This is a genomic window from Microbacterium dextranolyticum (genome assembly GCF_016907295.1).
GTDB lineage: Bacteria > Actinomycetota > Actinomycetes > Actinomycetales > Microbacteriaceae > Microbacterium > Microbacterium dextranolyticum.
The window spans coordinates 2625710-2682507 of sequence record NZ_JAFBBR010000001.1; the positions used below are offsets into that span (position 1 = coordinate 2625710).

At 70.9% G+C, this 56798-nt stretch carries 56 protein-coding genes (2 of these 56 running past the window's edge); 29 read left to right on the forward strand and 27 right to left on the reverse strand.

The window, feature by feature from the left end; genetic code table 11:
• Window positions 1–346 carry the 5' portion of a DUF402 domain-containing protein gene (locus JOE64_RS11940; protein WP_204964456.1) on the reverse strand. The gene continues 200 nt to the left of window position 1, outside the view, so 346 of the gene's 546 nt are visible here — the first part of the coding sequence; the start codon lies at window positions 344–346; its stop codon lies off the left edge, out of view.
• A 115-nt stretch (window positions 347–461) separates the two neighbouring features.
• Here JOE64_RS11940 and JOE64_RS11945 point away from each other — a divergent pair, with 115 nt between their 5' ends.
• Complete coding sequence (locus JOE64_RS11945; RefSeq protein WP_204964457.1) at window positions 462–1724, forward strand: isochorismate synthase; 1263 nt, start codon at window positions 462–464, stop codon at window positions 1722–1724.
• Between the two features lie 43 nt (window positions 1725–1767).
• Here the strand turns inward: JOE64_RS11945 and JOE64_RS11950 are convergent, their stop codons facing one another.
• The 3 genes from JOE64_RS11950 to JOE64_RS11960 all read right to left on the reverse strand — a co-directional run bounded on the left by JOE64_RS11950 (window position 1768) and on the right by JOE64_RS11960 (window position 4984).
• Window positions 1768–2631 carry a polyphosphate kinase 2 family protein gene (locus tag JOE64_RS11950; RefSeq protein WP_204964458.1) on the reverse strand — a complete coding sequence of 288 codons (864 nt, stop codon included), beginning with the start codon at window positions 2629–2631 and terminating at the stop codon, window positions 1768–1770.
• 123 nt (window positions 2632–2754) lie between these two features.
• Entirely contained in the window at window positions 2755–4560 is a 1806-nt protein-coding gene (menD, locus tag JOE64_RS11955; RefSeq protein ID WP_204964459.1) for a 2-succinyl-5-enolpyruvyl-6-hydroxy-3-cyclohexene-1-carboxylic-acid synthase, read from the reverse strand.
• A 1-nt stretch (window position 4561) separates the two neighbouring features.
• Entirely contained in the window at window positions 4562–4984 is a 423-nt protein-coding gene (locus JOE64_RS11960) for a PLDc N-terminal domain-containing protein (RefSeq protein ID WP_204964460.1), read from the reverse strand.
• A 75-nt stretch (window positions 4985–5059) separates the two neighbouring features.
• Here JOE64_RS11960 and JOE64_RS11965 point away from each other — a divergent pair, with 75 nt between their 5' ends.
• Window positions 5060–5323: a DUF4229 domain-containing protein gene (locus JOE64_RS11965; RefSeq protein WP_204964461.1), complete on the forward strand. Its 264-nt coding sequence runs from the start codon at window positions 5060–5062 to the stop codon at window positions 5321–5323.
• A 16-nt stretch (window positions 5324–5339) separates the two neighbouring features.
• Here JOE64_RS11965 and JOE64_RS11970 read toward each other — a convergent pair whose 3' ends face one another.
• The 3 genes from JOE64_RS11970 to JOE64_RS11980 all read right to left on the reverse strand — a co-directional run bounded on the left by JOE64_RS11970 (window position 5340) and on the right by JOE64_RS11980 (window position 8776).
• Complete coding sequence (locus JOE64_RS11970; RefSeq protein WP_204964462.1) at window positions 5340–6323, reverse strand: 1,4-dihydroxy-2-naphthoate polyprenyltransferase; 984 nt, start codon at window positions 6321–6323, stop codon at window positions 5340–5342.
• A 190-nt stretch (window positions 6324–6513) separates the two neighbouring features.
• The gene (locus tag JOE64_RS11975) at window positions 6514–7761 is read right to left on the reverse strand and encodes an AMP-binding protein (protein ID WP_204964463.1); all 1248 of its coding nucleotides are present in this window, start codon (window positions 7759–7761) and stop codon (window positions 6514–6516) included.
• 103 nt (window positions 7762–7864) lie between these two features.
• Window positions 7865–8776, reverse strand: coding sequence for a 1,4-dihydroxy-2-naphthoyl-CoA synthase (locus JOE64_RS11980; protein WP_204964464.1), 912 nt, complete (start codon window positions 8774–8776; stop codon window positions 7865–7867).
• Window positions 8777–8872: 96 nt separating this feature from the next.
• Here JOE64_RS11980 and JOE64_RS14835 point away from each other — a divergent pair, with 96 nt between their 5' ends.
• The 5 genes from JOE64_RS14835 (at window position 8873) to JOE64_RS12005 (ending at window position 12919) form a co-directional block, all read left to right on the forward strand.
• Entirely contained in the window at window positions 8873–9634 is a 762-nt protein-coding gene (locus JOE64_RS14835) for a GNAT family N-acetyltransferase (protein WP_204964465.1), read from the forward strand.
• Between the two features lie 119 nt (window positions 9635–9753).
• Window positions 9754–10179 (forward strand): glucose-6-phosphate dehydrogenase, encoded by a 426-nt coding sequence (locus JOE64_RS11990; protein ID WP_239531763.1) that lies wholly within the window; start codon window positions 9754–9756, stop codon window positions 10177–10179.
• A gap of 49 nt (window positions 10180–10228) precedes the next feature.
• On the forward strand, window positions 10229–10990 hold the full coding sequence (locus JOE64_RS11995; protein WP_204964466.1) for an SDR family NAD(P)-dependent oxidoreductase: 762 nt from the start codon (window positions 10229–10231) through the stop codon (window positions 10988–10990).
• A gap of 79 nt (window positions 10991–11069) precedes the next feature.
• Window positions 11070–11567, forward strand: coding sequence for a hypothetical protein (locus JOE64_RS12000; RefSeq protein WP_204964467.1), 498 nt, complete (start codon window positions 11070–11072; stop codon window positions 11565–11567).
• A gap of 377 nt (window positions 11568–11944) precedes the next feature.
• Window positions 11945–12919, forward strand: a complete 975-nt coding sequence (locus JOE64_RS12005; RefSeq protein ID WP_204964468.1) for an o-succinylbenzoate synthase — start codon at window positions 11945–11947, stop codon at window positions 12917–12919.
• Between the two features lie 107 nt (window positions 12920–13026).
• On the opposite strand, the gene JOE64_RS12010 is transcribed toward JOE64_RS12005, so the two are convergent.
• Window positions 13027–13683, reverse strand: a complete 657-nt coding sequence (locus JOE64_RS12010; protein ID WP_271202479.1) for a TetR/AcrR family transcriptional regulator — start codon at window positions 13681–13683, stop codon at window positions 13027–13029.
• 172 nt (window positions 13684–13855) lie between these two features.
• On the opposite strand from JOE64_RS12010, the gene JOE64_RS12015 reads away from it, so the two are divergent.
• Complete coding sequence (locus JOE64_RS12015) at window positions 13856–16783, forward strand: MMPL family transporter (protein WP_204964469.1); 2928 nt, start codon at window positions 13856–13858, stop codon at window positions 16781–16783.
• Window positions 16780–18801, forward strand: a complete 2022-nt coding sequence (locus tag JOE64_RS12020) for a YhgE/Pip domain-containing protein (protein ID WP_204964470.1) — start codon at window positions 16780–16782, stop codon at window positions 18799–18801. The genes JOE64_RS12015 and JOE64_RS12020 overlap by 4 nt, the downstream gene beginning before the upstream one ends.
• A gap of 1077 nt (window positions 18802–19878) precedes the next feature.
• On the opposite strand, the gene ccsB is transcribed toward JOE64_RS12020, so the two are convergent.
• The 6 genes from ccsB to JOE64_RS12050 form a co-directional block, all read right to left on the reverse strand.
• Window positions 19879–20973: a c-type cytochrome biogenesis protein CcsB gene (gene ccsB, locus JOE64_RS12025; RefSeq protein ID WP_204964471.1), complete on the reverse strand. Its 1095-nt coding sequence runs from the start codon at window positions 20971–20973 to the stop codon at window positions 19879–19881.
• A gap of 10 nt (window positions 20974–20983) precedes the next feature.
• Window positions 20984–22762, reverse strand: coding sequence for a cytochrome c biogenesis protein ResB (gene resB / locus JOE64_RS12030; protein ID WP_204964472.1), 1779 nt, complete (start codon window positions 22760–22762; stop codon window positions 20984–20986).
• Window positions 22743–23522: a cytochrome c biogenesis CcdA family protein gene (locus tag JOE64_RS12035; protein WP_204964473.1), complete on the reverse strand. Its 780-nt coding sequence runs from the start codon at window positions 23520–23522 to the stop codon at window positions 22743–22745. The genes resB and JOE64_RS12035 overlap by 20 nt, the downstream gene beginning before the upstream one ends.
• Window positions 23523–23556: 34 nt before the next feature.
• The gene (locus JOE64_RS12040) at window positions 23557–24216 is read right to left on the reverse strand and encodes a TlpA family protein disulfide reductase (protein WP_204964474.1); all 660 of its coding nucleotides are present in this window, start codon (window positions 24214–24216) and stop codon (window positions 23557–23559) included.
• Window positions 24213–24842, reverse strand: coding sequence for a histidine phosphatase family protein (locus JOE64_RS12045; protein WP_204964475.1), 630 nt, complete (start codon window positions 24840–24842; stop codon window positions 24213–24215). The genes JOE64_RS12040 and JOE64_RS12045 overlap by 4 nt, the downstream gene beginning before the upstream one ends.
• A gap of 80 nt (window positions 24843–24922) precedes the next feature.
• Window positions 24923–25576, reverse strand: a complete 654-nt coding sequence (locus JOE64_RS12050; protein ID WP_204964476.1) for a DedA family protein — start codon at window positions 25574–25576, stop codon at window positions 24923–24925.
• A 190-nt stretch (window positions 25577–25766) separates the two neighbouring features.
• On the opposite strand from JOE64_RS12050, the gene JOE64_RS12055 reads away from it, so the two are divergent.
• A complete protein-coding gene (locus JOE64_RS12055; protein ID WP_204964477.1) occupies window positions 25767–26705 on the forward strand; it encodes an NmrA family NAD(P)-binding protein in 939 nt (312 codons plus the stop codon).
• A 24-nt stretch (window positions 26706–26729) separates the two neighbouring features.
• Here the strand turns inward: JOE64_RS12055 and JOE64_RS12060 are convergent, their stop codons facing one another.
• On the reverse strand, window positions 26730–27122 hold the full coding sequence (locus JOE64_RS12060; RefSeq protein ID WP_204964478.1) for a winged helix-turn-helix transcriptional regulator: 393 nt from the start codon (window positions 27120–27122) through the stop codon (window positions 26730–26732).
• 96 nt (window positions 27123–27218) lie between these two features.
• Between JOE64_RS12060 and aspS the strand changes: the two genes are divergently transcribed.
• The 7 genes from aspS (at window position 27219) to JOE64_RS12095 (ending at window position 33972) form a co-directional block, all read left to right on the forward strand.
• Window positions 27219–28559, forward strand: coding sequence for an aspartate--tRNA(Asn) ligase (gene aspS, locus JOE64_RS12065; protein ID WP_204964479.1), 1341 nt, complete (start codon window positions 27219–27221; stop codon window positions 28557–28559).
• A gap of 18 nt (window positions 28560–28577) precedes the next feature.
• A complete protein-coding gene (locus JOE64_RS12070; protein WP_204964480.1) occupies window positions 28578–29360 on the forward strand; it encodes a tyrosine-protein phosphatase in 783 nt (260 codons plus the stop codon).
• Window positions 29361–29476: 116 nt separating this feature from the next.
• Complete coding sequence (locus JOE64_RS12075) at window positions 29477–29794, forward strand: DUF2853 family protein (RefSeq protein ID WP_204964481.1); 318 nt, start codon at window positions 29477–29479, stop codon at window positions 29792–29794.
• Between the two features lie 218 nt (window positions 29795–30012).
• A complete protein-coding gene (locus tag JOE64_RS12080) occupies window positions 30013–31140 on the forward strand; it encodes an ABC transporter substrate-binding protein (protein WP_204964482.1) in 1128 nt (375 codons plus the stop codon).
• Window positions 31137–32057 (forward strand): ABC transporter permease, encoded by a 921-nt coding sequence (locus tag JOE64_RS12085; RefSeq protein WP_204964483.1) that lies wholly within the window; start codon window positions 31137–31139, stop codon window positions 32055–32057. The genes JOE64_RS12080 and JOE64_RS12085 overlap by 4 nt, the downstream gene beginning before the upstream one ends.
• Complete coding sequence (locus JOE64_RS12090) at window positions 32054–32860, forward strand: ABC transporter permease (RefSeq protein ID WP_204964484.1); 807 nt, start codon at window positions 32054–32056, stop codon at window positions 32858–32860. Before JOE64_RS12085 ends, JOE64_RS12090 begins: the two co-directional genes overlap by 4 nt.
• Window positions 32857–33972, forward strand: a complete 1116-nt coding sequence (locus JOE64_RS12095; protein WP_204964485.1) for an ABC transporter ATP-binding protein — start codon at window positions 32857–32859, stop codon at window positions 33970–33972. The genes JOE64_RS12090 and JOE64_RS12095 overlap by 4 nt, the downstream gene beginning before the upstream one ends.
• Before the next feature lie 43 nt (window positions 33973–34015).
• On the opposite strand, the gene JOE64_RS12100 is transcribed toward JOE64_RS12095, so the two are convergent.
• From JOE64_RS12100 to JOE64_RS12120, 5 genes are all read right to left on the reverse strand, one after another.
• Window positions 34016–34318, reverse strand: a complete 303-nt coding sequence (locus JOE64_RS12100) for a Dabb family protein (RefSeq protein WP_204964486.1) — start codon at window positions 34316–34318, stop codon at window positions 34016–34018.
• Window positions 34315–34581 (reverse strand): glutaredoxin family protein, encoded by a 267-nt coding sequence (locus JOE64_RS12105; protein WP_204964487.1) that lies wholly within the window; start codon window positions 34579–34581, stop codon window positions 34315–34317. Before JOE64_RS12105 ends, JOE64_RS12100 begins: the two co-directional genes overlap by 4 nt.
• A 118-nt stretch (window positions 34582–34699) precedes the next feature.
• Entirely contained in the window at window positions 34700–34798 is a 99-nt protein-coding gene (locus JOE64_RS12110) for a 30S ribosomal protein bS22 (protein ID WP_003792170.1), read from the reverse strand.
• 82 nt (window positions 34799–34880) lie between these two features.
• Complete coding sequence (locus JOE64_RS12115) at window positions 34881–35072, reverse strand: helix-turn-helix domain-containing protein (RefSeq protein WP_204964488.1); 192 nt, start codon at window positions 35070–35072, stop codon at window positions 34881–34883.
• 135 nt (window positions 35073–35207) lie between these two features.
• Window positions 35208–35618, reverse strand: coding sequence for an ArsR/SmtB family transcription factor (locus JOE64_RS12120; protein ID WP_204964489.1), 411 nt, complete (start codon window positions 35616–35618; stop codon window positions 35208–35210).
• A 77-nt stretch (window positions 35619–35695) separates the two neighbouring features.
• On the opposite strand from JOE64_RS12120, the gene JOE64_RS12125 reads away from it, so the two are divergent.
• The 3 genes from JOE64_RS12125 to JOE64_RS12135 all read left to right on the forward strand — a co-directional run bounded on the left by JOE64_RS12125 (window position 35696) and on the right by JOE64_RS12135 (window position 39174).
• Window positions 35696–37138 (forward strand): TrkH family potassium uptake protein, encoded by a 1443-nt coding sequence (locus JOE64_RS12125; protein ID WP_204964490.1) that lies wholly within the window; start codon window positions 35696–35698, stop codon window positions 37136–37138.
• On the forward strand, window positions 37131–37802 hold the full coding sequence (locus JOE64_RS12130) for a potassium channel family protein (protein WP_204964491.1): 672 nt from the start codon (window positions 37131–37133) through the stop codon (window positions 37800–37802). The genes JOE64_RS12125 and JOE64_RS12130 overlap by 8 nt, the downstream gene beginning before the upstream one ends.
• A 385-nt stretch (window positions 37803–38187) precedes the next feature.
• Window positions 38188–39174, forward strand: coding sequence for a hypothetical protein (locus JOE64_RS12135; RefSeq protein WP_204964492.1), 987 nt, complete (start codon window positions 38188–38190; stop codon window positions 39172–39174).
• A gap of 628 nt (window positions 39175–39802) precedes the next feature.
• Here the strand turns inward: JOE64_RS12135 and proC are convergent.
• The 3 genes from proC to JOE64_RS12150 are packed head-to-tail and all read right to left on the reverse strand — an operon-like array spanning window position 39803 to window position 42395.
• Window positions 39803–40636 (reverse strand): pyrroline-5-carboxylate reductase, encoded by an 834-nt coding sequence (gene proC / locus JOE64_RS12140; protein WP_204964493.1) that lies wholly within the window; start codon window positions 40634–40636, stop codon window positions 39803–39805.
• Between the two features lie 41 nt (window positions 40637–40677).
• On the reverse strand, window positions 40678–41349 hold the full coding sequence (locus tag JOE64_RS12145) for a GntR family transcriptional regulator (RefSeq protein ID WP_204964494.1): 672 nt from the start codon (window positions 41347–41349) through the stop codon (window positions 40678–40680).
• Window positions 41350–41402: 53 nt separating this feature from the next.
• Window positions 41403–42395: an ornithine cyclodeaminase family protein gene (locus JOE64_RS12150; RefSeq protein ID WP_204964495.1), complete on the reverse strand. Its 993-nt coding sequence runs from the start codon at window positions 42393–42395 to the stop codon at window positions 41403–41405.
• 246 nt (window positions 42396–42641) lie between these two features.
• On the opposite strand from JOE64_RS12150, the gene JOE64_RS12155 reads away from it, so the two are divergent.
• The gene (locus JOE64_RS12155; RefSeq protein ID WP_204964496.1) at window positions 42642–43568 is read left to right on the forward strand and encodes an ABC transporter permease; all 927 of its coding nucleotides are present in this window, start codon (window positions 42642–42644) and stop codon (window positions 43566–43568) included.
• Window positions 43569–43857: 289 nt separating this feature from the next.
• Here the strand turns inward: JOE64_RS12155 and JOE64_RS14945 are convergent, their stop codons facing one another.
• The gene (locus JOE64_RS14945) at window positions 43858–44055 is read right to left on the reverse strand and encodes a hypothetical protein (protein ID WP_239531764.1); all 198 of its coding nucleotides are present in this window, start codon (window positions 44053–44055) and stop codon (window positions 43858–43860) included.
• Between JOE64_RS14945 and JOE64_RS14605 the strand changes: the two genes are divergently transcribed.
• From JOE64_RS14605 to JOE64_RS12185, 6 genes are all read left to right on the forward strand, one after another.
• A complete protein-coding gene (locus JOE64_RS14605) occupies window positions 43967–45499 on the forward strand; it encodes an ABC transporter ATP-binding protein (protein ID WP_504740182.1) in 1533 nt (510 codons plus the stop codon). The genes JOE64_RS14945 and JOE64_RS14605 overlap by 89 nt on opposite strands.
• The gene (locus JOE64_RS12165; protein WP_204964498.1) at window positions 45496–46323 is read left to right on the forward strand and encodes an ATP-binding cassette domain-containing protein; all 828 of its coding nucleotides are present in this window, start codon (window positions 45496–45498) and stop codon (window positions 46321–46323) included. Before JOE64_RS14605 ends, JOE64_RS12165 begins: the two co-directional genes overlap by 4 nt.
• Window positions 46324–46340: 17 nt before the next feature.
• The gene (locus tag JOE64_RS12170) at window positions 46341–47873 is read left to right on the forward strand and encodes an ABC transporter substrate-binding protein (RefSeq protein ID WP_204964499.1); all 1533 of its coding nucleotides are present in this window, start codon (window positions 46341–46343) and stop codon (window positions 47871–47873) included.
• 74 nt (window positions 47874–47947) lie between these two features.
• Window positions 47948–49168: an amidohydrolase family protein gene (locus JOE64_RS12175; RefSeq protein WP_204964500.1), complete on the forward strand. Its 1221-nt coding sequence runs from the start codon at window positions 47948–47950 to the stop codon at window positions 49166–49168.
• Window positions 49165–49908 (forward strand): aspartate/glutamate racemase family protein, encoded by a 744-nt coding sequence (locus JOE64_RS12180; protein ID WP_204964501.1) that lies wholly within the window; start codon window positions 49165–49167, stop codon window positions 49906–49908. The genes JOE64_RS12175 and JOE64_RS12180 overlap by 4 nt, the downstream gene beginning before the upstream one ends.
• Window positions 49909–49950: 42 nt before the next feature.
• Window positions 49951–51063, forward strand: a complete 1113-nt coding sequence (locus tag JOE64_RS12185) for an alpha/beta hydrolase (RefSeq protein ID WP_204964502.1) — start codon at window positions 49951–49953, stop codon at window positions 51061–51063.
• Window positions 51064–51078: 15 nt separating this feature from the next.
• Here JOE64_RS12185 and tadA read toward each other — a convergent pair whose 3' ends face one another.
• The gene (gene tadA / locus JOE64_RS12190) at window positions 51079–51546 is read right to left on the reverse strand and encodes a tRNA adenosine(34) deaminase TadA (protein ID WP_271202480.1); all 468 of its coding nucleotides are present in this window, start codon (window positions 51544–51546) and stop codon (window positions 51079–51081) included.
• Between the two features lie 151 nt (window positions 51547–51697).
• Between tadA and upp the strand changes: the two genes are divergently transcribed.
• Entirely contained in the window at window positions 51698–52330 is a 633-nt protein-coding gene (gene upp, locus JOE64_RS12195; RefSeq protein WP_204964503.1) for a uracil phosphoribosyltransferase, read from the forward strand.
• 40 nt (window positions 52331–52370) lie between these two features.
• Here the strand turns inward: upp and JOE64_RS12200 are convergent, their stop codons facing one another.
• Together JOE64_RS12200 and JOE64_RS12205 are read right to left on the reverse strand one after the other, a co-directional pair.
• On the reverse strand, window positions 52371–52667 hold the full coding sequence (locus JOE64_RS12200; RefSeq protein ID WP_204964504.1) for a DUF3467 domain-containing protein: 297 nt from the start codon (window positions 52665–52667) through the stop codon (window positions 52371–52373).
• Window positions 52668–52735: 68 nt separating this feature from the next.
• On the reverse strand, window positions 52736–56287 hold the full coding sequence (locus tag JOE64_RS12205; RefSeq protein ID WP_204964505.1) for a TM0106 family RecB-like putative nuclease: 3552 nt from the start codon (window positions 56285–56287) through the stop codon (window positions 52736–52738).
• 85 nt (window positions 56288–56372) lie between these two features.
• On the opposite strand from JOE64_RS12205, the gene JOE64_RS12210 reads away from it, so the two are divergent.
• Window positions 56373–56798 carry the 5' portion of an NAD(+) synthase gene (locus JOE64_RS12210; protein WP_204964506.1) on the forward strand. Its footprint extends 1668 nt past the window's final position, so the window shows 426 of its 2094 coding nt (coding positions 1–426); its start codon is at window positions 56373–56375; its stop codon lies beyond the right edge, outside the window.

Consider the following 56798-nt stretch of genomic DNA (forward strand, 5'->3'; position numbering starts at 1 on the left):
CGTGCGAGCGCACGACGTCGAGATCCATGTCGATGCCGGTGGGCGCTCCGTCCTGCCAGCGCACGTCCCAGGCCACGTCGATGTAGATCGCAGTGCGCGGGTGGGTCGCGTTGAAGGTCGCCGCGTACTCGCCGCCGGGCGGCATCAGCGTCACGTTGTCGCCGTCCGAGGCGACATCGCGTGCGGGACGGGCGCTGCGCCATCCGCTGCGCTGTCCGACCCAGTCGCCCCACCGGTCGCTGCCGAGGAAGACGCAGTCGTGCTCCCAGTGCGGCGATCCGTCCCATTTGCGCCAGAGGAAGACGACAGGGGTGCCGGGCGCGGGTCGCTGCGAGTCATCGGTCACGGATCGAGACTACGCGCTCTCCCCCGGGCGCAGCCCGGTGACTCGGCTCCCCGGCCTCTCCCCGGCGGCGTGCGTCGCGGGCCCGGCCGAAGCGCCGCCGATTAGGCTGGAGGGTGTGACCCGCCCCGATGCCAGCCCGACCCGGCTGCGGGTGATCACCCGCGAGATCGCCCCGGTGGGAGATCTCCTCTCGTACGCCGCACCCCACGATCCGCTGGTGTGGACGAGGCGCGGCTCGTGGCTCGTCGGGGTCGGTTCGGCACTCACCCTCACCGCACCGGCCGGCGAGGCTGCCGGCCTCGCGGACCGCTGGCGCGAGATCGCGAACGCGGCGCGGATCGACGATCACGTCGAGACCACCGGAACGGGATTGATCGCCTTCGGCGCCTTGCCGTTCGCGACCGATTCGGGCGCCCTCGCGCACCTCACGGTGCCGCACCTGACGATCGGCCACCGCGACGGACGCACCTGGGCCACATGGGTGCTGCCCCCGGACGGTCACGACGAGCCCGAGGCCCCGCAACCGATCGACTTCGGCCCGCACTGGTCGGCGGCCGTCGGCCCCGGTGCGCTCTCCCCCGAGGGGTATCAGGATGCCGTGCGCGCCGCCCTGGCCGCGATCTCCGTCGGCGATGTCAGCAAGGTCGTCGTCGCGCGCGACCTCGTCGGCACGGTACCGGCGGGCTCCGACCTGCGCCGGCTGGTGCGAGCCCTCGCCTCGGGCTACCCCGACACCTGGGTCTACGCGGTGGACGGCCTCATCGGCGCGAGCCCCGAGACCCTCGTCACGGTCGAAAACGGCGCCGTCACGGCGCGCGTGCTGGCCGGCACCCTCCCCCGTGGCGCCGACCCCGATGCCGACCGCGAGGCCGCCCTCGCCCTGGCATCCAGCGGCAAAGACCTCGACGAGCACGGCTACGCGGTGCGCAGCCTCGTCGACGCACTGACGCCGTTCACCTCGGCCCTCGCCGCCGGTGAGCAGCCGTTCACCCTCGCCCTGCCGAACGTCTGGCATCTCGCGACCGACGTCGAGGCGACGACGGCCGCCGACACCTCGGTGCTCGATCTGCTCGCGGCCCTCCATCCCACCGCGGCGGTCGCGGGCACCCCGACGGATGCCGCCCTGGCCACCATCTCGCGGATCGAGCCGTTCGACCGCGGCCGGTACGCGGGCCCCGTCGGCTGGGTCGACGCGCACGGCGACGGCGAATGGGCGATCGCGCTGCGCGGGGCGCAATTCCACCTCGCGGCAGCGGATGAGGGCGGCATCCCGTTCACCGCGTACGCGGGCGCGGGGATCGTCGCCGGCAGCGATCCCGAGACGGAGCTCCTCGAGACGCGCCTGAAGTTCCGGCCCATCGTCGACGCGCTCGCGTAGCGGCCGCGCCGGGACTTGGCGCTCGGACCGGCGCTGTCCGGGCTCAGGTCGCGGCGAGGCGCTGCTTCTCCGCCGCCACGTCGAAATCGGCGGCGGGCCAGCGCGGATCGATGTCCTCGAGGGCTTCGAGCAGCAGTGCCTGCACCGCGATCCGCGCGTACCACTTGGCATTCGCGGGGATCACGTACCAGGGGGCGTTCGGGGTCGACGTCCGCTCGAACACGGTCTGATACGCGTCCATGTACGCGGGCCAGAGCTTCCGCTCGTCGACGTCACCGGGGTTGTACTTCCAGTTCTTGTCGGGTCGGTCGAGCCGCTCCATGAGCCGCTCCTTCTGCTCGTCCGGCGAGATGTGCAGCATCACCTTGACGATGCGCGTACCGGCATCCGTCAACCGCTTCTCGAAGTCGACGATCGCGCCGTATCGCCGCTCGATCTCGTCCGCCGGGGCGAGCTGACGCACCCGGCCGATGAGCACGTCCTCGTAGTGCGACCGGTCGAAGACGCCGATGTAGCCGGGCTCGGGAACCCGCTTCTCGATGCGCCAGAGGAAGTCGTGCGCCAGCTCTTCGGAGGTCGGCTTCTTGAACGCGGCGAGCGAGACGCCCTGCGGATCGACCGAGCCGACGACGTGGCGGACGATCCCGCCCTTGCCCGCAGAGTCCATCGCCTGCAGCACGAGCAGCACCGATGGCGTTCCGTCGACGACACGGCTCTGCGCGAACAGCCGCTCTTGCAGATCGTCGAGCTGATCGGCTCCGGCGGCGAGGTCGTCGCGACCGTTCTTCTTGCCGCCCTCGTAGCCGGGCGTCGCGTCCGGATCGACATCGGCCAGCCGGAAGCCCTCGCCGGCGCGCAGCAGTTCGGCGGGCTCTCCTGACCAGTGGGTCTGGCTCTTCGCAGTCATGGCCCCATCCTGGCCGACCGCGTGCCGTGTCGGATGCCGCGGGCGCCGCGTGGCGCGATCCACGCCGCGTCGAGGCACAGCGCGGCACGGTCGCCGCGTCGAGACACGGCGCGGCCTGCGCGGTCAGCGCGCGAGGGCGACCTCGACGATCTGCCGTCCCGCGACCGGACCGGTGAGAGCCTGGTCGAGCTCGGCACGCGTGGTCGCGCGCACGTACTCCCAGCCGTACGCGGAGGCGAGCCGGTCGATCGCCACCGCCTGTGGGGTGTACAGAACGCGCTCCATCGCCGCCGGCGTCGCCGTCTGCGCGACCTCGAGCCCGTCGAAGATGGTGCCGCCGCCGTCGTTGCCGACGATCACCTGGATTCGGGGCGCCTGCTCGCCCACCGGCAGCAGCAGGCCGCCGACGTCGTGCAGGAACGCAAGGTCGCCCGAGACGACGCGTGTCACCCCGGCCACACCCCCGGATTGGCTCACGAGCGCGATGCCCATGCCCGTCGCGATCGTGCCGTCGATGCCGGCGAGGCCACGATTCGCATGGACCGGCACTTTCTTGCCCGCCAGCAGCTGGTCGGCGACACGCACGAGCCTCGACGAGGCGAACAGCAGCCGGTCGTGCGGCCAGGTGGCCCGCCAGACGGCATCGACGAGGGCGGCGCGATCGATCGGGGCGCGCAGCACGCCCAGCTCGGCAGAGATCGCGCCGAGCCGCTCGCTCGGCACGGCCGACGCGAGCGCATCGGCGTCGGGCGCGGCCGGAGCGAGATCGACGGCCGCCGCCCGCGATGCCCGCATCCACGCGCCGAACCACTCGCGGTCGAACTCGCCGACCGCCGCGATGACGGCATCGACCGCCGTCGTCGCCTCATTGAGGTTGAGCGGCTCGCCCGGACCGCGCACCGCGAACACCTCCACCTCCGGATCCGACAGCAGTGCCGTCACCTCACGGCTGAGCGTCGGATGCCCGAAGACGACGACCCGTTCGATCCGTCCGCCGAGATCGGGATCGGCGAGCAGGCTCCGGTACCCGTGCACGAGGTTCCGCCCGAAGCGGGCCCCCGAGACGATCTCGGCCACGAGCGGCCACCCGCCCGCGTGCGCGAGGGTCTCCGCGGCCGCCCCGGCATCCGCACCGGCGACGACGATCGTGCGCGGGCCTCGTACCAGCACGTGCGGGTCGACGTCGGGATCGGTCGGCTGGTTGGCCTCGCCGATCCCGCCGCCGCCCTGGTAGAGCGCACCCGAGGGGTCGGGGGCCGCGGGCGGGGCCTCGACAGGAACGTCATCCGGGCCGGGCTCGATCGCCGACAGCTCGATCGTCGGCATCCCCAGCCAGGCCGGCACCTCGCCGGCCAGCGGCTCGCGCGAGGGCAGGTTCAGATGCACCGGACCGGCCTGGCGCGTGCCGGCGCCGAGCGCGGCGGCGACGGACTCTTCGGCGACGCGGCGGAGCATCGCGGACTGCGCCCCCGTGCCGTCCTCGTCGATCTCGTCGGGCACCGGCAGATCGGTCTCGAACCGGACGCTCGGGGCGAACATGCCCGGCTGGCGGGTGGTCTGGTTGGCGCCGACGCCGCGCAGCTCGGGCGGCCGGTCGGCGGTCAGCAGCAGCATCGGGATGCCCGCGTGGAACGCCTCGAGCGCCGCCGGCAGCAGGTTCGCGACCGCGGTGCCCGACGTGCAGATGACGGCGGCGGGCATCCGACTCTCGCGGCCGATGCCGAGGGCGGTGAACCCGGCGACGCGTTCGTCGATGCGCACGTGCACGGATGCCGCGCCCCGCTCTTCGAGCTCGGCGACCACCAGGGCGAGCGCTTGAGAGCGCGAACCCGGGCTCACCACAAAGTGACGGACCCCGAGCTCCACGAGGCGGCCGAGCAGGGCGGCGGCGGCGTCTGTCGCGGGCGCCGCCCGACGAGAAGAGTCCATCTCAGCCGCGCGCTCCGCGGGAGGGCCCCTCGCCGTCGTCGTCGGTCGCCGGCGCAGCCGTGTCGGCCGGACCCGTTCCGCGCGCGGAGCCGGGACCGTCTTGATCGGGGTCTTCCGCGTCCAGGGCGGCCAGCTCGGCCTCGAGCCGGCGGATCCGCTCGTCCTGGTCGCTGATCGTGCCGATGCTCCCGAGGAAGTCGGGATCGTCATCGGGCGCCCGGTTGAGCGGCTGTGGGTTCAGTCGCCCCCGCCCCACGACGAACCAGAGGATGCCGCCGAGCACCGGCAACAGGACGACGATGAGCAGCCACACGGGCTTGTTCACACCGCGGTGGCGCGTGGGAGGCAGCAGCGCGCAGTCGACGATGCTGTAGACCCAGAACGCGATCAGCAGCAGCAGCGCCGGGAGCAGGATGCGCACCATCGTCCCATCTTAGGCGCGTGACCGAGGTGGGCGGCGGGCGTGGGCACCGCCGCACGCCGCGCGTAAGCTGGAGACATGCGCGTTCGCTCGACCCTCGTCTACACCGTCCTGCGACTCGCCGCCTTCCTCGTGCCGTTCGGCATCATGATGCTGCTGCCGGTCATGCGGGAGTTCTACTGGCTCTCGGCCATCTTCGCCGCTTTGATCGGCCTCAGCCTGTCGATGCTGTTCCTGCGTCGGCCGCTCGGTGCGATGACCGAGGGCATGGCCGCACGTCGCCCCCGCCGCGCCACCGACGAGGACATCGAGGACGCCGCGACGGAGTCCGAGAAGAGCTGAGCTCGGCGCGCCGCCGTCAGTCGACGAATGCCCAGAAGAGCAGGGCGGCCAGGGCGAGTGACGTCAGCGACGTGAGGCTCAGCGCGACGACCAGTTCACGGGGCTGGCGGTAGGTCCACACGATGAGGATCGCGCACGCCGCCGGGATGAGCGCGAGCAGCGCCAGCCAGGCCAGCGGGTAGAACGGCGCCAGCAGCACGACGATCGCGAACGGGGCGAGCACGAGGAGCGTGAACAGCACCTGCGTGGCGCGGCGCCCGATCCGCACCGTGAGCGTGCGCTTGCCGGCGAGGCGGTCCTGGTCGATGTCGCGCAGGTTGTTCGCGAGCAGCACGGCGCAGGCGAGCAGTCCCGCCGCGACGCCCGCGAGCCAGGACTCCTGCGAGACGCCTCCGGTCTGCACGAACGTGGTTCCCGCGGTGGCGACGAGGCCGAAGAAGACGAACACGAACAGCTCGCCGAGGCCGGCGTATCCGTAGGGATGCTTGCCGCCGGTGTAGAACCATGCGGCGACCAGGCACACGGTCCCCACGAGCAGCATCCACCAGTGCCCCGTGCGCACGACGATCGCGAGGCCGGCGACGGCCGCGACGGCGAACGAGACGAGGGCGGCGGTCAGCACGGCGCGCGGCGAGGCTTTGCGCGATGCGGTCAGGCGCGCGGGACCGACGCGGTGGTCGTCGGTGCCGCGGATGCCGTCGCTGTAGTCGTTGGCGTAATTGACGCCGATCTGGATCGCGACCGCGACGACGAGGCAGCACAGCGCGATCACGCCGTGCAGGTCGCTGCGCTCGGTGAGAGCGGCTCCTGTACCGAGCACGACGGGGGCGACGGCGAGCGGCAGGGTGCGCAGCCGGGCGGCGCCGATCCAGTCGCGGATCGTCGCCTTCTCGACGTGCGCTGGATCACGCGGCGCGTGCGCCTTCTGCGGGTTGCCGCCGGGCTTGCGCCGCGCCGCCGACGATCCGGAGTGCTTCTTCTTACGGGTGCTGCCTGCCACCCGAGCATCCTATGCCCGCGCGTGCATGTGCCCACCGGATGGGGCATCGGAGGGTCCCGACGGGCATCCGCCCGCTGCGCTGCGGCGAGCGCCGCGTTGCCGCCGCACGTGTCCGCCGCGCCTCGCGCCCGCGTCGCGGTCACGCCGCACATCGTCTCGTCCCGGGCGGGATCCGGCCCGGAACCGCGTGTCAGCGGCCGAGCGCTCGGTCGGCGGCGAGCGCCCGAAGAGCCGTGCGGTCCGGCTTGCCGCTCGGCAGCAGCGGAATGCCGTCGACCGGCACGACCCCGCACGGCCGGGCGACCTTGCCGATCGCCCCTTCGACGGCGGCGCGCACGATGTCGAGCGCGTCGGGCCGATGCGCCGCGAGGCCCGCGGAAACGACGACGGATGCCTGCCCCCACCGCTCGTCCGGGACGGGCACGACGACGGCGTCGTCGAACCCGGGCAGCGCGCGCACGACGTGCGCGACGCGGCTCAGCGCGACGTTGACCCCACCCGAGACGATGACGTCGTCGAGTCGACCGGTGACGCGCAGGCATCCGTCGTCGAACTCTCCGGTATCGCCCGTCCGATACCAGCGCGCACCGTCGGCGTCCCGGACGAACGCGGCGGCCGTGCGCTCAGGGTCGTCGAGGTATCCGTCGGCGAGCGTCGGACCCGACAGCTGCACCTCGCCGTCGACGACGCGGATCCGGGTGCCCTCCAGTGGGACGCCGTCGTAGACGCAGCCGCCCGCCGTCTCACTCGATCCGTACGTGCGCACGAAGGAGACGCCCGCCGCGGCGGCGCGTTCCGCCAGCGCGGGGGCGAGGGCCTGACCGCCGACGAGCACCGCCGCGAAGCCGGCGAGCGCGCGGGTCGGCGCCGGATCGGGATCGGCGAGGATCGTCTGCAGCTGGGCGGGAACGAGCGACGTATAGGTCGGGACGCGGCGACCTCCCTCGCTCGAGGCCATGGCCGCGGCGGCCGCAGCGAATGCATGTGCCGAGAACGACCCGGCGAGGATCGCGGGCTCGCGCCCCGCGATCAGCGACCGCACGAGCACCTGCACCCCCGCAATGTAGCCGGGCGGCAGCGCCAGCAGCCAGGCACCCGAGCCGATGCGGTCGGCGGTCGCGAGAGCCGAGGAGGTGAGGGCCGAACGGCTCAGTACGACGGATTTCGGGTATCCCGTCGATCCCGAGGTCGTCACCACGACCGCCGTTCCCGCGGGAGCGTCCCCCGGCACCGGCGCGCGCGAGCCGGGGCCCCCGCCCGCATTTGCCCCCGGATCCAGGCTCGAGTCGGGGCCCGCGCCCGCACCCGGGCCCGGACCTGCACCCGGCTTAACACCAGCGCCGCCGAGCGCGATCGCGGGCCCCGCACCCAGCACCGCGCCCCGCAGCCCACGCAGGACGGCACGGGCGTCCGTGGCATCCACCGGCTCGATCTGCATCCCGCGAAACCTCCCGTATGTCACGTTACGCGCCGCAAAAGCGTACATATGCGCAGTCTCGCGGAGACCGGCGACGCCGACGCGGGCGGCGGGATCAGGGGCGTCAGTAGTGGTAGGGGTAGGGAGACCAGTCCGGGTCGCGCTTCTCGAGGAACGCGTCGCGGCCCTCGACGGCCTCGTCAGTGCCGTAGGCGAGGCGCGTCGCCTCGCCGGCGAACACCTGCTGGCCGACCATGCCGTCGTCGATCGCGTTGAAGGCGAACTTCAGCATGCGGATCGCCGTCGGCGACTTGCCGAGGATCGTCCGCGCCATCGCGATCGCCTCGCGCTCGAGCTCCGCGTGCGGCACGACGCGGTTCACCGCGCCCATCTCGTGCGCCCGCTGGGCCGAGTACTCCTCGGCGAGGAAGAACACCTCGCGCGCGACCTTCTGCCCCACCTGACGGGCCATGTACGCCGACCCGTAGCCGGCGTCGAACGACCCGACGTCGGCGTCGGTCTGCTTGAACCGGCCGTGTTCGGCGGATGCCACGGACAGATCGCAGACGATGTGCAGCGAATGCCCGCCGCCCGCCGCCCACCCGGGGATCACGGCGATCACGACCTTCGGCATGAAGCGGATCAGCCGCTGGACCTCGAGGATGTGCAGACGCCCCGCGCGCGCCGGGTCGGGAGCCGTCGCATCGTCGGCCGCGTACGTGTAGCCGTCACGTCCGCGGATGCGCTGATCGCCACCCGAGCAGAACGCCCACCCGCCGTCCTTCGGGCTCGGGCCGTTGCCGGTGAGCAGGACGACGCCGATCTTCGGGTCCTGCCGGGCGATGTCGAGCGCGCGATACAGCTCGTCGACGGTGTGCGGCCGGAAGGCGTTGCGCACCTCGGGACGGTCGAACGCGATCCGCGCGATGCGCCCGTCGGTCGAGGTGTGCGCCGTGATGTCGGTGTAGGCCTCGGCGCCCGGGGCGAGCATCCATTCCGCGGCGTCGAACAGGTCGGAGACGAAGGCGTCGGTCACCCGGCCAGCCTACGCGGGGCGATGCCCGCGGGCCCGGGTACGGGGCCCTCCCCGGTGCGGGAGGCCGCCCGACCGACCCGCACATAGAGTCGGAGGATGATCCTCGAACATGCCGTCCTTCCGATCCGGCCGGGCCAGGAGATTGATTTCGAGCGGGCCTTCGCCACCGCGCGTCCTCTGATCGAGTACCAGCCGGGGTGCCGCTCGGTCACCCTCCGGCGCAGCATCGAGACGCCGTCCGCCTACCTCTTGCTCGTCGAGTGGGACAGCGTCGAGGCGCACACTCAGGGCTTCCGTCGATCGCGCGAGTACGAGCGCTGGCGCGAGCTGCTGAATCCCTTTTCCACACCGTTCCCGGCCGTCGAGCATTTCGTCGACGTCGCGACGGAAGGGCCGGAGATCCGGCCGCTCACGGCGGCGGAGATCGGATCGGCTCCGTTCCTCGCTCTGCTGTGGGAGGCTGCGGGCGTCGAGACCGAGGCGCTGCGCCGCATCCGCGACGACGAACTCCCCTCGCTCCGAGTGATCGGAGCGGTCCCCTCCGAGGTCAGCGGTTTCGCGGCCTTCGACGAGCGAGACGGGTACCTCGAGCTGCACTACATCGCGGTGGCCGACACCGCGAGAGCCGACGGCCTCGGATCGCGGCTCGTCGACGCCGCCCGACACAGTGCACCGCACCTCGAGCTCCACGCGGGCACGGACGACGACGCCGTCGGGTTCTACCGACGGCTCGGCTTCGCGATCGCTCCGGCACCGCGTGACCCGCGCTGGCCGGAGCGCCCCCGCTACACGTGCACAATCGCGCCGCTCGATACGTCCTCCGCCCCGGACGCCCCGCGCCCGCTGCCACAGCTCTGAGTGCGCAAGGCCGGACCGGTGCGCGGCGGGTGTGCCGCACCGATGCGCGCCAGGCCCCGGCCGCACCGGCGGCACGGACGGCATGGGACAATGAGGGACGGCGCATCTCCCCCGAACGGATGCCGCCGGAAGGGCTCGTCGTGCAGATCCGCAACTCCTCCGACTGGCGGGATGCCCTCCCGTTCGAGCTCCCCGTCGCGGCGGCGGACGCGGTTCCCGGCGACCCGACCCGGTGCGCCGGGTGCGGACCCGAAAGCGAGCCGTGGCCGCGCGAAGCCCTGTGGGTCGTCAAGCACCGGCATCCGACCAACCCCGCCGGGTTCGTCCGCTTCTACTGCGCCGACCACAAGCCGACCCCGAAGCTCGCCCCCGCTCCCGCCGCTGCTCCCGAACGGGCGCGGCGCACCCGGGCGGCGTCGTCCGCTGCGCCGCGCAAGGTGGCCGCACCGACGATCCCCGAGCGGCCCGCGGTGTTCTGCCCCGACTGCTTCGTGCAGGTGCCCGCCACGGGCGTCTGCGGGATGTGCGGCACGCAGGTTTTCTGACGTCCTCCGGCTCGGCGGCACCCGTCGCGGGCGGGCTAGCGTGACAGCCATGAGCGCTCTCGAAGGCACCGTCGCACTGATCACCGGGGCATCCAGCGGGATCGGCGCTGCCACCGCTCGCGCCCTGGCCGATGAGGGCGCGGCCGTCGCCCTCATCGCGCGTCGGATCGATCGGCTGCACACGCTGGCGAGCGAGATCACCGCCGCAGGGGGCCGCGCCGCGGCGATCGTCGCCGACATCACCGACCGGGCCCAGGCCGAGGCCGCCGTCGCCCGCACCGTCGGCGAGTTCGGGCGCCTCGACATTCTCGTCAACAATGCCGGTGTCATGCTCGTCGGTCCCATCGAGCAGGCGCCGATCGACGAGTGGGACCGCATGATCGACCTGAACCTCACGGCCGCACTGTCGATGACGAAGGCCGCACTCCCGCACCTGCTGGCATCCGCCGCCGACGATCCGCGCCGCGTCGCCGACATCGTGAACCTCTCGTCGACCGCCGGACGACAGGTCAAACGGGGCTCGGCCGTCTACAACCTCACCAAACACGGCCTCGGCGCGTTCAGCGAATCGTTCCGGCAGGAGTTCAGCGCCCGGTACGTGCGGATGGCCCTCGTCGAGCCCGGCGCCGTCGACACCGAGCTGCGCGACCACATCCGCGACGGAGTGCGCGAGGGGAACATCGACCGGATGCGCACCCTCGACCCCCTGCAGGCCGATGACATCGCCGAGGCGGTCCGCTACATCGTGACCCGACCGCGGCGCCAGACGATCAACGAGCTGCTGATCCGCCCCACCCTGCAGAACGACTGAGCCCCGTCCGCGGACGCACACCGGCGGCGGGCGCGGGCCCGGCCTGGTCATGCCTGCAGGCATCCGTCAGACTGTGCTCATGAACACGCCGACCCGGTCCGCCGTCGGCCTCGCCGCCCTCGGCACGCTGCTCGTCGTCGCCTACGCCGCGTGGGCTGCATTCCAGATCCTCGTCCTCAACCCGCTCGCCGCCGTGCCGGGGATGTCGGTCGGCGATGTCCACGCCGCGATGACCGCGGCCGAGCAGTGGACGGGCCCCGCGAGCGTCTACGCGCCGCTCGGCGTCGGCGTGCTGCTCGCGGTCGGAATGTTCCTCGTCGTCATCTCGACCGGGACCCCCGCGATCACGACCGTCGCCGCCTACCTGGCGCTTCTCGTGCTGGGAGCTCCCGGCTACTTCTGGGCCTCCTTCGGCGTCGGCATGGGTCTCGCCGACACCTTCAACATCGGCGGAGGCGATCACTCGCCGTGGTCGCTGCCGCTGTACGCCGTGAGCCTCGCGGCACTCGTCGGGCTCGCGGTCATCGGGGCATCCAGCCTGTTGCGCCGCCCCCATTCCGCCGCCGCACTCGCCTAGCCCCCGCCCGCGCGCCGCCGCGCCGGGCCGCGCGTGACTCGCCGCGTGCTCGTGGCGACCCGTGAGAAACCACCCACGTCACGAGAAACCACTCGTGCACTGGTTTCTCGTGACGAGAGTGGTTTCTCGGCCCGAGAAACGAGCGGCGGGCAGGCCGGGACGATGCGCGCCTTTGGCGGGCAAGGCGCCCGCAGCACCATCCCGTCCGCCGGCTGGGCCCGCACGTGCAGGAGTGACGGCGAATCCCATGCCACAGCAGCCTCTCCAGCCTCAGAAGTCCCACCCGCTCCTGCAGTTTGGCGGGCAAGGCCCCCGAAAACCCCGCCGACCAGGGCCCGAGGCAACGCCGTCGTCGCGTGGGGAGGATCATGGATGCCATGACGCCCTCGCTGGACACACTGCTCCGCACCGCGCACGTCGTGTCGCTGCCTCTCGTCACCCGATTCCGCGGGGTCGATCTGCGCGAAGCAGTGCTGTGGGAGGGCCCGGAGGGATGGACCGAGTTCTCGCCCTTCCTCGAGTACGAGGATGCCGAGGCGGCGGTCTGGCTCGCCGCCGCGATCGACTTCGGCTGGGCCTCCACGCCGTCCCCGCGGCGCGCGACGGTGCCGGTCAACGCGACGGTCCCGGCGGTCGCACCCGAGGAGGTCGCCGCTGTCTTGGCGCGGTTCGACGGATGCCGCACCGCCAAGGTCAAGGTCGCCGAACGCGGTCAGCGGCTGGCCGACGACGTCGCCCGGGTGCGCGCGGTCCGCGCCGCGATGGGACCGGAGGGCCGCGTCCGGATCGATGCGAACGGCGGGTGGAACCTCGACGAGGCCGAGCGGGCCCTGCACGCTCTCGCGGAGTTCGACCTCGAGTACGTCGAGCAGCCGTGCGCCAGCGTCGATGAGCTCGCCGACCTGCGCGCCCGCGCGGCGGACTGGGACATCCCGATCGCCGCCGACGAGAGCGTCCGGAAGGCATCCGACCCGCTCGCCGTCGCCCGGGCGGGAGCGGCCGATCTCCTCGTGGTGAAGGCTCAGCCACTCGGCGGGGTCGCCCGGGCCGCCTCGATCGTCGCCGAGGCGGGGCTGCCTGCCGTGGTCTCCAGCGCCCTCGACACGAGCATCGGCCTGTCGATGGGGGTCGCTCTCGCAGCTGCCCTTCCCGAGCTTCCCTACGACTGCGGCCTCGGCACAGCCTCGCTTCTCGCCGCCGACGTGACGACCCGCCCGCTCCGTCCGCGCGGCGGTGTGCTCCCCGTCGAGCGAATCGAGCCGGATGCCGCCCTGCTCCGCCGCCACGCCGCGACTCCCGAGCGTCGGCGATGGTGGCTGGCGCGCGTGGAGAGGTGCGCTGCACTGCTCTGATCCGAGCAGCCGCGACGCGGATCACGGTCGTCAGGCGCCGCGCGAGCGCCACGCACCACGCGCTGAGCGCCACGGCGTCACCGGATCCCGACGCGCACCGGCGCGGTTCAGCGGAAGAGGTGCGCGCTGTCCTCGGTGACGAGAGCGACCACCAGGATGTCGAGTCGTCGGCGCAGCGCGTCGGCGATCTCGTCGGGGTCCTGTCCTCTCATGGCGGCGACCGCACAGGTCTCGTTCGAGACGTCGACCAGGATCCGCGCGGCGTCGGCGACGGGGATCCGCAGCCGCATCCCGTACGTCGACATGATGTGCTCGAGAAAGCCCTGGATGCGAGCGATCACGCGGCGCTCGAGCCCCAGGAAGGCTTCGGCGACTCTCGGATCGCGCATCGCCTGCACCCGGATCTCGGTGAGCAGCTGCGGATCGATGCCCTCTCCGAAGGGGGCGCCCAGCCGACCGACCAGCTCCGACACGTCGATGGGCCCGTCCGGTTGCAGGCGTTCCACCCGGCTCGCCACGGCGTCGAGCTTCGCATCGGACAGCTGCGTGATGAGTTCGAGGAACAGCTCGTCCTTCGACTCGAAGTTCGAGTAGAACGCGCCGCGGGTGAACCCGGCGCGCTCGCAGATGGCTTCGACGGATGCCGCGTCCATGCCCACCTCGGCGAAAACGAGATGCGCCGCGTGCAGCAGTCGCGCGCGCGTCTGCTCGCGTCGCTGGCTCGCGGGTCGGCTCGTCACCGCCCGGTCGTCGGTGTCGTCCACGTCGCATCCTCCTCTCGAAATCGACCGGCATCGAGCCCGTCATCGCATCCACATCGACTGTTCAGGGTTGCACGTCTTTCTGAGCTTAGGATACATCTGTGTATCGGATACAGCGCTGTATCGGGAAGATCCCGTTCATCCGTTCCACCACTCTTGCGAAACCGGAGCACGCGTGTCCACTCTCCTGTACTCCCTCGGCCATTGGAGTTACCGCCATTCCTGGCGCGTCCTCGTCTCGTGGCTCCTGCTGCTCGTCGTCGCCGGCGGCGCGGTCGGGGTCGGCGTCGCGACCGGAACGGTGAAGGGTTTCGACAACTCCTTCGCGATCCCCGGCACCGAGGGTCAAGAGGGCATCGAACTCCTGAACCGCACGTTCCCGCAGGCGAGCGGCACGAGCGCGCAGTACGTCGTCGTCGCCGCGCCCGGCCAGCGCGTGACGGATGCACCCTACCGAGACGACATCGCCGCGACGGTCTCACAGCTCGGCACCCTCGACGGGGTTCTCGCCGTCACCGATCCCTTCGACAAGAACGTCGCGGGCATGGTCAGCGACGACGGCAATGCGGCTCTGATCCGCCTGCAGTTCCAGGGGAACGTGACCGACGTCCCGGCCGCGACGAAGACCGCCCTGGAGGACACGTCGACCTCTCTCGGCTCCGAGCTTCCGCCGGGCTCGACGGTGGTCGTCGGCGGCGACCTGTTCTCGACCTCGTTGCCGGCGCTGTCGATCGTCGAAGCCGTCGGCGTCCTCATCGCCCTGTTCGTGCTGATCGTCACCTTCCGCTCCCTGGCGGTGGCGTTCTTCCCCCTCGTCAGCGCGATCATCGGCGTGGTCCTGTCGATCGTGCTCATCTACGCCTCGACGGCCGTAGCGACGGTGTCCTCGACCACCCCGATGCTCGCGATCATGCTGGGTCTCGCCGTCGGCATCGACTACGCGCTGTTCATCGTCGCCCGACATCAAGACCAGGTGCGCGCCGGTGTCGACCCGGAGGAGTCCGCCGCTCGCGCCACCGGCACGGCCGGCTCGGCGGTCCTGTTCGCCGGGGTCACGGTCCTCATCGCTCTCGTCGGACTGGGCTTCGCCGGCATCCCGTTCCTCACGACGATGGGCCTCGCCGCTGCGGCGGCCGTGGCGGTGGCGGTCGTCGTCGCGGTCACCCTCACCCCGGCGCTGCTCGGGTTCGCGAAGGGCCGCGTCGCCGGGTGGGGCTACGCCCTCGGCCACGGCGTCCCGCTCGGTCGGCGCCGCACGCGGAAGGCTCAGGCGTCGAGCCCCGCAGCCGCAGCCGGTGACGAGGCGACCGAGCCGTCGGATGCCACGCTCGCCTCCGCTCCGGCGGACGCCCCCGCCGCCCCGGCGAAGCCCGGCCGCACCAACCCCTGGATCGCGTTCGTCACGCGGCATCCCGTCGTCACGACACTCGCCGTGGTCCTCACCCTCGGGATCATCGCGATTCCCGCGTCGAGCCTGCAGCTCGCCCTGCCGAACGCGGGCATGCAGCCCGCCTCGAGCCAGGCGCGGCAGGCGTACGACCTCACGGCGGAGCACTTCGGCCCCGGGTCCAACGGCCCGCTGATCCTCACCGGCACGATCGTGACCTCGACCGACCCGCTGACGCTCATGGCCGACCTCAAGTCCGACGTCGAGAAGATCCCGGGCGTGGAGCGCGTGGCGATCTCGACGCCGAACCAGACCGCCGACACGGGCCTCGTGCAGATCGTGCCGACGACGGCGCCCGATTCACCCGAGACCGCTGACCTCGTGCGCACTCTGCGCGCCCACCACGACGAGTGGCAGAAGACCTACGGGATCGATCTGAAGGTCACCGGCTACACGGCCATCGCGATCGACATCTCCGACCGACTCGGCGCCGCGCTCCTTCCCTTCGGCCTCTTCGTGGTCGGTCTGTCGTTCGTGCTGCTGATGATCGTGTTCCGCTCGATCTGGGTGCCGCTGAAGGCGACGCTCGGCTATCTGCTGTCGATCCTCGCCGCCTTCGGCGCGGTCGCCGCGGTCTTCGAGTGGGGCTGGCTTGCCGACGCGCTGCATGTCACCCGCACGGGGCCGGTGATCAGCTTCATGCCGATCATCCTGATGGGCGTGCTGTTCGGCCTCGCGATGGACTACGAGGTCTTCCTCGTCTCGCGCATGCGCGAGGACTTCGTGCACGCTCGCCGTGACAACGGCGGAAAGGGGACCCGGGCGATGGCGCTCGCCGCGGTGCGCAGCGGATTCACGGCGTCGGCGCGGGTGGTGACCGCCGCCGCCGTCATCATGTTCGCCGTCTTCGCGGCGTTCATCCCGGAGGGCGACACGTCGATCAAACCCATCGCGTTGGGCCTCGCCGTCGGCATCGCGGTGGACGCCTTCCTCGTCCGCATGACGCTCGGCCCGGCCATCATGACCCTGCTCGGCGACAAGGCGTGGTGGATGCCGCGTTGGCTCGACCGCGTCCTCCCCCACTTCGACATCGAGGGCGAGGCCGTCGAGCGTGAGCTGGCCCTCACCGCGTGGCCCGAACCGGGTTACACGGGCGCTCTGGCCGCGGACGCACTCGCCCTGCGCACGGCTGGCGACGACTCCGAGGTGCTCTTCCGCGATGCGTCGGTGCGGCTCGATCAGGGCGGCACCCTCGTCGTCACCTCGCCCGATCCCCGGATCGGCCGCGCCTTCGCGCTCACCATCGCCGGGCGCATCGATCCGAGCGAGGGCCGGTTGCGGGTCGCCGGGCACCTCCTTCCCGGCCGTGCCCCGTGGGTGCGCGCGCACGTCGGCCTTGCGATGCTCGACGGCGCCGCCGACCCGCTCGTCGAGCTGCGGCGCGCGCTCTCGCGCGGAACGACCCTGGTCGTGATCGACGGCGTCGACTCCCTCGTGGGGGCCGACCGCGATCAGGCCGCCGCGCTCGTGCGGGATGCCACGGAGCGCGCCGCGGCACGCCGCGGCGACCACGGGCATCCGCTCACCATCGTCGCGTCGACGCGTCACGAGGGCGCCGCCCTCGAGTTCTTCGCCGACGCCCACCGTCCGAGCGTGACCGCGCTCGCCCTCTCGTCCGGTTCCACCGACTCCCCCACGAAGGTGATCTCCGCATGACTTTCCTCGAACGCGCCCGCACCCGTCGCCCCGTCACCTGGCTGACGGTGGTCGGTGTGCTGCTGCTCCCCGTCGTCATCGGCGGCATCCTCGTCGCCGCGCTCTACAACCCCACCGAACGGCTCGGGAACGTCCGCGCCGCGATCGTGAACGACGACCAGCCGGTCACGATCAACGGGCAGATGGCACCGCTCGGCCGTCAGCTCTCGGCCGGCCTCGTCGCCGGGTCCGATCAGGTGCCGAGCAACCTCGACTGGGTGATTTCGAACGATGAGGATGCCTCGGAGGGACTCGCGAACGGCACCTACAGCGCCGTCATCACGATCCCGAAGGACTTCTCGGCCTCGGCGACCTCCACGGTTCCCGGCGGCTCTCCGCAGAAGGCGACGATCCAGGTGCAGACGGCGCCCGACGCCCGCGTCGCCGACGACGTCATCACGGCGCAGATCACGCAGACCGCGGCATCCGTGTTCGGCGGCGCGGTCTCGGAGCGCTATCTCAGCAACGTCCTCATGGGCTTCACGAACCTGCACGACCAGCTGGGTCAGGCCGCCTCGGGCGCGCACCAGCTGACCACCGGCGCCCAGCAGGCCGGGAGCGGTGCGACGCAGCTGGCCGACGGCGTCGCACAGCTCTCGACCGGTGCGGCGCAGCTCGCCGCGGGTGCCGAGCAGGCATCCGCCGGCGCGGCGCAGCTGCCGTCGGGAGCGAGCCAGCTCGCCGGCGGCGCACGTCAGCTGAGCGGCGGCATCGGCGACCTGGCATCCGCTCTCGACACGACGGCGGCGAAGGTCGTCGACCCCGACCTGAAGGGGGGCGCGGCCGCGACGACGGGTGCCGCCGGTGCCGCCGTGGCGCAGACGAAGGCGTTGGGCAGAGAGATCGGTGCCATCGCCGCGAGCTGCGCGAAGGAGGGCGGTTCGGATCAGCTGTGCGGGCAGATCGTGGCTCTGATCGGCGACCCGGAGAGCAAGACTCCCGCCGACGGCACCGTCGCGGCGGTCGGCCGCGCAGCGGGCACGGCACAGTACGCCGCGGGCCTCACGGCAGGCGGCATCGACCAGCTCATGACGCAGACGAGTGCGGGGCTCACGACCGCGGCGAACGGCGCGCGTCAGCTGCAGGCCGGAGCGAACGGGCTCGCCTCGGGCGCCGACCAGCTCGCCGCGGGCGCCTCGTCGCTGTCCGACGGGGTCTCGCAGCTCGCGAGCGGATCGGCCGGGCTCGCCCAGGGGACGTCGGATCTCTCCACGGGCGCCGGGTCGCTGGCGACCGGGGTGAACCAGCTCGCGACGGGCGCCGGCTCGCTCGCCGGAGGTCTCGACACGGCGGTCTCGCAGATCCCGACCTACTCGCAGCAGCAGGCCGACTCGACGGCGAAGGTCGTCGCCGACCCGGTGACGACCTCGGGTCTCGGCACGACGCTGTTCGGTGCCGCGGCCATTCCGCTGCTCGCCGTGATCGCCCTGTGGTTCGGGTCTCTCGCGACGTTCGTCCCGCTTCAGGCCGTGCCCCGGCACGCGCTCAGCTCGCGCCGCTCGTCGGCGACGCTGGCGCTGCGGAGCCTCGCCCCCGCCGCCGCGATCGGCGCCGCGCAGGGCGTGCTCGTCGCCGGAGTCGCTCAGATCGCCGCGAAGTACGACGTCGGGACTCTCCTCGCTTTCGGGGGCCTGTGCGTCGTCGCGGGCGTCGCCTTCGCCGCTGTGAACCAGGCGCTCGTCGCCGTGTTCGGAGGCGCAGGACGCTGGGTGTCGGCGCTCGTGGGCGTGATGGCGCTGGCCACCGGGATCGTCTCCACGATCCCTGGCATCCTCGCCGGGGTCGCCGGCGTGCTGCCGACCTCTCCGGCGTACACCGCCCTGTTGGGGACCGTCACCTCGGCGTCGGGAATCGGGGCGGGAATCGGCGGCATGGTCCTCTGGGCCGCGCTGGCATTCGTCGCCACGATCATCGCGGTCACGCGACGCCGCTCGACCACCGCGCGTGTGCTGCTCGACACCCCGGCCGCCCTCGCCTGATCCGACCGCCCTCGCCTACCCGACGGCAAATGACGGCGCCGCCCGGCAGATTCTGCCCGGCGGCGCCGCCGTCTCTGCGCGCCGTCGTTCCTGCGCCCCGTCGTCTCTGCGCCCCGTCGTCTCTGCGCGTGCGTCTGACGCGCGCCACTCGCCACTCGCCACTCGCCACTCGCCACGAGAAACACCTCCCGGCGCGAGAAACCACGCCCGCACGTGTTTCTCACGCCCGACATGGTTTCTCACGCGTACGCGGCGCGCTGCCCAGGCATCCACGCCCGCACCTGCCCCGGCGCGGCACGGCGCGCCCGCCCCTCGCGAGAAACACCTCCCGGCGCGAGAAACCACGCCCGCACGTGTTTCTCACGCCCGAGATGGTTTCTCGCGCGTACGCGGCGCGCTTCGCAGGCATCCACGCCCGCACCTGCCCCGGCGCGCCCGCCCCTCGCGAGAAACACCTCCCGGCGCGAGAAACCACGCCCACAGGTGTTTCTCACGCCCGAGATGGTTTCTCGCGCGCATGCGGGCAGGATGCCCCATGGCCACGCACCCAGGGCGCGTGCCGCGGTGCGGCCGCAGGTCACGAGAAGCCTCTCCCCGCCACGAGGACGCCGCCCCACCGCGAGAAACGCATCCGCGCACGAGAAACCACGCCCGCACGTGTTTCTCACGCCCGACATGGTTTCTCACGCGTACGCGGCGCGCTGCGCAGGCATCCATGCCCGCACCTGCTGCGGCGCGCCCGACCGCCACGAGAAACGCCTCCCAGCGCGAGAAACCACGCCCGCGGGTGTTTCTCACGCCCGACATGGTTTCTCACGCGCATGTAGGCAGGACGCCCTACGCACACGACGCGCGTGCCACGGTGCAGTCGGAACTCACGAAAAGCCGCTCGACACGAGAAACCCGTCCCCGTGCGAGAAACCACGCCCGCAGGTGTTTCCCACGCCCGACATGGTTTCTCACGCGCCCGGGTGTTTCTCGCGAGCTGCGCACGCCCTCACCGCGCGAACGCCACCGCATCCGCAACCGCAACAGCCGCCGCAACAGCAGCAGCAGCAGCAGCGCGACGGATGCCGGTCAGTTCAGACCGCTGTAGACGTGCAGCCCCTTGAAGAACATGTTCACGATCGTGAAGTTGAACATGACGGCGGTGAAGCCGATGATCGAGAGCCACGCGGATCGGGTGCCGCGCCAGCCGCGGGTCGCCCGCGCGTGGATGTACCCGGCGTAGAGCACCCAGATGACGAAGGTCCACACTTCCTTCGTGTCGAAGCCCCAGTAGCGACCCCAGGCGTCGTTGGCCCAGATCGAGCCGGCGATCAGGGTGAACGTCCAGAAGATGAATCCGATGATGGCGAAGCGGTAAGCGAGCGATTCGAGCATGTCGGCCGAGGGGAGCGTACGCAGGAACCGCGGACCCGACCGGACGGGGCGGTCGGCATCCGCGCCGGCTCCCGTCGCGTCGGCGGCGATCGCGAGACGCTCGCGGCGCGCCTGCATCAGCTGCATGACCGACAGCGCGAAGGCGAGGGCGAACAGGGCGGTCGCGAGCGACGCGACGAAGACGTGGATGACGAGCCACACGCTCTTGAGCGGGTCGGAGAGGGGCACGACGATGGTGTAGAACCAGATCGCGGTGGCACCCAGCAGCACCGTCACGAGGCCCGTGATGAACGTGCCGAGAAAGCGCAGGTCGTAGCGCAGCAGCACGATCAGGTAGACGAAGACGATCAGCATCGTTCCGGTCAGGGCGAACTCGTACATGTTCGACCACGGCACGCGACCGGCCGCGATGCCGCGCGTGATGTCGGCGGCGACGTGGAAGAGGAAGCCGAGCACGGTCAGCGACGTGCCGATCCTCGCCCAGACGTAGCGCTGACGTGCCCCGGGACGCGCCTCGAGGTCGGCCGCCGCCGCGACCTCCTCCGCACGGATCCGTGCGATCGACGACTGATCGCCCGCCCCGGTCGCTCCCGCGGCGCCCACGCCCGCGCCGACGAGCTGGCGCGCGGCGACGCCGTCGCGGGTCGCGGCATCCTTCGCCTTGACGGCGAGGTCGGAGCGGCGGGCGAGGTCGACCGCGTAGGCGATGAAGGCGAGGGCGTAGATCGCGATCGCCGTCCAGACCAGCAGGACCGAGACGCTGTCGAGCGAGAAACCGGCTTCGGGCATGCGTGTCAGTCTACGCGGGGCGTCCCGCGATGGACGGGCCGTCCGTGGCCTCCGCGGGGGTGGCGGATGCCTCGGAACGCCCGAGGCCTGCGGCATCCATCCCCTTCTCGTGCTCGCGCTGCAGGTCGGCGACGGCGACGGCGATCGCGGGATCCTCGCCACGGGCGAGCCCGGCGTACTCGAGCCGGATGCCACCGGCATCCGGCGTCGCCTTGACCCACATGCGTCGGCGCGGCACGAAGAGCGCGGCGAGCAGGCCGAGCAGGGCGATGACGGCGAAGGCGAGGACGAACGGCGCCCCCACGTCGCGGTGCACCGACAGCGACACGTAGCGCTTGACCTGCTCGCGCGCCCCGCTCGCGGAGGCATCGTCGAAGGTCACCGATCCCAGACCGTTCGGCAGCGCCACGGTCTGGCCAGGCGTGAGCTCGAGCGACTTCACGTTGATCGAGCGACCCGTGAGCTGGGTCATGCCGCTCGTGTCGAGCGCGTAGACGTTCCGGGGTGTGCCGTCGTTGATCCCGAGGTCTCCCGCGTAGACGTCGAGGGTCAGCAGCGGGCTGGCCAGAGCGGGATAGGCCGACGTGAACGCCCCCGTGTGCAGGGTCGCCGCGGTCGGATAGAAGAAGCCGACGAGCCCGACCTGCTCGGCGAGCCCGTCGGGCACCTTGACGACACCCAGCGAGGTCATGTTCGTGTCTTGCGGCAGGAAGGCGACATCCTCACGGAAGACGACATCGCCCGCAGGGTTTCGCACCGTGATCGTCGGAGCGTAGCCGTTCCCCATGAGGTAGACGCGGTCGCCCGCCATGTCGACCGGGTGGTTCACCCGGATCGTCTTCTTCTCGGGGTCGTGCCCGGGCTCCTGCGTCGTGAGGTTCGCGGCGAACGACCCCGCCATCCCCTGGCCCGGCTGCCCCGGCGGCACGTACGAGACGTCGAAGCTGTCGAGGGTCAACGAGTACGGCGGCAGGTGCTCGGTGTCGACGAAGCGGCCCGGGTTGAACGAGGTGTAGCCCAGGGCGAGCGAGTTGACGAAGTTGTCGCCTTCGACGATGACGGTCTGCCCGGTGTAGGTCAGGCCGCCGCCGACGCCGACCGACAGCAGCACGCCGACGAGGGCCGCATGGAAGACGAGGTTGCCGGTCTCTCGCGCGTAGCCGCGCTCTGCAGAGACGGATGCCACGGCGGGCGCCGATCCGCGAGCGGGCGTGTCGTAGCGCTCGACGCGGTAGCCGGCCTTGCGCAGCTGCGCCTGGGCAATCTCGACGGCACGCTGGGCCTGCACCGTGGCATCCCCCATGGCATCCGTCGACCCGTCCGCGCCCTCGGGCAGCGCGCGGAAGCCCTCGGCGTGGTCGTCGAGCCGCGACAGGCGGGCGGGCGTGCGCGGCGGAAGCGCGCGCAGGGCCTTCCAGTGATGCTTCGTGCGCGGGATGACGCACCCGATCAGCGAGATGAACAGCAGGATGTAGATCGCCGAGAACCAGGCCGACGAGTACACGTCGAACAGCTGCATGCCGTCGAGCACCGGGAAGATGTCGGGGTGGTCGGCGCGGAACTGCGTGACGCCGTTCGGGTCGGCCGTGCGCTGCGGCACGATCGAGCCGGGAATCGCGGCGATGGCGAGCAGCAGCAGCAGGACGAGCGCGGTGCGCATGCTGGTGAGCTGACGCCACCCCCAGCGAAGCCATCCGACGACGCCGAGAACGGGCTGGGCGACCGGGGTGCCGTCGGCGTGATCGGCGGGACGCAGCGGGTCGGTGACGTCAGAGCGGGAGTTCGACACTGCCGATCACCCCCTGCAGCTGCGACATGACCGAGGTCCAGACGCCGGTGACCATGAGAAGACCGAGGACCACCAGAAGCACACCGCCGACGATGTTGACCGCGCGAATGTGACGGCGCAGGAACGCGACCGAGCGCGTCGCCCAGCCGAAGCCGATCGCGAGGAGGAGGAAAGGGATGCCCAGGCCGAGGGAGTACGCCACGGCGAGCAGCACGGCACGCGCCGGGTCGCCGCCGGTGAGCGAGATCGAGAGGATCGCGGTGTACGTCGGGCCGATGCAGGGTGCCCAGCCGATGCCCGTCGCGACGCCCAGAAGCGGCGCTCCGGCCAACCCCAGCCCGGTGCGCACCTGCGGCTTGACGGTGCGCTGGGCGAAGCCGACCAGCCCGAGGAACACGAAGCCCATGAGGATAACGACGACGCCGAGTACGCGGGTGATGACGTCTTGGTACTGCACGACGAAGCGGCCCACCGATCCGGCGAGCACTCCCATGGCCACGAAGACGAGCGTGAACCCGGCGATGAACAGCAGGACACCGAGCAGCAGTCGCCCACGACCGGAACGCGCCGTCGACGACGACGCAGCGCGGGTGCCGCGTGCCGCGCCGCGCAACGGGTCGACCGCGCCGCCGAGGAAGCCCAGGTAGCCCGGGACGAGCGGCAGGACGCACGGCGAGAGGAACGAGACGAGCCCCGCGAGCAGGGCGATCGGCACGGCGAGCCACAGCGCGCCGTCGAAGACGACCGACCCCGCGTTCACGGGCGGATCCCGACGCCGGGGGCGGGCCGCGCCGTCACGACGCCTCCGCCGCGACGTCGTCGACGACGGTGCGCAGCACCGATTCGCTCTCGACCTGGCCGATGAACCGCGCCGCGACGCGACCCTGGCGGTCGAGGACCAGCGTGATCGGCACCGACTGCAGCGGCGTCCACGAGGCGAAGGCCAGACGCAGGTCGGCGTCCTCCTTGGCGAGCAGAGAGGGGTAGGTGATCCCGTACGACTGCTCGAAGGCGGTCGCCTGCTCGGGCCCGTCGTAGATGTTGACCCCGAGGAACGTCGCACCGTTGGCCGCGACGGCCTGCGCCGTGCTCTCCAGCACCGGCGCCTCGGCACGGCACGGGCCGCAGCCCGCGTACCAGAAGTTCAAGACCAGCACCCGGTCGGCGTAGTCGGCGTTGGTGACGGTCGACCCGTCCACCGCCTTGCCGGTGAAGGCGACGGCGGCCCCGCGCTGGTCGGCGGGGATCTCCTGCACGCGGCCGTCACCGGAGATGAAGCCCTTGTTGCTGCCCTGCCGGTACGAGTCGATGAGGCCGTCGTTGGCGCTCGTGCAAGCGGCGAGCCCGAGCGACAGCGCGAGGGCCGCGACGGATGCCACGGCGGCGCGCGCACCACGTGACGCGCCGCGGCGGCCCAGCCGGCCCCAGGTCGTGCGGACGGGTCGGTCGGTCATACGGCTCCCACATCGATGCTCGTGCCGGTCGCGGCCGGTTCGACGTACGCGACTTCGCGCCAGGCGCCGTCGCGGCGCTCGAAACTCGTGATGCTCGACAGCGCACAGCGTCGACGGCGCGGGTCATGACGCAGCTTCTCGCCTGCGACGGCGAGGTGCGTGATCCAGATCGGCAGCTGGTGCGAGACGACGACGACGTCACCGCCGTCAACGGCTGCCCAGGCATCCCGCATTGCGGCATCCATCCGCTCCACGACCTCGAGATAGGGCTCGCCCCAGCTCGGGATCTCAGGATCGGTCAGGTAGCGCCAATTGGCGGGGTTCAGCACGGCCCGCTTCATCCGCTTGCCCTCGAAGACGTTCGTGGGCTCGATGACACGGTCATCGATGACGGCGTCGAGGCCGAACGTCGAGGCGAGCGGCTCGGCCGACTCTCGCGTGCGCTGCAGCGGCGACGCGTAGAGGGCGGCGACTCGGCGACCCGAGGCCGACAGATGCGCGGCGGCAGCGGCGGCCATCTGGCGTCCGTCCGCGCTCAGCCGGAAGTTCGGCAACCGCCCGTACAGCACCCGGTCGGGGTTGTGGACCTCGCCATGGCGCACGAGGTGGAGACGGTCGGCGGGCACCGCTCAAGTCTACGGGCGCCGGGTCTGTGGGCGGGCTGGGAGAGCCGTCCGTCGGGACGGAGAACCAGCAACCGCCGCGATCAGGCGGCGTCGGAGTCGGCGGGCCGCCCGCGCAGCTGACGCACGCGCGCAACGGTGAACCAGATGAGCGCTCCGGCCACGGCGACGATCACGGCGTACTGCACGATGCCGGCGTGCTCCTCGACGATGTGCCACTGCTCGCCGAGCAGGTAGCCCGACAGCACGAACACGGCGTTCCAGAGGAACGACCCGGCGAGTGTCAGCAGACCGAACCTGACGAGCGGCATGCGCGTCACCCCCGCGGGGATCGAGATGAGGCTGCGGAAGATGGGGAGCATCCGGCCGAAGAAGACGGCCTTGCCGCCGTGCCGGTGGAACCAGGCGACCGTGCGGTCGACATCCTGCACGTCGAGCAGCGGCATGCGCCGCACGACCGCGCGCAGGCGCGGCAGTCCCAGCCAGGCGCCGATCCCGTACAGCGCGAAGGCGCCGACGACCGACCCCGCGGTGGTCCAGAACAGGGCTTCGGCGAGAGAGAACGAACCGCGCGCGGCGGCGAGTCCGGCCATCGGCAGGATCGCTTCGCTCGGGAGGGGCGGGAAGAGGTTCTCGAGCGCGATCGCGAGACCCGCGCCGGGTGCACCGATCAGGTGCATGAGGCCGACGACGCCGTCGACGAGAGCGGTGAGCCAGGAGCCGTCCGGAGTCGTCATGGCCCCGACGCTACGGGGGCCGGGTGACGAGAACCTGAGCGGATGCCGGGCGGGTCCATCCCGGGCACTTTCCGGTGCCCGGGCACCGGAAAGTGCCCTCTCGTGTGGTCTGACCACCGCGTCTAGCGTGAAAACAGATGCCACGACGGCATCCCGGTCGGCACACCGACCGCCCTTCACGGAGAGAACCATGTACGTCATCACCGGCGCCGACGGCCAACTGTCGGGCAAGATCATCGAGAACGTCCTGCGCGAGGTCGACGGGGATCAGGTCGTCGTGACCTCTCCGGTGCCCGAGCGCATCGCCCCGGACCGCGTGGAGCGCTGGAGTGCCGCCGGCGTGACCATCCGCAAGGCCGACTATGCCGAGCCCGACGAACTCGCCCGCGCCTTCGACGGCGCCGATATCGGGTTCATCATCTCCGGCATGATCGTCGGCGAGGTGCGCCAGCAGCAGCACCGGAACGCGATCGACGCGTTCGCGAAGGTCGGCGTCGACCGGATCGTCTACTCGTCCTTCCTCGGCGCGGACGCCGAGGAGACCACCCAGGTGGTCACGGTCGACCATCACGCGACGGAGGAGTACATCCGAGCCTCGGGTCTGACCTGGAACGTCTTCCGAGACAACCTCTACCTCGAGAACTATCTGTACGCGTTCGGCCAGATCGCCCTCGACGAGGGCCGGTGGCGCACATGCGCGGGCGACACGCAGGCGACCCTCGTCGCCAAGGACGACTGCGCCGCGGTCGCCGCAGCGCTCATCCTCGGGCGCGGCGAGCGCAACCGCGGCTACGACGTGACGGGCCGCGAGCTCGTCAGCGTCCGCGAGATCTGCGCGCTGGTCTCGGAGCGCTCCGGCGTCCCGATCGTCTACGACTCGATGCCCGAAGACGACCTGTACTCCTATTACGACTCGCTGCACATCCCGCGCAAGGCGACGGGCGACTTCTCGCGCTCGCCCTACCCGTGGTGCAGCGAGGACATCGTCACGAACGAGGCCGCCATCCGCGACGGCGTCATGTCGCGGTTCTCCGGCGACGTCGAAGCCCTCACGGGGCGCGCACCGAAGACGATCGACGACCTCAGCGACGCCGCCGCGGCGCAGTGGCGTCTGCCCACCGCCCGCTGACCCGGCTCGACGCCGCCGCGCCTCTCACCCGTCGAGATGCACGGCGGCGTCATAGCGCTCCCGCGCACGCTCGACGATCGCCATGTTGTCCCTCGACCACGCGCACAGCACGTCGATCGGCTCGAGAGCACCCCGCCCCAGAGCGGTGAGCGCGTACTCGACGTGCGTCACACGGCCCGGATGCACCGTGCGCGAGATCATCCCGTCGCGCTCGATCGAGCGCAGCGTCTGCGTGAGCATCTTCCGCGAGACCCCGGGCAGCTGCCGTTCGGGCTGACCGAAGTGAAGCGGACCCTGACGCTGCAACACCCGCATGACCGCGAGGGTCCAGCGGTCGGAGATGCGCGCGAGGACGTCGCGCGCGGGGATCTCATCGACTTCGCTCTCGCGGGACGGCGGCGCGTCGGGTACAGGCATCCCCCCATCGTCCGCTCCCGACCCACCCCCTCGCAACCGCCCGCGCGCGGTCCTGAACGCCGGGCGCGACGGCGGGCCTGCGTAGACTGGACCCTCGTGAGTGAACGCACCCTCGTCAGCCAGCTGCAGTCCCGCGAAGACGGCACCGTCCAGGTGTCCGGATGGGTCGAGACCGTCCGCGACCAGAAGAAGGTGCAGTTCGTCATCCTGCGCGACGAGACCGGCGCCGTGCAGCTGGTCAACCCGGCGACGCGCCCCGACCCCGACGGTGCCGAGCAGGATGCCGCGGCCCTCGCTCTCACGGCCCTCATCTCCGAGCTCTCGACCGGCACCTTCCTGACCGTCGCGGGCGAGCTCAAGCACGACGAGCGCGTGAAGCTCGGCGGCGTCGAGATCAAGATCGGCACACTGGAGATCGCCGCGGCGGCCCTCCCCGAAACCCCGATCGCCGCCGACAGCGGCCTCGACAAGCGCATGGACTGGCGCTTCATCGACCTGCGTCAGCGCCGCAACAACCTCGTCTTCCGCATTCAGACGACCCTCGAGCACGCGATGCGCACGTACTGGGTCGAGCGCGACTACGTCGAGATCCACTCCCCCAAGCTCATGTCGACGCCCGCCGAGGGAAACGCCGAGCTGTTCGCCCTCGAGTACTTCGGCGACCAGACCGCCTACCTCGCGCAGAGCCCCCAGCACTTCAAGCAGATGGCGCAGGCCGCCGGCTTCGGCAAGGTCTTCGAGATCGGCGACGTGTTCCGCGCCGACCCGAGCTTCACGAGCCGGCACGCGACCGAGTTCACCTCGATCGACGCGGAGCTTTCGTGGATCGACTCCTACGAGGACGTCGCCCGGATGCAGGAGGAGCTCCTCGCGTTCGCCTTCCAGGCCGTGGCCGACAAGCACGCCGCAGAGATCAAGGAACTGTTCGACATCGATGTCGTCGTACCGACCGTTCCCTTCCCCCGCATTCCGCTGGCCGAAGCGCGCGAGATCGTGAAGGCGCGCGGCTACGACATCCCGCGCACCGACGGCGACCTCGACCCCGAGGGCGAGCGCCAGATCTCCGCACACGTGCAGGAGACGTACGGCCACCAGTTCGTGTTCATCACCGACTATCACCCCGAGATCCGGCCGTTCTACCACATGCGCGACGCCGAGACCGGGCTCACCGCGAGCTACGACCTGCTGTTCCGCGGCACCGAGATCACGACCGGCGCCCAGCGCGAGCACCGCATCGACGTGCTCGAGGCGCAGGCGCTCGAGAAGGGACTGTCGCTGGAGGGTCTCGAGCACTACCTCGACTTCTTCCGCTACGGCATTCCCCCGCACGGCGGCTTCGGGATGGGCCTCGCGCGCGTGCTGATGCTGATGCTCGGCCAGGACTCGATCCGCGAGGTCACCTTCCTCTTCCGCGGGCCGACGCGCCTCGCGCCCTGACGCTCGTAGGCTGAGGCCATGACCGGTGACACGATCGATGGCCTCGTCAACTTCCGCGACACCGGGGGAACGACCCTCAAGGACGGCGGGCGTACCCGCAGCGGTGTCCTGTACCGCGCCGCGGCACTGAACGCCCTCACCGAGACGGGTCTCACACAGCTCGCCGAGAGCCCGATCGGCGTGATCGCCGATTTCCGCACGCCGGTCGAGCAGCAGATGGCGCCCGATCTGCTCCCGGCCACGCGACCGTTCCACCGCGTGTCGCTGGCGCTTCTGGAGGGAGCCCTGCCGCAGCCCGCGGCAGGCGCCGACGGTGTCGTGGCCCCCGAGGCGTTCGCACGCGTGCTCGACGACCTGCCCTCGCTCGGCGAGCTCTACACGACGATGCTCACCCACGGCGCAGCCACGTTCGCCGATCTCGCACGCCTCGTCGCCGCGTCGACCGATGACGAGCCGAGCGCCGTCATCGTGCACTGCACCGCGGGCAAGGACCGCACCGGTGTCGCCGTCGCGCTGATGCTGGATGCCGCGGGCGCCGACCGCGAGGAGATCGTCGCGGACTACGCGCAGTCGCAGGAGAACCTCGCCGGCGCATGGGCGGAGGGGATGCTGCAGCTGGTGGCATCCTTCGGCGTGCCCCTCACCCCGGAGCTGCGCACGCTCGTCACGGGAACGCCCCCCGCGGCGATCCGCACAGCGTTCGCCTGGATCGACGAGAACGGCGGTGCAGCCGAGTACCTGACGTCGGGCGGCCTGACCGCCGACGAGCTCGCGGCTCTGCGCGCACGGCTGCGCGGCTGAGACTCGAGCGCGCCGCCCACTCCCCCGAGAACACCCTGTTGCAGGAGAGCGGCGCACGTCTAGGATCACGAGCGAGCGCGGCATCCTGAGCCACGCCGAATCCGAAGGAGTGCTCCATGACCGACTGGGCCGCTGACGTCAAGATCTACCGTCCCGACGCCGACGACGCCGCCATCGAGGGTCTGCTCAAGACCTACCGGCTCGTCATGACGAACCGGGATTCGGCGTACGTCGCCTTCTCCGACCCCACCGAGCTCGCGACGGTGAAGACCAGCTTCCTCCAGAAGAAGCTCGGCCTCACGGACTCGAACGAGGTCCTCGACGCCGCACTGGCCGAGGTCGGCGAGACGCTCAAGGCCGACCGGACGAAGAGCCGCATCACGGTGTATTACCTGCTCGCGGAGAAGTTCGGCAAGCTCGACCTCTTCCACTGACCGTTGCGCGGAGGCGGCCCCCGCCCTGCACCGGGGGCCGCCTTCGACGAACAGCGAGACCCCGACAGCTGCGGCGCCGCCGATACCGTGACGGCAACGTGGATGTCGGTGATCGTTCATCCGGGCACCGTCCACACGTCACACGGTCTGCGTACGGTCCTCTCATCCCCTCCTTCGGCGTGCTGACGCAGGCGGGAGGATGACCCGAGAGGACCAGCATGACCCGCATGTTCCCGCGTCGCGCCGCCGCCGCGACCATCCTGGCGACCGTCGCCGCGCTCGCCCTGGCCGCGTGCAGCGGCACCGCAGAGGCCGGCCAGAGCGGCGCCTCCGCCGCGACCGCGACCAGCCTCAGCGACATCGGCACCTTCGCCGATCTGGAGGCCGCCGCGAAGGCGGACGGCCAGCTGAACGTCATCGCGCTGCCGCGCGACTGGGCGAACTACGGCGAGATCATCGACCTGTTCACTCAGCGCTACCCCGAGATCACCGTCAACGAGCAGTCGCCCGACGTCTCCAGCGCCGAAGAGATCCAGGCAGCCAAGACGAACGACGGGCTCGACACCGCACCGGACGTCTTCGACCTCGGCCTCGCCGTCGCGCTGAAGAACACCGATGTCTTCGCGCCGTACAAGGTGCAGACGTGGGCCGACATCCCCGACGCCCTCAAGGAGCCCACCGGCCTGTTCGTCGGCGACTACGGCGGGTACATGTCGATCGGCTACGACTCGTCGAAGTTCCCCGCCCCCGCCAAGCTCGACGACCTGCTGACCTCGACCTACAAGGGTGCGGTCGCCATCAACGGCGACCCCACGCAGGCGGGCGCGGCGTTCGCCGCCGTCGGCATGGCGAACGTCCAGTCGGGCGGCACGCTCGACGATTTCCAGCCCGGCATCGACTTCTTCAGCAAGCTGCAGAAGGCCGGCAACCTCCTCAAGGTCGACGTCACCACGGCCACCGTCGCCAGCGGCGAGACGCCGGTCGTGTTCGACTGGGACTACCTGAACGCGGCCCACCAGAAGGACAACCCGAACTGGAAGGTCGTCGTCTTCAACGGCACCGGCTACGCCGGCTACTACAACCAGGCGGTCAACAAGAAGGCCCCGCACCCGGCCGCCGCACGTCTGTGGCAGGAGTTCCTGTACAGCGACGCGGTGCAGAACCTCTGGCTGAAGGGCGGCGCCCGCCCGGTGCGCATGGAGGCCATGACGACGGCCGGCACGATCGACAGCACGCTCGCCGCCAAGCTCCCCGCCGCTCCGGCCGACACGGTCGTCCCCACCGAGAAGCAGTCCACCGCCGCCGGCACGCTCCTCGGCGAGAAGTGGGCGACGGCGGTCCAGTGACCGTTCTCGCCCCCGCGGGGGTGGATGCTCCGGCATCCACCCCCGCTCCCCGTCCGTCGCCCGTGCGGCGGCGTCTCTCGTTCGCCTGGCTCGGGCTCGCGCCGTTCGCGGCCTACGTGCTGCTCTTCCTCGCTCTGCCGACCGTGCTGGCCATCGGCTCGGGGTTCTTCACCGGCGCCGGCACATTCACGTGGGGCAACCTCACGGCACTCGGCGACCCGCTCGTGCTCACGACGTTCGCGAACTCCGCCGGCCTCTCGCTTTTCACGGCGGTCGTCGGCGCCATCGTCGGGGCGCTCGTCTGCTACGCACTGCTGGGCCTTCCGCCCGACGGCGCGATCCGATCAGCGATCGATGCGGCCTCGGGAGTGCTCGCCCAGTTCGGCGGCGTCATGCTCGCCTTCGCCTTCATCGCGACCATCGGCATCCAGGGCGTCATCACCCTGATGCTGAAGGACACCTTCGGCATCGACATCTTTCCGAACGGCACGTGGCTCTACGATCTGCCCGGGCTCGTCCTGCCGTACATCTACTTCCAGATCCCGCTCATGGTCATCACGTTCCTGCCCGCGCTGTCGGCACTCAAACCCCAGTGGGCCGAGGCCAACCTCACCCTCGGCGGTTCTTCTCGCAGCTTCTGGCTGCGGATCGGCTTTCCCGTGCTCGCGCCGTCCTTCCTCGCCAGCCTGCTGCTGCTGTTCGCCAACGCGTTCTCCTCGTACGCGACCGCCGCCGCCCTCGCCAGCCAAGGGTCGCAGATCGTCCCCCTGCAGATCCGCACGGCGCTCACGAGCGAGACCGTGCTCGGACGCGAGAACCTCGCCGGCGCACTCGCCCTCGGGATGATCGTGGTCATCGGAATCGTCATGATCGCCTACTCGGCCGTCCAGCGCCGCGCAGCGAGGTGGCAGGCGTGACCGCGCCGCGGCCGACGTTCGGGCCCACGCGGGTCACTCGCCTCCTCATCGGCGTGATCGTGGGCGCGTTCTTCGCGATCCCGCTCGTCTCGACGCTGCTCTACACCCTGCGGATGCCCGACGGCCGGCTCTCATTCGAACGGTGGACCGGCCTGTTCTCCCCCGCTGTCCAGACGGCGGCCCGTCCCATCTGGACCGGGCTGGGCAACTCGCTCGTCCTGTGCCTCGTGACCGTCGCGATCGTGCTGCTGCTGCTCGCACCGACGATGGTGCTCGTTCACCTGCGCTTCCCACGGCTGCGGCGGGTGTTCGAGTTCACGGTGCTGCTGCCGATCTCGATCCCCGCAATCGTCCTCGTCGTGGGTCTGGCACCGATCTACCTGCAGATCGGACGCTGGTTCGGCACCGGCACGTGGACGCTGGCGTTCGCCTACGGCATCACCGTCCTGCCCTTCGCCTACCGATCGATCCAAGCCTCCATCGAGGCCGCCGACCTGCGCACCCTGGCCGAGGCGGCGCGTTCGCTCGGTGCCGGCTGGGGCGCGGTGGCGTTCCGAGTGCTCGCCCCGAACCTCCGGCAGGGACTCCTCGCAGCATCCCTCATCTCGGTCGCCGTCGTCCTCGGTGAGTTCACGATCGCGTCGCTGCTGAACCGCCAGGTGTTCCAGACCGCGATGGTCGTCGTCCGCAACCAGGACGCCTACCTTCCCGCCATGTTCACCCTGCTCGCGCTCCTGTTCTGCTTCGCGCTGCTCCTGCTCATCGGCCGCCTCGCCCGCGGCACGCGAAAGGCTCGCCCATGACCATCGATCCGCTTCCCCGCACCGCCGACAACCTCCTCCTCACGGGAGCGACCGAGGGCACGCGCGTCGAACTGCGCGCGATCGAGAAGAGCTTCGGCACGACCCGGGTGCTCCACGGCGTCGACCTCGACATAGCCCCGGGCGAGTTCGTCTCGCTCCTCGGACCGTCCGGCTGCGGCAAGACGACCGCCCTGCGCGTTCTGGCCGGGCTCGAGTCCGCCGACAGTGGCACGGTGCTGCTCGGCGGCACCGACGTCTCCCGGATGCCCACCAACAAGCGCGACATCGGCATGGTGTTCCAGTCGTACTCGCTGTTCCCGCACCTGCGGATCGTGGACAACACCGCATTCGGCCTGCGCCGTCGCGGTACGGCTCGCCGCCCCGCCGAGGCGCGGGCGCTCGACGCTCTCGAACTCGTCGGACTGCGCCATCTGTCCGACCGCTATCCCCATCAGCTCTCCGGAGGCCAACAGCAGCGGGTCGCGCTCGCTCGCGCTCTCGTCACCGAACCCCGCGTGCTGCTCCTGGACGAGCCGCTCTCCGCTCTCGATGCGAAGGTGCGCGTGCAGCTTCGCGACGAGATCCGTCGCTTGCAGCTGCGCCTCGGCATCACGACCGTCTTCGTGACCCACGATCAGGAAGAGGCTCTCGCCGTCTCGGACCGGATCGCCATGATGGACGGCGGGCGCATCGAGCAGATCGGCACGCCGGAGGATCTCTACCTGCGGCCTCGCACCTCGTCCGTGGCGGCGTTCGTCGGACTCTCCAGTGCGCTGCCGGGGATCGCGCAGGGCGACGTCGTGCGCGTCTGGGACATGGCTCTGCCGATCGAGGGAGCATCGGTCGACGGCCCCGTCAACGCCCTGGTGCGCCCGGAGAACATACGCATCACCGCCGTCGACGAGGCTGCAGTCGCCCGTGACACCCGCCCCGGGCGTGAAGCGCACGTGCAGGAGAGCACGTTCCTCGGGAGCTATCGCCGTTCGCTCGTGCGCACCGACGACGGGACTCTCGTCCGCGTGCAGCACGGAGCCGACGACCGGCTGGAATACGGTCAGCGGGTGCGGATCACGTTCTCCCCCGTCGGGGTCGCCGTCCGCCCCCGCGACTGAGCGAACGCCGATGCGCGATTCGCAGGTGCTCGGGCGGTCGCGCTCAGACCTCGAAGTCGACCGCGACCCGGTCGGAGCGCACCGAGCCGATGTAGGCCGCGACCTCGCGATGCGCCGGGTGCACGTTGTAGGCGGCGAGAGCGTCGGCGTCGTCGAAGTCGGCCACCAGCACGAGGTCCCAGTTCTCCCCCGGGAACAGCGTGTTCGCACCCGCCGACATCGAACGCAGGGTGGGGACGGCATCCGGCAGCGCATTCAGCTGCTCGGCGGCGCGGGTCGCGTGCTCGACGCGCGTCTCGGCGTCGGAGGCGGCCATGCGGAAGGCGACGACGTGGCGGATGGTCATGCGTTCTCCTCGGTGCGGGTGTCGGTGAGTGCGGCACGCAGGCGGTCGGCGGACAGCCGCCAGTGTGCGTGCAGGCGGTCGTCGATGAGGACGACGGGGATCTTCTCCCACCACTGCTCGTACAGGGCCGGGTCGGAGGCGATCGAGAACTCTTCGACCTCCACGGCTCCGTCGGGCAGTTCGGCGACGACGTTGTCGACGATCTCGCGCGCCACATCGCACAGATGGCAGTCGGGTTTGGAGATGAGCGTGAGGGTCGTCACGGTTCCATCCTGGCACGGGGCGACGGGCATCCCGACGGACGCTCGCATCGCACGGCGGAAACACGAAGCGCCCGTCCCGGATCGTTCCGGAAACAGGCGCTCGGTGTCGGTGCCGCGATTACTTCTTGTTGCGGCGCTGGTGGCGAGTCTTGCGAAGCAGCTTGCGGTGCTTCTTCTTCGCCATGCGCTTGCGGCGCTTCTTGATGACAGAACCCACGGAAAACCTCACTATGTCAGGGGTCTGGACGAGCCTGGAGCACGTCCGGGAACGGGCATCACGAAAATGCCCTCGGAGCAGTCTAGCCGACGTCGGCGATCGGCCGTTGCACAGCGGCGGTGACGGCCTGCTCGGGCACCCGGTAGCTGCGCCCGAAACGTACCGCGGGAAGTTCCCCCGCATGCACCTGGCGGTACACCGTCATCTTCGAGACGCGCATGATGTCCGCGACCTCGGCGACGGTGAGAAATCGCACGTCCGACAGCTCTGCCATGTTCCCACTCCCCCGCGGCCCCAGTTCCCCCTGGATGGCCGTCCTCACAGAGTAGAGGTCTCGCGGGACGCGTGTAAACCTCTGTGACTTCTGTGACGTAACGGTGCTCCGCCGATGCGGCGCCTACGCGCCGGCTCAGCGCCCGGGGATCTTCTTCAGCACGCTCTCGAGGGCGTGCTTGGTGGATGCCGCGGCGCGCCCGACGAGGTCGGCGGCAGCCGCCGCGGAGTCCGGAAGCGCGGGGGTGGCGGCGGCTTCGGCGGCGGCCAGACCATCGTCGAAGAACGGCACCAGCCAGTCGTCGACGACGTCGAGCGGACCGGTCGACAGGCTGTAGTAGCGGTGCTGGCCCTCCTCGCGCACCGAGACGAGCTCCGCTTCGCGCAGCACCTTGAGGTGCTTCGACACGGTGGGCTGGCTCACGCCCAACTCGCCCACGATCTGCGACACGCTCGTGCCGTGCTCTCCCGAGGCGGCGCGTTCGCGCAGCAGCTGCAGGATGTCCCGACGGGTACCGTCGGCGATCACGTCGAAGATGTCCGCCATGACCATAGGTTAGCCCGCGCCGCGCCCCGAGTACCATGACAACGACCGAGCGTTGGGAACGAGTCGAGGAGGCGGTCATGGCGGACGATTCCGTCGTCGTCCGCGCGGCGCATCGGGCCTCGGTCCTCTCGACGCGAGTGGTTCACGCGCTGCGCGAGCTCGCGATGGCCTCGCCGCCCCGCTTCGCCGTGCTCGTCTTCAGCGCGCTGGTGCTGCTGTTCACCGGCCTGTTCTCCCTGCCCGCGGCCGCCGCCGACGGCACGCAGACGCCCTTCGCGGATGCCCTCTTCACGGCCGTCTCGACGATCTGCGTCACGGGACTGTCGACCGTCGACATGGCCGAGCACTGGTCGCCGTTCGGACACGTCATCGTCTACGTCGGCGTCAACGTGGGAGCCCTGGGCGTGCTGACCCTGGCATCCATCCTCGGTCTGGTGATCTCGAAGCGGCTGGGCCTGCGTGCCAAGCTCATCGCGGCCGGCGACACGAATCCGCTGCGTGCCCACGGCGGCCCCGTCAACGAAGGACAGACCGTCCGGCTCGGCGAGGTCGGCCAGCTGCTCGCGACCGTCGCACTGTCGACCCTGGTGATCGAGGCCGGCCTGGCGATCCTGCTCTACCCCTCGCTGCTGATCAACGGCGTCGACCCGCTCAGCGCCCTCTGGGAGGCGCCGTTCTACGCCGCGATGGCCTTCACGAACACCGGCTTCACCCCGAACGCCGGCGGCCTCGCCCCCTTCGCCGGCGACTACTTCTTCCTCACCGTGATCATGGCGGGCGTCTTCCTCGGATCGATCGGGTTCCCGGTGATCTTCACCCTCTGGCGTCACCACTTCCACCTGCGCCGCTGGTCGCTGCACGCCAAGCTCACCCTCATCACCACGGTCATCCTGTTCTTCGCCGGCGCCGCGGTCTTCCTGCTGCTCGAGTACGACAATCCGAAGACGCTCGGCGGCATGGATGCCTGGGACACCACCTTCCAGGCGTTCTTCCTGTCGGCGATGACACGGTCGGGCGGATTCTCGCTCGTCGACATCTCGCAGCTGAACGGATCGTCGCTCATCGTCGGATCGATGCTGATGTTCGTGGGTGGCGGCTCGGCCTCGACGGCCGGCGGCATCAAGGTCACGACCCTCGCCGTGCTCGCCCTGGCCGTGTGGTCCGAGGCGAAGGGGCGCCCGAGCGTGCAGGCGTTCGGCCGCCGCATCCCGAGCGACGTGCAGCGCGTCGCCCTCTCGGTGGTCGCCTGGGGGTCGACGATCGTGGCGGTGGCGACCATTACGATCGGGCAGATCACCGGGGCACCCATCGAGAAGGTGCTCTTCGATGTCATCTCCGGGTTCGCGACCGTCGGGCTCTCGACGGGGCTGACGGCGACCCTTCCCGACCCCGCCGTGTACGTGCTCGCCCTGACGATGTTCATGGGGCGCGTTGGTACAGTGACTCTCGCCGCGGCCGTGGCCGCGACATCCCGTTCGCAGCACTACTCGCTGCCCGTGGAAAGGCCCATCGTTGGTTGAGCAGCTGCGGAGCGATGCTCCCGTCCTCGTGATCGGTCTCGGGCGCTTCGGCGCCGCCTGCGCGGGCGAGCTCGACCGGCTCGACCGCGAGGTGCTCGCGATCGACGACAACCTCGAGCTCGTGCAGAAGTGGTCCGAGCGGGTCACCCACACGGTGCAGGCCGACGCGAAGAACATCGACGCGCTCAAGCAGATCGGGGCGCAGGACTTCCAGGTCGCGGTCGTCGCGGTCGGCTCGTCGATCGAGGCATCCGTTCTCATCACGGCGAACCTCGTCGACCTGAAGGTGCCCCAGATCTGGGCGAAGGCCGTCTCGCAGAGCCACGGCAAGATCCTCGCCCGTGTCGGCGCGAACCACGTCATCTACCCCGAGCGCGAGGCCGGCGAGCGCGTCGCGCACCTCGTGTCGGGGCGGATGCTCGACTTCATCCGCTTCGACGACGACTTCGTGCTGGCCAAGATGTACCCGCCGAAGTTCATCCGCGGGATCGGCCTCAACGAGTCGGGAGTCCGCTCGAAGTACAGCGTGACTGTCGTGGGCGTGAAGAGCCCGGGCAAGCCGTTCCGCTACGCGGAGGCCGACACGGTGGTCACCAACCACGACCTCATCATCGTGTCGGGCACGAACTCCGACATCGAGCGCTTCGCCTCGCTCGACCGCTGACGCGCGCTCGCGCTTGCGTTTCGCCGCGCGAGAAACACCTTCGCACGCGAGAAACCATCCCCGCAGCTGTTTCTCGCGACGACGATGGTTTCTCACGACGGCATCCCGCCACGCCGCCGCCATGACACGGTGTTGCCGTACGCGACATGGCCTCCCGCGTGCGGTCGGGCGCACTCGCCTGCCCCCTCGCCCGTCCGAACCGTCGACGGGGCTGAGCGCGAGAAACACCTTCGCGCGCGAGAAACCGTCTCTGCCCGTGGTTCTCGCGCCTGCGTCGGTTTCTCGCTCTGATCATCTCTCCTCCCCTGCGGCGGACCAGCGCATGTTGTCCACCGGTGCGGGCGGACGCGCGCCGGTGACGGCGATCGCGGCGCAGACTCGGCGCATGCCGCTCCTTCTCGCAGATCGCGCCGCCACGCGCGCGCCGCTCCCGCTCATCACCTCCGCTGAAGCGCGGGCGCTGCGCCTGCCGGTGTCGGGCGCGGCGTGCACGCGTGTGCGACGCGGCGTGTACGCGGATGCCGCCGCGGCGGCTCGTCTCACGCCGTGGGCCCGCTATGCGCTCCGTGTCCACGCCTTCGCCGTGACGCACCCGGGCACGATGCTCTGCCTCGAATCCGCGGCGGTGCTGCACGGTTTGCCGCTGTTCGGCGAAGCACGCGACATCCACGTCTTCGACGCGGAGCGCACGTCGTCGCGTCGTTTCGGTGATGTCTGCGTGCACACGAGCAGCGATCCGCGCGAGTCGGTCGAACGTGCGGGCATCCCGGTCACCTCACTGCTCGACACGGTCGTCGATCTGTGCCGTGTGCTCCCTCCCGCGCAGGCGCTGGCCGTTGCGGATGCCGCGATCTCACCGGCCCAGGGCGGCACGCTCGATCTCGATCGACTCCGCGAACGCTCGGCCGATCAGGTCTCGCGCCGCGGCGTCGCGCGGCTCGCCTGGACGTGGGCACGCGCGGACGGTCTCGCGGAGTCGCCCGGTGAAAGCGTCAGTCGCGCGGTGATCCGCTGGTGCGGCTTCGAGGATCCCGTCCTGCAGCCCGTCTTCGGCTACGAGGGTGTCGATGACCGCGTGGACTTCCTCTTCCCGTCCGCGCGTGCGCTCGGCGAGAGCGACGGATGGGGAAAGTACGACCTTCACGACGCCGCGCGCGCCGAGCAGCATCTGCGCAACGAGAAGCGGCGCGAGGACCGGTTGCGGCGGGCCGGGCATCCGTTCGCCCGATGGGACCTCGCGGATGCCGTGCGCGTGGACCCGCTCGCCACCGCGCTGCAGCGCGCCGACGTTCCGCTGGTGCGGACGCGCGACCGCGGCGGTCTCGCCACGCTCGGCCGCAGCCCGAGGACTCTCGCCTCGCGCCCGCGGTGACGGCCTGCGGCATCCTCAGCCCTCGCCCGCTCTCCCGCCGCAGGCGGCGAGAAACCACAACCAGCACGAGAAACACGTGGTGCAGTGATTTCTCGCGTTCGACGGTGTTTCTCGAGAGGAGGCGCGCGGCGCGCGCGAGCAAGGAGTCGAGGCCGCGCGTGGGGCCTGGCGGCCGGGGCGATGGGGATGTGAGGGTCCTGGGGGATGCGAGGCCACGGGCGCACGACGGCGCACGACCGCACGCAGGTCTCCGCCAGCGGCGAGAAACCACAACCAGCACGAGAAACACCTCAGGCAGTGGTTTCTCGCGGTCGGAAGTGTTTCTCGAGAGGAGGCGCGCGGGAGCAAGGAGTCAGGGCGACGCGCGGAGCCTGGGAGCGAGGGCGCGGCGTTGTGGGGCGGCGAGAGCGCTGAGTGTCGGGCGTACGCCCGCGCACCGCAGTGCGCAGGTCTCCGCAGCGGCGAGAAACCACAACCAGCACGAGAAACACCTCAGGCAGTGGTTTCTCGCGGTCGACGGTGTTTCTCGCCGGCAGACGCACGCATGGCCAGCGCGTGCGAAGGCGCACGCAGATGTGCGTACGAACGCACGAGAGGGATGCCCGGGGAAGAGCTCAGGCGGGCCAGGTCAGGCTCCGGCGGCCATCTCCTTTGCGCGGGCGAGCGCGGCGTCCGTGGCCTCGGCGAAGACACCGTCGAGGCGCGCGCCCTGCAGAACGGCGATGGCGCGTTCGGTGGTGCCCTTGGGGCTGGTCACCCGGCGGCGGAGCTCGGCGGGGTCCTCCCCCGAGGCATCCAGCAGCGCCGCGGCGCCGATGAACGTCTGCTCGGCCATGAGAGCCGCATCGGCATCCGAGAAGCCCTTGCCACGGGCGGCTTCGGTGAGGTCCTCGATCAGCAGATAGACGTACGCGGGGCCCGAGCCCGAGATCGTCGACAGCGCGTCGATCTGCTCCTCGGGAACCTCGATGACGACACCGCACGTCTCGAACAGGCGACGCACGAGCGCGACGTCGTCGGCGGATGCCGCAGCGCCCGCGGACAGCCCGGTGACGGCTTTGCCGACGACGGCGGGCGTGTTCGGCATCGAGCGGATCACCGGGATGTCGTCTCCGACGATCGAGGTGAAGGTGGCGAGGGTGACACCCGCGGCGAGGCTCACGACGATGGTGCCGGGGCGCAGTACGGGCGCGATCTCGCGCAGCAGGTCGGGGACCATCACGGGCTTCACCCCCACCAGGACGATGTCGGATGCCGCAGCGGCGGTCGTGTTGGCGGCGGGGTCGGCCTCGAGGGACAGACTGGTGACGCCGTCCTGCCCGCTCAGCGATGCGGCGCTGGCGGCGGTGCGGTTGGTCACCGTGACGTGGGGCGCCGCGCCGGAGCGGATGAGTCCGTGGAGGATGGCGCCGCCCATCGAGCCGGCACCGAGGATCGCGATCGAGGGGAGCGGAGAAGGCATACCTCCATCCTCGCAGAGGACACAGACGCGCGACCGGCCCCTCACTCGCCGCGGTCGGCGAGGATGAGCCGCAACGACGGGGCCCGCCCCTTCTCGATGTGACTGAAGGCGAGGCTCTCGGCGAGACGCGCGTTGCCGTCGGCGATCGCCGCCAGCAGCTCATCGTGCTCGTGCGACTGCTCGTGGGCATCGCGCCCGGCCCCGGTCAGGTAGAACAGCCACACGAGACGTCCGCTCACGACGCGGGTGAGCGAGGTGAGCAGCGCGCTGTCGGCCATGTCGACGATGCGGGTGTGGAAGGCAGCGTGAGCTTCGGCGATCGCGAGGCGATCCCCGCTGTCCACGGCGTGGTGGGCGGATGCCAGAGCGCGGCCCAGCCCCTCGGCCGACGCTCCGTGCCCGGCCGCCTGCGCCGCGAGGCGCGCGGCGAGCGTCTCGAGGCTCAGCCGCACATCGAACAGCTCGTCGATCGAGCGGCGGTCCCAGCCGACGATGCGGGCGCTGCGTCGCGGCGCGGTCGCGAGGAAGCCGTCGACACCGAGCTGGAGGATCGCGGCGCGCACCGGGATCCGCGACATCTGGAGCTCGTCTGCCAGACGCCCTTCGGTGATCACCGCACCGTCGGAGTAGCGATCGAGGATGATGGCGCGCCGGATGTGCCGGTACGCGGTCGCCGCGAGTGAATCGTCGGCGGCCTCTTCGTCATCGACCATGCGGTCTCCCCTCGCGATCGCGCCGATCTCACCGCGCGGGTGCGCGGGCGTCGTCACGATCGAATCGCGACCATTGTGCCAGCGCCGACGGCACGCGCCCGCTCGCACAGCAGGCGGGCCGCATAGAGGTCTTGCACGCCCAGGCCCACCGAATTGAACACCGTGAGGCCCCCGCGACCGCCGTCGGACGCCGCGACCACGTTCCCGAGCGGCTGGAGGCGCGCCGGGTCGAGCGCACCCGCCTCGCACGCGCCCCGCACGTTGCCCGACTCGGCGAGCGCGACGGCGATGTCGTCGACGACGACGGCATGGGCCTGTGCGAAGACATCTGCACAGACCTCGCTGAACCCCGGGCGGGGAGGTGAGCCGATCGCGTTGACGAGGACGTCCTCGCCCAGCATCCGCCGCGCGAGGAAGGGCTCCTGCGCCGGGGTCAGTGTGCACACGACCCCGGCGCCGTCGAGCGCGTCGCCGCGCGACTCCGTCGCGATCGCCGGGATGCCGCCCGAGCGCAGCTGCTCCGCGCAGGCCTCGGCGCGCGGGCCGCTGCGCGACCAGATCCTCATCTCGGTGAACGGCCGCACACGCATCAGGGCGCGCCCGTGCTCTGCGGCGAGCGGCCCCGCTCCGATCAGCGCGACGACGTCCGACGAGGGCGGAGCGAGCAGGTCGGTGGCGAGGGCGGTGACGGCCGCGGTGCGCAGCCGGGTCAGCGCGCGCCCGTCGATCAAGGCGACGCATTCCGCCGTGGCGGCATCGAACAGTGCCACGGTCGAGCGCTGGGCCGGCAGACCGAGGGATCTGTTGCGAGGCGCGTCTGCCAGCACCTTGATCGCGAAGATCCCGAGCTCGTCGGAGATCGCGGCCATGGGGACCACGGTCGGCGCGTCGGCGGCGCGGTCCGCGCTCGCCGGCAACGGGTGCGGTGTCGGCTGCACAGCGCTACGGCTGTGCAGGGCCCGGTGGGCAGCGGCCATCGCCGCGCGCATGCCGTCGGCATCCGCGAGTGCCTCCACATCGGCGGAGGTCAGGGTGAGTGTTGTCATCGGGATCTCCTTTGGTATCCCAAATCTAGAACCAGCCCAGAGAGACTCCACGCCGACAGTCCAGCTCCCGACGAGCAGAACGCGCCTGAAAGGCCGCACTCATCCGCGCTATTCCGCGTAATTCAGCCATGAATCGAGGCGCTCGGTCTCACAGAAGAGTTCACTGCATCGAAATCACCGGACACATGCGCGTAACAGGGATGCTCGATTCTGTATCCCAGATTGATTTCGAGAAAGGAGCAGCGGATGGCGCGACTGATCGCGAGGCGACTGATCCAAGCCCTGGCGACGATCTTCATCGTCGTCACCATCGCCTTCGCCCTGGGCCGGCTGAGTGGCAGCCCCGCTGCCCTGCTGCTGAGCGAGAACGCCTCGCGCGAGCAGATCGACGCCCTCAACGCGAGCCTCGGGTTCGACCAACCGCTGTGGAAGCAGTACGTCGACTACCTGATCGGCATCGTCGCGCGGGGAGACTTCGGCGACTCGTACCGACAGAGCGGGGTCCCGTCGATGCAGCTCGTCCTCGAGCGCGTGCCCGCGTCTCTGCAGCTCGGCGCCGCCGGTTTGATCGCCGGCGTGCTGCTGGCGACCCTCGCGGCCGTCGCCGTGCACCTGACCCGCAGCACCGGACTGCGCGCGACGCTGCTGACCGTCGGCGCCGCGCGGCAAGCGGTTCCGGACTTCTTCTTCGGGCTGCTGCTCGTGCTGGTCTTCTCGGTCGGCCTGGGACTGCTCCCCTCGCTGGGCAACCGCGATCCGCTGGCGATCATCATGCCGGCGGCGACGATCGCCACGGCCCAGTTCGTCGTCTACCTGCGGCTGCTCGACAACTCGCTCGGAGAACAGGCACGGCTGGACTACACCCGCACCGCCTATGCGCGCGGCGAGAACCGGTTCCGCGTCGTCGTCTCCGAGATGCTCCCCAACGCGGTGCTGCCCGTCATGACGGTCGCCGGCATCAGCCTCGGGTCGTTCCTCGGCGGCCTCGTCATCGTCGAGAACGTCTTCGCGTGGCCGGGACTCGGGCAGCTGATGCTGAGCGCCGTGTACGCCCGTGACTTCCCGGTCGTGCAGTCCGGCCTCATCGTCGTCGCGGCCCTGTTCATCCTCTCCAATGCGCTCGTCGACGTTCTGAGCGCCCTCGTCGACCCGAGAGTGAGGACCCTCGCATGACCGCTCCCACGTCGTCCCGACCTCCGGCCGGACCCGCCGTCATCCCGGCGCCGCCCGCCGACACCGCCGCGCGGTTCGTCTGGCCGCGCCTGCGCACCGCCGAGTGGGTGGGCGTCGGCATCCTCGCCCTCGTCGCCGCGTTCGTCCTCGTCGTCCCGCTGCTTCCCGGCAGCGACCCGTACGCGCAGGATCTGTCCGCGTCGTTCGTGCGCCCCTTCACCGATGGGGCGCACCTGCTCGGCACCGACATGCTCGGGCGCGATCTCGCCAGCCGACTGGCACTGGGCGGTCAGGTCTCCCTCGGCATCGTCCTGTTCGTCGTCGCGATCAACGCCTTCATCGGCATGATCGCCGGCATGATCGCGGGATACGCCGGCGGACGGCTCGACAACGTCCTTATGGGATGGGCCGACGTGCAGCTGGCGATGCCGATCATCCTCGTGCTCATCGCCCTCTCCGCCGCCCTCGGGCCCAGCGTCTGGCTCATGATCCTGACGCTCGCCGCCACCTACTGGGTCGGTTACGCCCGCGTGGCACGCAGCACGGCGATGTCGCTGAAGAACCGGGACTTCGTCGTCGCGCCACGTATCCAGGGCGCGACCCCGCAATGGATCGTGTCGACCCACATCGCCCCCCCATGTGGGCGTGCAGGTGTTGATCCTGGCATCCGCCGACATCGGCGGCGTGCTCCTGCTCACCTCGTCGTTCGACTATCTCGGTCTCGGCGTGCAGGCACCCACCCCCTCCTGGGGCCTGCTCATCAGCGAGGGCCAGAAGTACGTGCGCGAAGCCCCCTACCTGGCCCTCATCCCCGGGATCGCCATCTTCCTCGTGGTGATCGGCGCCAACCTCGTCAGCCAGCGCTTCACGTCGGAGCGCGAGCTGTCCACCCTTCGACGCAGGAAGAAGGCCCGCGCATGACCCGTGACGTGCTGCTGAGAGTCGACGACCTCGTCGTCGGCACCCGCGACGACCAGGGGCGCGAGGTGCGGCTGGTCGACGGCGTCTCATTCGAGATCGCCGAGGGCGAGGTCCTCTGCGTCGTCGGCGAGTCCGGCTCGGGCAAGAGCATCACCATGGCGGCCGTGCTCGGCCTGCTGCCGGCCGGCGTCGAGGTGCTCTCGGGACGCGTCGAGTACCGCGGCGAAGACCTGCTCTCCGCGGGAGAGCGCCGGCTGCGCGAGCTGCGCGGACGGCGCCTCGCGATGGTCTTCCAAGACCCGATGACCGCCCTCAACCCCGTCAAGCGGGTCGGCGCGCAGATCGCGCGAGCCGTGCGTCTGCACGGCGACCGCCTCACCCGCGCCGAGGCCGATCGGCGCGCGGCGGAGCTGCTCGCCGCCGTCGGGGTGCCGGATGCCGCGGAGCGCGCCCGGGCATACCCCCACCAGTGGTCCGGCGGTATGCGCCAACGCGCCGTCATCGCCACCGCGATCGCGCACGACCCCGACCTCCTCGTCGCCGACGAGCCGACGACGGCGCTCGACGTCACCATCCAGGCGCAGATCATGCAGCTGCTCGCCGAGGCGCGCGGCCGCACGAGCGCGGCGATGGCGCTCATCACACACGACCTGGGGCTCGTGGCCCAGACCGCGGATCGCATCGTCATCATGTACTCCGGCCGGGTCGTGGAGACCGGCACCGTGTGGGAGCTGTTCGATTCGCCCCGGCATCCCTACACGGCGGGTCTGCTCGCGAGTCTGCTCACGGCCGAGAGCTCGACCGGACGCGCGTACGCGATTCCGGGGTCGCCGCCGCAGCCGTCGGCGCGTCCCGCCGGCTGCCCGTTCGCGCCGCGCTGCGAGCTGCCCGCGAAGTCCGCGCGCTGCCTCACCGAGGTGCCGCTGCTTCGGAGCGTGGCCCCTGACCACGACTCCGCCTGCCACCATGCGGACACCGTGTCCCGCTTCGCCGAGGAGGTCGCCGGATGACCGTCGCCGAGCCCGTGCTGCAGATCGACGACCTGCACGTGCGCTTCACCCGTCGCACCGGATGGCGCACCCGCCATGTCGTCGACGCCGTCGACGGCGTCTCGCTGACCCTCCACCGCGGCGAGACCCTGGGCCTGGTCGGCGAGTCCGGATGCGGCAAGTCGACGCTCGTGCGCACCGTGTTCGGGCTGAACACCCCGGCATCCGGCGACATCCGGATCCTCGGCCACCGCATCGACGACCTCCCGCCGCTGCAGCGTCGGCGTCTGCGGAACCGTGTGCAGCTGGTGTTCCAGGACCCGTATTCGTCCCTCGATCCCCGGCTGAGCGTGCACGACATCGTCGCGGAGCCGCTGACGATCGTCGGGCGCTACTCGAAGGATCGGGTCGTCGAACTGCTCGAGAGCGTCGGGATCGGCGCCGAATCGCTGCGTCGGACACCCGCACAGTTCTCCGGAGGGCAGCGTCAGCGCATCGGCATCGCCCGGGCCCTCGCGCTGGAGCCGGAGGTCCTGGTGCTCGACGAGCCGGTCTCGGCGCTCGACGTCTCGGTGCAGGCGCAGGTGATCAACCTGCTGCAGGACCTGCAGCGCGAACACTCGCTCTCGTACCTGTTCATCGCCCACGACCTCTCGGTCGTCCGCCACCTCTCCACCCGCGTCGCCGTGATGCGACAGGGGCGCATCGTCGAGATCGGCGAGCGCGACCAGATCTTCGACCGGCCGCAGCACGACTACACCCGCACGCTGCTGGCCGCGATCCCGATCCCCGACCCGCACCTGCGGTCGGACGCTCCACCCGCACCCACTCCCGCTCTCCCCTGAACGAACCGAGGAACGTCATGACCCACCGCTCATCGCGCGTCCGCCGCGCACTCACCGCCGTGGCTGCTCTCACCGGCGCCGCACTCGCCCTGTCGGCGTGCGCCGGGGGCTCGGCCTCCAGCTCCGACGCGCACAACCTGACGATCGGCGTCGTCGCCGAGCCCGAGAAGTCGCCCGATCCCATCGTGGACGGCTCGCTGGCCGGCTACAACATCTACTACACCCTCTTCGATCAGCTCACCGTGCTCGACGCCGACGGAACCATCCAGCCGTCGCTGGCGACATCATGGACGCCGAACGCGGACTTCACGCAGTGGACCTTCACACTCCGGGACGGCGTGACGTTCCAGGACGGCGAGCCCCTGAAGGCCTCCGACGTCGCCTTCACCTACGAGACGGTCCTGCACACGCCCGACTCCGACAACCTCGGGTACATGGGCATGCTGTCCTCGGTCACGGCGCCCGACGACCACACCGTCGTCTTCCAGCTGAACTCGCCCTTCTCGCCGTGGCCGTCGATCACGACGGCGCAGTCGATCGTGCCCGAGAAGGTGTACACGGCGCTCGGCTCAGAGGGCTTCGCCGCGGCGCCGGTGGGCAGCGGCCCCTTCTCGTTCGTGAGCTGGAAGCGCGGCGTCGACTACGTCCTGAAGCGCAACGACAGCTACTGGGGCGGCGCGCCGAAGATCGACACCCTCACCTTCCAGACCGTCTCCGATGAAGAGGCCCGTCTGAACGGCGTCATCTCCGGAAGCCTCGACCTCGCACTCATCTCGCCCAACCAGGTCACCTCCGCCGAGGGCAGCGGTGTCGACGTGCGGTCGCGTCCGGCCAACGGCACCACCTTCCTCGGCATCAACTCCACGTCCGGCCCGCTCGCCGATCAGCGCATCCGTCAGGCGATCTGGCACGCCATCGATCGGGATGCCCTGGTGAAGACCGTGCTCAGCGGGCGCGCCGTCGCCAACGACCAGATCGTGGCGGCGAACGTGGCCGGTTACGCCTCCGACGCCACGGGGCCGGCATACGACCCGGCCGCGGCCAAGGCCCTGCTGGCGGACGCGGGGTACACGGGAGAGGCGATCCCGCTCGAGTACGCGACCAGCGGCCGCATCCCGATGAGCGCCGAGATCGCGCAGGCGATCGCCGGGTACCTCGACGCTGTGGGCATCACAGTCACCCTGTCGGGGATGGACCAGGCGACGCTGTCGAACCACATCTACAGCACCGTGGACATGAAGGGCCTGTACCTCAACACCTGGGCACCCTCGACGATGGATGGCGACATGCCGGCGACCAACCTGTTCGCCGGGGGCCAGAACGACTACGCCAAGAGCCCGGCGACCGCGGCGCTCGTGGCGAAGCAGCGCACCGTCGCGGGTGACGAACGGCTCGCGACGTTCCGCAGCCTCGCCGAGGCGAACTTCGACAACGCCTTCATCGTGCCGCTGTTCACACCCCAGGCCGACTACGCGGTGTCACCCAAGGTCACCTGGACTCCCCGCGTCGACGGCGAGTACAAGCTCGCCGGCGTCACCTTCGCGGGCTGACCCCGCCGGGGAGGGGAGGCCGCACGGCCTCCCCTCCCTCCCACCGTTCTCCGCCTCCCTCGAAAGGTCCGACCGTGTCCCCCACGCTCCTGCGCAACGTCCGCCCCTGGGGCGGCGACGCCCGCGACGTCCTCATCGATGCCGACGCGATCCGCGAGATCGGAGCCCCGGGCACGATCTCCGCGGAGGGCGCCGTCGCCGTCGACGGTGACGGCGGCATCCTGCTGCCCTCGTTCAGCGACGTGCACGTGCACCTCGATTCGACCCGCATGGGGCTGCCCTTCCGCCCGAACACCGCGGGCGACACCCGCTGGTCGCATATCATGAACGACCGCGAGAACTGGCGCTCGGCGGAGCGGTCCGTCGCCGACCGGGCGACCTACACGCTGGGCAGGATGATCGCGCAGGGCGCGACCCGCGTGCGCAGCCATGCGCAGGTCGACGCCGATTCGGGTCTGGAGAAGTTCGAGGGCGTCCTCGCGGCACGCGACGCCCACCGTGACCGCGCGAGCGTCGAGATCGTCGCCTTCCCGCAGGTGGGCATCCATCTCGAGGACGGCGTGCCCGACCTGTTGGATCTCGCGCTGCGCTCGGGTGCCGACCTCATCGGCGGCATCGACCCGTGCGAGATCGACCGCGACCCCATCCGTCACCTCGACACCGTCTTCGATCTCGCCGACCGCCACGGCGTCGGCGTCGACATCCACCTGCACGAAGGCGGTTCGCTGGGCCTGTTCTCTCTCGACCTCATCCTCGAACGCACGCGTGCGCTCGGCATGGCGGGGCGGGTGAGTGTCTCGCACGCGTTCTCGTTGGCCGACCGCTCCCCCGGCGTCGACCGCGCTCTCGAGCAGGTCGCCGAACTCGATGTGGCCCTCACGACGATCGCCCCGAAGGGCTCGCTGACGGTTCCGCTCGACCTTCCGATCGAGCGGCTGCTCGAGACGGGTGTCCGCGTGGGCCTCGGGATGGACGGCCAGCGCGACTACTGGTCACCGTGGGGCGACGGCGACATGCTGGAGCGCACCTGGATGCTGGCCTTCACGCAGGGCTTCTCGCGCGACGACCTGATCGAGGACTGCCTGGCCGTCGCGACCTGGGGCGGCGCGTCGGTGATCGATGCGACCCTCCCGCGCCTCGCGCCCGGGGTGCGGCCCGGGGTTGCGGTCGGAGACCCCGCCGAGCTCGTCGTCGTGCGCGGCGACACCCCTACGGCCGCTGTGATGGACCGGAGCTCCGAACGCCTCGTGCTGCATCGCGGCCGGATCGTCGCCGAGAACGACGATCTGCGATGACGACGACGATTCTCGCGGCCAACTGCAACACCGACCCGGCCATGACAGCCGCGATCGCCGGTGTCGGCCAGTCCGCGGCGTCTGCGGGCACGACCGTCGTCGGCGTCACCCCCGCCTGGGGCCCGTCGTCGGCCGAGGGATACGTCGAGAGCCTCGTCACGGCGGCGGCGGTGATGGATGCCGTCGCTGGCCACGGCGACCCGTTCGATGCCGTCGTGATGGCGGGATTCGGCGAGCACGGGCGCGAGGGGATGCGTCAGCTGATCGCGCAGCCCGTCGTCGACATCACCGAGGCGGCGGTCTTCGCCGCCTGCCTTCTGGGCCATCGGTTCGGCATCGTCACGACCATGGGGTCGGCGATCCCCGGCATCCACGACTCGCTGGCGACGATGGGCACGGCAGGACGGTGCCGTTCGGTGCGCGCGGCCGATGTCCACGTGTCGGCGATCGGCGACGACATCGCCCGCACCGCGGACGCCCTGGAAGGCACCGGCCGCGCCGTGCTCGCCGACGGAGCCGACGTGCTCGTGCTCGGCTGCGCGGGCTTCGCGGGACTCGACGTCGAGCTGGAGCGCCGGCTCGGCGTGCCCGTGGTGGACGGCGTCGCGGTGGCGGTGCGCTTCGCGGAGAGCCTCGTCGCGCTCGGCAAACGCACCGGTAAGACCGGGGCGTACGCGCCGCGTTCGGCGGACAAGGAGTGGGCAGGCCCCACCCTCGGCTCGCTCCGCGCGTTCGTCTGACGTACAGATCGAGCCGTGAGGTCGTCGGAGTAGGATGCGGTCATGACGCTCCTCGACGGCATCACCTCCCGGATCATCGACACCGACCGGTTGTCCGTCGCCATCCTCGAGCGGGTCGGCGACGACGCCTCGGCGTCCGCCGAGAAGACGATCGTACTCGTCCACGGGAATGTCTCGTCGAGCCTGTTCTGGCAGGAGCTCATGCAGGACCTGCCGAGCGATCTGCGTGTCGTGGCCGTCGATCTGCGGGGGTTCGGCGGAACGGAGAGCCTGCCCGTCGACGCGACGCGCGGCGTGCGCGACTTCAGCGACGACCTGTTCGCCACCGTCCGCGCCATGGGCCTGGACAGCGCCCACCTCGTCGGCTGGTCGATGGGAGGCGGCGTCGTCCTGCAGTACGCGCTGGATCACCCCGCGCTCTCCCTGACGCTGGAGGCGCCGGTGTCGCCCTACGGGTTCGGCGGCACCCGCCGTGACGGCTCGCGCCTCACCGACGACGACGCCGGCTGCGGCGCCGGGGGCGCGAACCCCGATGTCGTGCAGCGTCTCACCGACCGCGACACCTCCGACGAGGCCCCCACCTCGCCGCGCAACGTCTTCCGGTCGGGGTATGTCTCCCCCGACTACACGAGCGAGAACGAAGACCTCTGGGTCGAGTCGATGAACACGACCTCGACGGCGACCGGCAACTACCCCGGCGACAGCGTGGCGAGCGAGAACTGGCCGGGATTCGCTCCAGGCCGTCTCGGCGTGCTGAACACGATGGCGCCGCGCTACTTCGACGTCTCCGGCATCGTCGATCTGGCGATCAAGCCGCCCATTCTGTGGGTGCACGGGACCGCGGACGCCATCGTGTCGGATGCCTCGTTCTCCGATCTCAACCATCTCGGCACTCTGGGGATCGTGCCCGGATGGCCCGGCCCCGACATCGCGCCGGCGCAGCAGATGGTGTCGCAGACACGTGATGTGCTGGATGCCTATCGCACGGCGGGCGGCGAGGTCTCGGAGATCGTCTTCGACGGCGTCGGCCACGCACCCCACCTCGAGCGCCCCGCGCAGTTCCGACGGGCGCTGCTGGAGAACATCGGCTACATCGGCAAGCCGGCCGACCCGGCGCCGCCCACCGAGGCGATCATCCTCGCCTCCTGGGACTGAGACGCGTCCCCGCCGTCAGCGGCGCTCGTCGAAGAAGCGACGCAGCACCGCACGCGCCTCGTCCTCGAGGACGCCACCGACCACTTCGGCGCGCACCGGCAGCCGGCGGTCGCGCAGCACGTCGTACACCGACCCCGCCGCCCCCGCCTTCTCGTCCCACGCCCCGAACACGACGCGTCCCACCCGCGCCTGCAGGATCGCGCCGGCACACATGAGACAGGGCTCCAGGGTGACGGTGAGAGTGCAGCCCTCGAGGTTCCACGAGCCGAGTGAGCTCGCCGCCGCCCGGAGCGCGACGATCTCCGCGTGCGCGGTGGGATCCGCGGTGGCCTCGCGCAGGTTCCCGCCTTCGCCGATCGGCTCACCCGCGGCATCCGAGACGACCGCCCCCACCGGAATCTCGCCGGTGGCGGATGCCCGTGCCGCCAGTGCCAGCGCGCGACGCATGACGGTCTCGTCGCGCGGTCGGTGGGGCAGGCTCACCCTGTCAGCGTAGAACGCGCGCCCGTCCCCTGGCGGACACGGGACGGCGCGGAGTGGGGAGTCCTCCCCATCGAGGCCGCTCGCACCGGCGCCTCGACTCGACCTCCGGAAACCGCCGTCGGAGGACGGACCGGACGCGTAGGCTGACACCATGCGCGTGCACGTTGCCGACCACCCCCTCATCACCCACAAGCTCAGCGTGCTGCGCGACGAGCGCACGCCCTCGCCGGTGTTCCGCCAGCTCACCGAGGAACTGCTCACCCTTCTGGCCTACGAGGCGACCCGGAACGTCCGCGTCGAGGACATCGAGATCCGCACCCCGGTCACCACGACCATGGGCGTGCGCATCTCGGAGCCCCGCCCGCTCGTCGTGCCGATCCTGCGGGCCGGGCTCGGCATGCTCGACGGCATGGTGAAGCTGCTGCCGACCGCCGAGATCGGGTTTCTCGGGATGGCACGCAACGAGGAGACGCTCCAGCCGTACACCTACGCGGAGCGTCTGCCCGAAGACCTCAGCGACCGTCAGTGCTTCGTGCTGGACCCCATGCTCGCGACCGGCGGGTCACTCGGCGCGGCGATCGACTTCCTCTTCGCACGCGGCGCGCAGGACGTCACCGCCATCTGCATCCTCGGTGCACCGGAGGGCGTCGCGAAGATCCAGGAGCAGGTCGGCGACCGTGATGTCACCCTGGTGCTCGGCGCTCTCGACGAGCGCCTGAACGAGAAGGGCTACATCGTTCCCGGTCTCGGCGACGCCGGCGACCGTCTCTACGGCACGGTCTGATCCCACCACGGTGCGGCGCCGACGCGGCGCCGCTGCGGCATCACGACGCGGTGCGCCCCGTCTCCTGCTCCCAGAACTCCAACTGCTGGGTGAGTGCCTTGGCGAGTTCGAACACCTGCTGCGGGGGGATCCGCACCCGCTGCACGACCTGACCGGGAACCACCGTGATCGGGGTTCCCTCGGCATCCGTCCCCGCCTGCGGCGGTCGGGCGAGCGAGACGAAATCCATCACGAACACGTCGGGCGTGTGCCATACGTTCGCGAAGTCGGCGTAGCTTCCCGCCACCACGTCGGGCGGCAGGTCGATCTCGAACTGGCGGGGGGCTTCGTCGGCCATGGCATCCCTCGATGTCTGCGGGCAGCGGGTGTCGCGAGTCTACGCGCCCGCGCCGGGAGCGGGCGGCCTCAGCCGACCTCGACGAGACGCGCGAACGCGCTGAGCCGCGCGACCCCCTCGGGCGTGCGGGGCAGATCATCGAGCAGCCCCGTGCCGTAGACGACGAACGCCGTGTGCTCGGCGCGCGAAACGGCGACGTTCAGACGGTTCTGCAGCAGCAGGAACTCCAGGCCGCGCGGCGCGTCCCGCCCCGACGAGGCGGCGAGCGACACAATCGCGACGGCGGCCTCCTGACCCTGGAACCTGTCGACCGTTCCGACGGGAACATCGCCGAATCCCGCGGATGCCAGGGCCTCCTCCACGAGCACCTGCTGCGCGTTGTACGGCGTGACGACGATGAGATCCGTCTGCACGAGGGGGCGCGGCGCGGCATCCGCCCCCGACACCCAGCTCCGGCCGATCAGGTCGGCCACGAGCGCGACCACCGTGTGCGCCTCTTCCGGCGATGCCGTCGCATTGCGGGTGTGCGCGAGCGGCACCTGGACGACGCCCGGAGGCACTCCGTCCAGGTGCCGTGCCGAGGTCGACGGGTGCGCGGCGAGCCGGCCGTCGTACGACAGCTCCGACACGGGAGCCGCCACCTCGGGCCGCATGCGGCGCGTCTGGGCGAGGAAGGACCCGCGGTCCTCCGCGATGACCGCGGCGCCGTCCATGATCCATCCGAGCGCCGAGGTGTCGACCGGCTCGGGGTGCGTCCCCTGGCTCACCTGCGGCAGCTGCTGCGGGTCGCCGAGCAGCAGCAGACGCTGCGCGGCGACCGAGACGGCGATGGTGGATGCCAGGGAGAACTGCCCCGCCTCGTCGATGACGAGCAGGTCGAGGCTCGCCCGGGGAACGCGTCCGGCGTGGCTCAGGTCCCACGCCGTGCCTCCGATCACGAACCCTTCCGGGTGATCCGCTGCGAAAGAGGCGTAGCCGTCCTTCGCGATCGGGGTGAATGAGGGCTCGCTGGTCGCCGTCGACTTGCGCGCCTTGGCGACCTGCCCGCGCGGCACACCGGCCTCGACGATGCGATCGAGCATGTTCTCGACGACGGCGTGCGACTGGGCGACGACCCCGACGCGGTAGCCGCGCTCGGCGACGAGACGGGCGACGACGTGCGATCCCACGTAGGTCTTGCCCGTTCCCGGCGGGCCCTGGACGGCGAGGTAACTGTGATCGAGGTCGTGGACGGCCCGCACGATGTCGTCGACGTCGTCACCGCTGCGCGGCGGCAGCGTGCCCGCTCCGGTGCGCGGGGCGCGCCGCAGCAGCACATCGGTCGCGGCATCGTGCGGGAAGAGGTCGGATGCCGCAGGAGCAGCGGCGATCACGGCATCCGCCCACGCGTCGATCGCCGCCTGCTGGCTGCCTGCCTGGGGCGGAGCGGCCGGTGTCAGCGCGATCGGCAGCTCCTGCCAGGTGAACCCGGCCACCGAGGTCTCCTCGACGACGACCCCGTCGTCGAGGACGTCGACGACACGCACCGAGCGCGCCGCGTGGATCCACCGGGGACTCGTGTCGATCGGGAACGGGGCGGGCAGCTCGTAGACCACGAACGTCGACGAGTCGGGCGTCAGCTTCGTCCCCGGAGCGAGGTCGCCGCGCAGCTCGACCACGCGCCGCTGCACCCGCGCGCCCTCGGGCACGTGCCAGTCGGTGAGCACCCGACAGCGCTCATGGTCGAACACGACGACATCGCGTGTGTCCTCCCAGATCGAGACCGGCTCACGCAGCCGCAGAAAGTGCGTCGCCCAGAAGGTCTTCGCCTCGCGCGGGTAGTAATCGATCGCCGCCGACCCCAGTCGCAGCGCGGCCACGGTGCGGTCGTCGGGCTGCGGTGCCGCGGCGGCGGCATCGGCCAGGCGCGTGAGGGCCTCGGCCCTCGGCGACGGTTCGTACGGGCGCTCGGACGCGTCGATGTCGGCGGAGGGCACGAGCTTCGCCTCGCGGGCCCGCTCGACCAGCCAGTCGCGCAGCCGCCGTGTCGACACGCAGTCGTAGCGGTTGTAGTCGGCGAGGTCGGCGAGGATCGCGTCGCCTGCCGCACGGTCGCCCGCGTCCCACAGCGTGCGGGCCTCGACGTACCTCACGATCGAGTCGTCGCCGCGCTGGACGTCGCTCGTGCGCACCTCGTCGCCCATGTACAGCGGCTCGAGCTTCTTGATCGAATACGACCGCGACCCCACCCGCAGCGCCCGCCGCACGATCGGGTAGAGGTCGACGAACACACCCTCGCGCAGAAGCGTGTCGACCTGCGCCTCGCGCACCCCGTAGGTGGCGGCCATCGCGAGCAGGTGCGTCGTCTCGTACGGCGCGTAGTGGTAGATGTGCATGCCCGGGTGCGTCCGGCGGCGGAGCATCACGACGTCGAGGAACGTCTCGAGTGCCGCGCGCTCCTCGGCGTGGGTGTGCGCCCACAGCGCCGTGTACTGCTCGCGGTCGTCGACCCAGCCGAACAGGTAGTCGATGCCCCAGTGCGGGCGCTCCCCCGATGCCGGCGTCTCGGTGTAGAGCGGGTCGCCTTCGAAGTCGAAGAAGATGTCACCCCGATCGGGACGGGGCAGCGCCCCGATCGCCTTCGGGAGGACGACCTCGTAGGTCGGTGCGGGCGGCCGCCCCGCGCGTGCGGACGGGCCGACAGCCACGGGGTCGACGCCGCCCGCGGGGCTCGTGAGCTGCAGCCGCGCCTGGGTGCGCAGTCCCGAGAACGTGTCCCACGACATCCGCTCGGGAGCCTCGCGGGCGCCGGCGAGGTCGTCGATCGTGCGCAGGCCCGCGGCGCGCAGCCGGTCGCGCTGCACGGGCCGCATCCCGGCGACCAGCAGCAGGTCGCGATGTGCCACGACCTCGGCGTCGCAGGTCGCGCAGCGTCCGCAGGCGACCACCCGAAGTGCCCCCCGATCGTCTCCCCAGGGAATCGCCGTGCCCGACGCTCCGGCCGTGACGTCGCGATCGGCGATCAGCGCACGCAACCGGTCGCGCCGCAGTCGGAAGACGGGCATGAGGTCGCGGATCTCGTGTGCCGAGACCGAGCCGTCGCCGAGGAGGAGCTCGACCCGGCCGCTGTGCGCCACGCCGAGGCGATCGAGCTGATCGACGTATGCCGCAAGCTGCATGAGCGCCGTGACGCGGGCGTGCCGGGCGAGCTTGGTGTCCTGCACGACCCACAGCCCTCCGTCGGCGTCGTCGCGCACGAGGAAGTCGGCGAACCCGACGAACTCATCGGTCGAGAACACCGCCTGATAGACGACCGCCACCGCGGGGTCGGCCAGCGCGGCATCCGTTGCGGCCACCGCGGCGGCGATGCCGGCGGCATCCGACGAGCGGGTCTCGGGAAGCTCGACCACTCGCCCGGGGTGCTCCGCGCGATAGGCCTCGAGCTGGCGCACCTCGTGCTGGGTGCCGAGCCTGCCGGCGCGTGCGAGCGTGAGGTCTTCGGGCTCGACCACAGCGGGCACCCGGCCCAGCTTCGCATCGATCGCGCGCAGCCACGCGAACTCGCACTCCGCCGCCGCCTTCAGGTCGCTCGCGCTCCACACGACGCGTGCGTCGCCGTCCCCGCCGTCGATGATCCGCATGTCACCCTTCCTCGATCGACCCTAACCGCGACATCCGACAGCGAGCGCGGGACCGCACGCCCAGCCGACCTGCCAGACTGGACGGGTGAGCGAGAACCTGCCGTTCGAGAGCGTCTACCGGCACGGGTTCGCGCGGGTCGCGGCGTGCACCGTGCCCGTCGCGATCGCCGACCCGGCCGCCAACGCCGCCGCCGTCATCGCCTCCGCGCGCCGTGCCCACGACGAGGGCGCCGCCGTCGCCGTGTTCCCCGAGCTGTGCCTCACCGGGTACGCGATCGACGATCTGGTCATGCAGGATCCGGTCCTCGACGCGGTGCTCGCGGCGATCGACGAGATCGTCGTCGCCTCGCGGTCGCTGCGCCCCCTGCTCGCCGTCGGCGCTCCGCTGCTGCTCGGGTCGCGGCTGGTCAACTGCGCCGTCGTGATCCAGGCCGGGCGGGTCCTCGGCATCGCCCCGAAGACGTTCCTTCCCACCTACCGCGAGTTCTACGAGGCGCGCTGGTACGGCACC

Coding starts and splice junctions, on each gene's coding strand:
- JOE64_RS11950 (WP_204964458.1), bottom strand. CDS start 2,631: ATGACTGCGAAGAGCCAGACCCACTGGTCAGGAGAGCCCGCCGAACTG.
- menD (WP_204964459.1), bottom strand. CDS start 4,560: ATGGACTCTTCTCGTCGGGCGGCGCCCGCGACAGACGCCGCCGCCGCC.
- JOE64_RS11960 (WP_204964460.1), bottom strand. CDS start 4,984: ATGGTGCGCATCCTGCTCCCGGCGCTGCTGCTGCTGATCGCGTTCTGG.
- JOE64_RS11965 (WP_204964461.1), top strand. CDS start 5,060: ATGCGCGTTCGCTCGACCCTCGTCTACACCGTCCTGCGACTCGCCGCC.
- JOE64_RS11975 (WP_204964463.1), bottom strand. CDS start 7,761: ATGCAGATCGAGCCGGTGGATGCCACGGACGCCCGTGCCGTCCTGCGT.
- JOE64_RS14835 (WP_204964465.1), top strand. CDS start 8,873: ATGATCCTCGAACATGCCGTCCTTCCGATCCGGCCGGGCCAGGAGATT.
- JOE64_RS11990 (WP_239531763.1), top strand. CDS start 9,754: ATGCCGCCGGAAGGGCTCGTCGTGCAGATCCGCAACTCCTCCGACTGG.
- JOE64_RS11995 (WP_204964466.1), top strand. CDS start 10,229: ATGAGCGCTCTCGAAGGCACCGTCGCACTGATCACCGGGGCATCCAGC.
- JOE64_RS12000 (WP_204964467.1), top strand. CDS start 11,070: ATGAACACGCCGACCCGGTCCGCCGTCGGCCTCGCCGCCCTCGGCACG.
- JOE64_RS12005 (WP_204964468.1), top strand. CDS start 11,945: ATGACGCCCTCGCTGGACACACTGCTCCGCACCGCGCACGTCGTGTCG.
- JOE64_RS12020 (WP_204964470.1), top strand. CDS start 16,780: ATGACTTTCCTCGAACGCGCCCGCACCCGTCGCCCCGTCACCTGGCTG.
- ccsB (WP_204964471.1), bottom strand. CDS start 20,973: ATGCCCGAAGCCGGTTTCTCGCTCGACAGCGTCTCGGTCCTGCTGGTC.
- JOE64_RS12040 (WP_204964474.1), bottom strand. CDS start 24,216: ATGACCGACCGACCCGTCCGCACGACCTGGGGCCGGCTGGGCCGCCGC.
- JOE64_RS12050 (WP_204964476.1), bottom strand. CDS start 25,576: ATGACGACTCCGGACGGCTCCTGGCTCACCGCTCTCGTCGACGGCGTC.
- JOE64_RS12055 (WP_204964477.1), top strand. CDS start 25,767: ATGTACGTCATCACCGGCGCCGACGGCCAACTGTCGGGCAAGATCATC.
- JOE64_RS12060 (WP_204964478.1), bottom strand. CDS start 27,122: ATGCCTGTACCCGACGCGCCGCCGTCCCGCGAGAGCGAAGTCGATGAG.
- JOE64_RS12070 (WP_204964480.1), top strand. CDS start 28,578: ATGACCGGTGACACGATCGATGGCCTCGTCAACTTCCGCGACACCGGG.
- JOE64_RS12075 (WP_204964481.1), top strand. CDS start 29,477: ATGACCGACTGGGCCGCTGACGTCAAGATCTACCGTCCCGACGCCGAC.
- JOE64_RS12080 (WP_204964482.1), top strand. CDS start 30,013: ATGACCCGCATGTTCCCGCGTCGCGCCGCCGCCGCGACCATCCTGGCG.
- JOE64_RS12095 (WP_204964485.1), top strand. CDS start 32,857: ATGACCATCGATCCGCTTCCCCGCACCGCCGACAACCTCCTCCTCACG.
- JOE64_RS12100 (WP_204964486.1), bottom strand. CDS start 34,318: ATGACCATCCGCCACGTCGTCGCCTTCCGCATGGCCGCCTCCGACGCC.
- JOE64_RS12115 (WP_204964488.1), bottom strand. CDS start 35,072: ATGGCAGAGCTGTCGGACGTGCGATTTCTCACCGTCGCCGAGGTCGCG.
- JOE64_RS12120 (WP_204964489.1), bottom strand. CDS start 35,618: ATGGCGGACATCTTCGACGTGATCGCCGACGGTACCCGTCGGGACATC.
- JOE64_RS12125 (WP_204964490.1), top strand. CDS start 35,696: ATGGCGGACGATTCCGTCGTCGTCCGCGCGGCGCATCGGGCCTCGGTC.
- JOE64_RS12135 (WP_204964492.1), top strand. CDS start 38,188: ATGCCGCTCCTTCTCGCAGATCGCGCCGCCACGCGCGCGCCGCTCCCG.
- proC (WP_204964493.1), bottom strand. CDS start 40,636: ATGCCTTCTCCGCTCCCCTCGATCGCGATCCTCGGTGCCGGCTCGATG.
- JOE64_RS12145 (WP_204964494.1), bottom strand. CDS start 41,349: ATGGTCGATGACGAAGAGGCCGCCGACGATTCACTCGCGGCGACCGCG.
- JOE64_RS12150 (WP_204964495.1), bottom strand. CDS start 42,395: ATGACAACACTCACCCTGACCTCCGCCGATGTGGAGGCACTCGCGGAT.
- JOE64_RS12155 (WP_204964496.1), top strand. CDS start 42,642: ATGGCGCGACTGATCGCGAGGCGACTGATCCAAGCCCTGGCGACGATC.
- JOE64_RS14605 (WP_504740182.1), top strand. CDS start 43,967: ATGGGATGGGCCGACGTGCAGCTGGCGATGCCGATCATCCTCGTGCTC.
- JOE64_RS14945 (WP_239531764.1), bottom strand. CDS start 44,055: ATGAGCCAGACGCTGGGCCCGAGGGCGGCGGAGAGGGCGATGAGCACG.
- JOE64_RS12165 (WP_204964498.1), top strand. CDS start 45,496: ATGACCGTCGCCGAGCCCGTGCTGCAGATCGACGACCTGCACGTGCGC.
- JOE64_RS12170 (WP_204964499.1), top strand. CDS start 46,341: ATGACCCACCGCTCATCGCGCGTCCGCCGCGCACTCACCGCCGTGGCT.
- JOE64_RS12180 (WP_204964501.1), top strand. CDS start 49,165: ATGACGACGACGATTCTCGCGGCCAACTGCAACACCGACCCGGCCATG.
- JOE64_RS12185 (WP_204964502.1), top strand. CDS start 49,951: ATGACGCTCCTCGACGGCATCACCTCCCGGATCATCGACACCGACCGG.
- upp (WP_204964503.1), top strand. CDS start 51,698: ATGCGCGTGCACGTTGCCGACCACCCCCTCATCACCCACAAGCTCAGC.
- JOE64_RS12200 (WP_204964504.1), bottom strand. CDS start 52,667: ATGGCCGACGAAGCCCCCCGCCAGTTCGAGATCGACCTGCCGCCCGAC.
- JOE64_RS12205 (WP_204964505.1), bottom strand. CDS start 56,287: ATGCGGATCATCGACGGCGGGGACGGCGACGCACGCGTCGTGTGGAGC.